Origin of the sequence: Mesorhizobium sp. M1329, from assembly GCF_040318035.1 — a bacterium.
Taxonomy (GTDB): Bacteria; Pseudomonadota; Alphaproteobacteria; order Rhizobiales; family Rhizobiaceae; genus Mesorhizobium.
Genome location: NZ_JAMYLN010000015.1, coordinates 55,467 through 113,137, shown reverse-complemented (window position 1 = coordinate 113,137; position 57,671 = coordinate 55,467). Strand labels below are relative to the sequence as shown.

The window sequence follows — 57,671 nt, the reverse complement described above, 5'->3', positions numbered from 1 at the left end:
TGCTCATGAGGTCGTTGGAACCAGTCAGCGCTCCAGATCCGATGAATAATCCAACCATGATCCTCAAGGACGGATTGCCGTAGCCGGTCTCGATCTCTGGCCGAGCGCGACGAATGATATTCTGCACCATCGCATTCGATGCCGAGTATATACCGGCCTGGCCTCTCTGGATCCGCAACCGCGAGGTCGATGAAGAAACCGGCAATGCCCACCTGAGCATGAACCTGATAACCTTTTTCGATCAGCGCGTTGGCTACCTGTTCTTCAAAGATCGAATCCATTTCGCGAACCGTGGCCTGGGCAAGCGAAATTCGCCCTGTTCTCGCGTAGTGCAAGAAGAGCTTGAAGGCGAAGATGCCTTTCCCTTTGCCACGCTCCAGGTCGATGTCTTCGTCTGTGATGGACGCGAATACTTCGCAGCTGCGCTTGGCTCGGCTTATGAGGACGTTGAGCCGACGCTCGCCGCCTTCCGCACCAAGAGGGCCGAAACGCATGGCCATGTATCCCTGCGCATTCTTGGCATACCCCACCGAGATCATGATCACGTCGCGCTCATCGCCTTGAACATTCTCAAGGTTCTTGACAAAGAATGGCTCGCTGGGATGCGCGTGAAAGAACTCCTCCGTATCGGGATTTAGTCGCCGCAGCGCTTCGAGTTCATCCTGGATCGCGCGGCGTTGGCTAACCGAAAATGTTGCAACGCCTAGAGTCTCTTGCGGGTTCACCTTCGCATGACGGATGATCGCTTCGGCTACTGCTCTCGCCTCTACCGGATTGGTTCCTGTGCCACCGGAATCGAAGACCCCCTCCGGCACATGATGAAACCGCAACCCCATGCCTGCCTCTTGGGTATAGGGGCTTGGCACGATGAAAAGCCGGTTCTCGTAGAACTGGCTGTTCGATACGGCGATCAGAGATTGGTGACGGCTACGGTAGTGCCAGCGGAGCATACGCTGCGGCAAGCCGCGGGCCGTGAACAGGCCGAGGATGCTTTCGATGTCGGCGACCTGCGCGCCCTCACCCTCGTCATCTTCAGACTGCGAGCCTGTCATCTTCGCGAAGAATGTCGTGGGTGGCAGTTGGCGTTCGTCGCCAACAACGACCACCTGATTGGCCCTGGCGATCGAGCCAAGCGCGTCCACAGGCTGTATCTGAGACGCCTCGTCCATCACAAGCAGATCGAAGGACATCCTGCCGGGCGACAGGAATTGGGCCACCGAAAGCGGGCTCATCATGAACACTGGCTTGAGTGCCTGGATGGCAGGCCCTGCCTTCTGCATCAACTGCCGGATAGGCATGTGGCCCCGTCTGCGCGCCATCTCAGAACGAAGCAGTCCGACTGGTCCAGCTCCGCCGTCTCTTGAAGGAATTTTTCGGTGATGAGCCGTCACAACTTCGATGGCACCGGCCTTGATCCTCTGTCGGTCCAGATCCGCGAAGTCACGTACAGCCCTGGAATGCAGTTCCCCGTCGAACCTTGCCAGCTCCGGCTCATCGGTCGCCATCGCTAGAAACATTCGTTCGTAGTAGGCCATATCGAAGACTGATCGCGCCGATCCTGTTGTAATCTGGCCGTCGGCTAGGCCGTCTATCAACTGTCCCAGTCCAGCCTTTCGGGCCGTTTCGGATCGCTCTTCATAGGCAACCCATTTCGAGAGCTGTTCCTGATGATCGAGCCACCCCTCCAGTCGAGAAACAACCTCGACTATCGCGACGTCTGGAAAATCGTCTACTCCAAACAAGGAGGGAGCATCGGCTTTCAAATCCCCTGCAAGCGCCTTCAATTCCCGCGCTGCCGCTTGGGCCGCTTCACGCGCTGAACGCGCCAAGTTTGCGATCTCTTTTCTTTCAGGCAACCGCGCAGCCAAATGCCGGATTGAGCCATTTTCTCTCAGCCAAAGTTCGGCTTGCGCGAGAGCGGCCCAATCGGATCCTCGACCGAGCCACGACGAGCCGAATGCGAACTTGCCAAGGCTTTCCCCGTCGTCGATCTCTTGAGCAAGCGCTTGTAGTCTGCCTAGTCGGCGCAGTATCTCCACCCGCTCACTGATCAGATCTGGAACGTCAGTCAGAACCTGTCGTGACGCGTCATCGGCTTGAGCTACAGTGCTTGCCTTCGTTTCCATCAGTTGCAGCGAGGCCCGCTCGGCGGAAGCCACGTCACCTAGCATGGATGACGCAAGGTGGCCTAAATCGTTCCAGAACCCCTCGATAATCGGCTGACCGATGTCGATCACCTTACGAACTCGGACCGCACGCGCGCCCGCTTCAGAGCGCTCCGCCATCCGCCCGGCTATAATTCGCGGTTCCGAGCCAAGTCCCCTCAGCGTGCGCATCCACTCCACTAAGGCCTGGAGTGGTGCCGAAGACGATCTCTCCCCGCGCCAATCGGCTCCGAAGGCGGAACGGCCAAAGGCGTCGCCTTCGCGCACTTTTGCTGCGGCCGCCTGGCCCTTCATCAGAATGTCGAGGAGACCCACTATCTCCGCCGCAGGCGCGCTAGGGGCTACCAAAATAGTCCGCACAAGTGCAGTGGCGCGACGGTAGTCGCCATTCAATGCTTTCAATATTCCCGTGTGCGTGGCGAGCGCTTGCCGCGCCGCGGCCACGTTGGTACTCCACGCGGCATCAACAACCTTGCCCTGAAGCTCGGCTCTAGCAGTCTCTAGCGTTGCTACGCTGTCGGCAAGGTCACCAGCCTGTTCCAGCCCGGAGTCCCAAACTGTGGCTGCGAATGCCTCAGGGCTCGCATCGGGGGCTGCCGCAACTCTCTCGCCGGTCATCACTAGCCTGAGGAGTCCTGCACGCGTGTCCGGTAAAACCGTAGACCCCAGTTCTTGATTTAGCCGCTCAGCTTCTTCCCGTAAGCGTGGGAGCAACACGGTTAGCTGGCGCGCACGAACGAAACCATCTTTCGGAAAGTCTGAAGGAAGCTTAGCAAGCTCTGTCTCGAGACCTTCGATTGGCGTGTCGATAGCCGTCGCCACCAACTGCTCCGACAGTTCCTCGGATTTGCGGTTGAAATCCGTTCCTGTCCAGAGAAGCGATGCAATGTCCTTTGGACGCTCATCCCAAACCGGCGAGACTAGCGCCTCGGCAGGAAGTCCAGGTGCGGACGCGAGAAGCTCAGCACGATCTTCTACCTCGCCGCTGTCGCTGAGGATTTGCGGAGGCTTCGCCTCGATCCGCTCAGCAATATCGGCCAGTTTGGCGTGCAGAGCCTTTGCTTGATCCAGCGACGACGCAATGCGTGGGACGAGCCTCTCAATAGTCGTTGGTAGAACGACATCCAGGCCAACTCCCCGCCATGGGTGGTGGATCGGCAAGCCGATCTCGTTGATCCGCTGAGACACCTCATCGAGAAGTTTGCGACGTTGCGAGACACCGTCATTCGTCCAAGCGGTGGCATCCTCAAGTTCAATATCAACTGGTTTTTGCCCGTTCTGCCTTAGTCGGGTTAGCTGGCCAAGAACCTGGTATGGAGTGAGTTCGGACGTTCCAAATGCAACGTGCATTCGTGCAGCATGTGCATTGAGTTTATCGCGAGCCTCCAGCAAGCGCTCAGTCAGGGAAGAAGGAAGCTGTCCCCTAGGCGATCCGAGTTGCCAGGTGCGCCGCAGCTCCTCCAGCATCATGCGCTTGTTCGCCTTGTTACTATGGAGCTCGAGGCAGGCGTCCCCCACTCCGGCAGTATCAAGCCGTCGCTTCACGACTTCCAGCGCAGCCATTTTTTCGGCCACGAACAGCACGGTCTTTCCGTCGGCAACGGCCGACCCGATAATGTTTGCGATCGTCTGCGATTTTCCTGTCCCAGGCGGACCTTGGATAACGAGGTCGCGACCTTTTCTTGCATCATGGATCGCCAGCGTCTGAGAACTGTCACTGTCGACGATATGCAACATTTCGGCAGGCGCAATATGCGGATCAATCGCATTGTCGTCCGACATCAGCGGTTCGCGTGCGTCGAAACCATCTGAAAGAAGCGAGCGGATCTTCGGTTGTTCGATAATCTTTGCGCCATCCGGCCAGAGATCCGGATCCAGGTCACGGTACATCAAGAACTTAGCGAACGAGAAGAAGCCGAGCACCATATCATCGGCAAGCACCTGCCAACCCTCTTTCGTCGACACTGCTTCGGCAACGGCGTCGAGATAGGCCGAGACGTCGAAGTCGTCTCCCACTTCAAAACGCGGCAGGGCGAGCTTGCGGATGCGGTCGAGATAGAGTTCCAAGGAGAGGTTTGCGGTAAGATCTTCCGGACGAGCTCGCAGCCGAAACTTTTCTCCAGCGGCCCCTCGCTCAAGCCGTACCGGCACCAAAATGAGAGGAGCCTGACGGATGTTTTCTTTGTTGTTCGGGTCAATCCACTTCAGCATGCCAAGGGCCAGAAAGAGGATATTGACGCCCTGCTCTTCCTCAAGTGTGCGGGCATCGTGGTAGAGATCAAGGAGCCGGCGCTGCAGCCCCGTTGGGGTCATCCTCGTCTGAAGCTTGGTGTCAGAATGTCGCGCAGATACCCCTCTATCGTCGAATCCTTCGTCCTCAGGCTGAGCAAGAGCAACGGGGGAATAGTCGATTTCCTCGTCTGGAGGGCTGCTTTCAACCTGGCCTGCCTTCGGCCGATCCGGCTTGCCGGCCAGGAAGGTAAAAGCCTTTCCTTCGCTCACCAGCAATCGATAGATCTCAGACGACCTCTCGTCGACAATATCGATCGTCTTCGCGCTCTTTGAAAACCGTGGCACATTCAAAAGTCGGTTGCGAGCAGAAAGGTCGAGCAATTCCATCCTGGCTCGCTCGAGCTTTTCCTTTAAAGGCAGATCGCTTTGGAAGACCGATTTTTCAACTTCCGACACTCACACCCCCCTGATAGGCTGGACACATAGAGCCTACACAAGGGCTGTCCGCAACATAAAATGCTCGTTTTTCAACTTCGAATGGCTGCCACCAACACTTCAATCGTTTTAGTATTGTGAGCACCGCAGCTTAGTGGAAAATTGCGGATGTTTGTTTAATGTTCCGGACACTTCGCATCCCCACCTTGATCTCGAGGTTCCCTTTCGGACAAAATGCCATCATACCTCTGGACGAGGTGTTGGCAGCTCTGGCATCTGCCTCGCCGGCCACGACCAACTGGCGCACAAGCCGACTTCTTTTTCAATCGGCCCTCCTAATTGCATTCCGAGAAAACTTGTAGGCTCCAGCGCGGAAAGATGGTCGTGTTCACGAAAAGGGCAACTACAAAGTCGTGACTTCGGGCTGATCTGCGAAGGCACCATGGTGTTCAAAGCGCCGAACTACAAGGCAAACCAGCGCCAGCGAAAAAGGCGCCTACGAAGCGTGCAGAGGCACGTTAGAAATCATGCAGCCTGCGTTTCGCAAAGGATCGGAAATTGAATAACAATCGCTATTCTCATCGTCGCCGCGCGCGACCAAGGCGCGGCGCGGAACCAATCGTCCGCAGACGTTTCTTTCCAGATGTGCCCTTGCCTCTGATCCTAGTGATCGTGGTGGCCTTGGCTGCTTACGCCACCCACTATTTTACAGGGCCGGGCGACCAGTTACGTGGTCTGGATATAGCAAACTCGACCGGGTCGAGACCGGCGCCGATTGTCGGCATAGCATCGGTGGTTGATGGAGACACGATAGAGATCCACGGGCAGCGCGTCCGCTTCAACGGCATCGATGCACCCGAAAGCCGCCAATACTGCAATGACGCGAGCGGACATCAATACCCCTGCGGGCGCCAGGCGGCCGAAGCACTGGCGAATTTCCTTGCGGCTTCGCGGCCTGTCCAATGCACATTTGTTTCATGGGATCGGTACCGTCGCTTCGTCGGTGATTGCCGTCGCGCGGACGGTGTCAGCGTCGCGTCCTGGATGGTTGAACATGGTCGAGCCTTGGACTGGCCCCGCTACAGCCACGGGGCCTATGCGCAACAGCAAACTAAGGCTGAAACCGCTAAGGTCGGAATCTGGATTGGAACTTTTGACAACCCTTGGGATTGGCGCGAACAACATTCGGAAGCTACGAACCCAACCAAAAGCCCACTTGGGCTCATCAGCCGTCGCCAAGTAGCACAGAGCTACTCATGCCAACCTCGCCGCTTTTGCAGGCAGATTTCATCTTGCGAAGAAGCGCGTTGGTATCTCGCCAACTGCTCATGGGGGAGCAAGTTGGATCGAGATAGCGATGGGATTCCATGCGAAGGCGTTTGCTGACCTGGCCATGCTTTGAGCCATCGCCACTATCAGTCCCTTGAGTGCGCGTTCAGCGTTATGGATTGGCGGTCGGAGCTTCGATGCAATTGCGCGAGTGCCGATAGAGCCTGGCAAAAGGGCTGGCTGACGTTTGTCTTGGAAAATTCCACCAGCTCGTTAAGTCCGGACGGGCTAGAAAACCGCAACGCTTCGTAGCGGCAGACAGGGATCTGCCGATTGTCTTTGAAACGCTTGTCGGGCCCGCCGTTTTTGTTTGGGTGAGCCCAAGTGTAGCTCACGATCTCCGCATCAGATGGAACTTTGCCGGTCTCGATAAAATTACTCGGGGCGAATTGGGTCTGCAGATCGGCATATCCGACTGCGCCGTATCGGTTTCCGTCCTTCACCAGCACTAGGTCAGGCATGAAGAAGAGCACCTGCCGACCCACATGGATTGAAGGCGGAGTAACGTTGCTGCGCACAACCTTCGGCAAGGAGCTTTCAAGTGTCGTGGGCTTTTTATCGACCAGCATGCTGGCCCCGGCATTTCGCTTCCAAGCCGTCAGATCCTCTATCTTGCCGCCGGCAGCGACATGCCATCTCCCGCCGCAGCCGGTGAGAGTTTCGAACGCGCCGACAAGTCGCCCGTAGGCGGCCTCCGCGTCTTTTTCCAAATCGTAATAGAGCACGCTTACCCGGCGGTAGCTGTCAAACCATTTGCCAATGAGCATACCCGGCACAAAGGCACCGATGCCCAGCACCGGTGCGGCACCTCCGAGCTTGGTCCCCACAAGGAAACCTGCAATCCCGAACAGAACCGCGAGTGCTACGGACAGCCGTCTGCGATTGCCTAGCATTGATTTCATCGAGTACATTGGCAAATGTCTCGTCACGCATCTCCACCACATCGCGGGACTCGATTTCCCTCATTACGACGCCGTCAGAGACGTACTCCGGGGGCGAGGATTGTGGACGGGGTTGCGGCGCAGATCGGGTTTGAGAGAGCTGTACTACCTTCTTGGCGCTAGCCTTGCCTAAAGTGCCACGATAGTAGAGCCCACCGACGCCGGCGTGGATGTAGTGACCTCGTGGCCCAGTGCCGATGCGGAGGCCCTTCACGCCAACGGAAGCGCCAACCCCGCCGGACGAAAAGTTAAAGCGGAATGGTCCCGCACTGATCGATTTTCGAACGTAAAACCCCATAGCCCAATCCCCCAACTCAACTGCCGTACCGGCTAAGGCGCCAGTCTCTCGTCCCCATTCATGGCTTGGCGCCACCAACCGGCGCCAATTTTGATCGCTGCCTCACCCTAATCTCGATGCGCCTTCGAGCCCGCACATCGCCCATCTGCGCTCCGTCGGTGAGATGATCGCCGGGCAGGATGAGCTGACCACCTGACATCGGCAAAATCGTAAACCCCTTTAATGCGGGCATGTCACTGAGCACACTCGTGACTGAAATCGCGCGCGCCAGACCAAGGCCGGCATTGTCGGCGGGATGGAGTGAGCCGATTTCCACTTTCCCTGACAAAACCGGTTGGAGCCCTTTGTCCATGTTGGAGGATTCGCCCGCCATTGCCTGTTCGTCCGTGTGTCCAATCACCTCAATCACGTCGACACCGTAAGAGGTCGCAGTGCCGGCGATTGTCTTCGCAAGATCGCGCAACTTTGTTTTGAACGGATCCGAAAGCTCTGCGCTTCCGGTATCGAAATTATAGCCATCCAGTTCGCTGAGACTAATGATCGGCGGCCAATCGTGAGGTTTTGCTGCTTGCGTCGGCTCTGCAGCCTTCTTGAGCACATCAGCCAGATCCTGCAGCCCTTTGTCGGTGCCGATGTAACCAAATTCTTTCAAGACCTTCGCCGCATCTATCATGGCCTTGGCCTGATCAACGCTTATGTCGTTGTCCGCAAGGACCTTCGCGACAGGGGCATTTCGCACGACCTCCTCCAGGGAAATACCTGCTTCCTTGACCGACTTAACAGCATCCTTGGCCAGGACCAGCTCGCGCCATTCTTCGTCGGGAACGGTTCCTCCGCTCGCGGGCTGAAACACCGCTTTTATCTGAGCCAGAAGCCGCTTGTTTTCGGCTTCGAGCCTCTGCACGTTTTCCTTGTTTGATTGAGCGGCTCGCAGCGCCTCATCGGTCTCTTTCTGCTTTTTCGTGATGATAGCACCGGCTGCTAGCAGCAGGCAGAACACCAAAAGCAGCATCGTCTCGGCCATGGTCAGGCCCAGTATCAAACCGCGGCCGTAACCCTTGCGCTCGAAGGCGACCGAAGTTCCGCCAGCGTCACTCACCTGCCCCACCAACTGGTTCGCTTAGGCGGTTCCGTTCGTTCGGCGGGAGGCTCGCTTCCCAGAGTTTGGAAAGCGTCTGGTTGGGGCTCAGGCTCGACCCTAATCGGTGCGCTCTCGACGGTGTCATTTGCGGCCAGATCTGCCGGTGGCTGTTCGATCGCGATAGGAGCGTTGAGAGGGGGAACAGGCCTCGGCGCGTGGAGGCTTCTTCCTGCCAAGGTTGCGACAAGGTCTCCGGTGTCCTTGCTTTGCTTTTGCACCACTGCAGCAAGCGCCTGGGTCAAGCGCTGTTGCGCTTGGACACTCTCCGCTGTTTGCTCTGCGGCTGCCACAGCCCTTTCCACACCTGCGGCCACTTTAGCCACAGCATCAACGATGCCCGCCATGCGGGCTTGCTGTTCCTGCGAAGCCGTCTCTGTTTTGACAGCATATTGGGCGACCGCGCTGCCAAGGAGTTTCACCATCGGCGCCAGATCGTTCTTAAGGACCTCATCAGGGACGACAACCTTCTCTAACTTGGTGGCTACGCTGTCGGCCTGTTCACCCAGTCTGCCAACTGAAGAGGACATTGAGCTGTTGGCCTTGTCGAGCAGATCGGCTGCCGCCTCGACGCGCTGTGCGATCGACGAGAACTGACTTTCGATCTGCCCAAAATTATCGCTCAAAGCATTGCTGAGCTTTCCCGAGGCCTCTTGAACCGGTTTGATCGATTCCATCGCGATTTTATCCAGCGCCGATCTTATGTGCTCTCCGTTCCGCTCCGCTTGAACGGCAATTTCGGCAAAACCCTCCTCCAACATCTGATTGCTGACGCGGCGAAAGTCAGCGAATTCCCTGGTTACACTTTCCATCTCAGCTCTTACACGACGCGTCATATCGGCGAGTTCGTGCCTGGCCGTCCGTTCGATGTCGGCAGGATCGCGGCGCATCTGATTGTAAAAGATCCGCAGAGCAATGCCCGTGATCGTCGACGTCACCGCGATACCAAAGTTCCTCACGATTGTGTCGGTGGATCCTTCGGAACCAAACTGAAACAGCGATACGCCGAGACTCGTCAACGTAAACAGGAAACCCATGTAGTAGAGATTGTCGCCAGTCTGCTCATCGTGGAGCCGCAGCTTGCCGGTGAAGACGGACGCGGCAAGATAGATGAGCATCAGGCATACCGGTGCGCTCGCCGCCATTATCGGGTCTACGCCCGACAGCTTGGCTATTGCGATGAACACACAGCCGCCCAGGGTTAGTGTCGCAAAGACGACAAGGGGCAGGCTCGGATGTCCCAAGAAGGACTCCCCTCGCTTCTTGGCCATCAGTTTAACCCCTCCAACCCTACCAGCTTCTCAAACTCGCCATGATGGGCTTGAACCCACCGGGTCCAGAACTCTGCATGTCCGAAAGAGCCAAATGGCTTCTTCGCCCTATCGACATAGAGTATCGTAACCCCCACGCCATCAAGCGATGTCCCGTAGGTCCTGTCGGCCGAACTATCAAGGTACTTCTGGTAATCGAGACCCGAACGATATTGTGAGTACAGCGCCGTATGTTCAATCATATCCGACACGACTATTATTCGCTTTGCGGTCTTCTCTTTCGCCAAACCGCTATCGAATAATGACAGTTTGATTTTTTGCATTCCGGCCATGATTGGAGATTGGCTAGCGGATTCTCCATTGGGAATCTGGTCGGGAAGCTTCGTCAGAGGATCCTCGAATGCATCTTCCCATTTCTTCTGCCGCCGGGACGGATTGTTCGTCCAGCTGTCGACCGTCGAGCCATCGCCCGGGTTGCATCCATCAAACATCACAGTCAGGTCGCCGGGGGTCGGGCCCAGCGTCAATATCCTCAGATAGCCGCCGGGCTCGACGCGCCCAATGGTCTTACGGAATTCATTCTTCAAATCGGCCATGGTTATTGGCGAAATCGGGTCGGTGGCGTCGATCAAGACCGCCGTCAGGCTTACAGGACCGGCCAACGGGCAATTCGTGCTGGCGTCGATTTGGTCCTTCCCGGATCTCGACCACATCCAAACAAAACCGGCCAGCATCGCAGCCGACAGCACGGCCAATCCAACTGCTGCCACAATGGTGCCGCCACTGCCATTCTTTCTTCTGCGGCCCCGCCTAGCCATTCACGCTGTCCGGATGAAGCTTGTCGAGATCTCGGTACTGTTCGATCCCCCGCTCGCATTCCAGCCCGATGAGCCGCACCTGAGCGTTGAGTTCTTCCTGCGCGTCACGAATTGAGGCGCCCAGGTCCTTCTCGCTCCATTCATCGTCGGACGATATCAGGGGTTTTATGCGCTCGAGTCTGTAGGGCGTGGCAAAATGTTTTGGCGCTGGCTCTGTGCGGGCCTGGATATTGGCCTCCCTGTACTTTGCGAGAAGCTGGTTGCAGGCTCGCTCCAGCTGGTCTTGATGCTGCACAAAGAGCGTCAGCAGCCTCGACCGATGATCGATGATCGCCCGATGCTCCCTGCGTCTGCTCCCCAGCCGCTTGACGATGTCCTCCACCTTCTCGTTGTGCTCATCGCGCACCTCTTGCAGAGCCTCGATGAGCTCGCTCTTGCGCTCGATGTAGTCTTCCCTGCGAGCGACCAATCTGTTTTCGACACCCGCATAGCCTGGGTATGGGTCGAGAACGAACCAGCCGTCGATAAATGCAAAAATCGAAAACATGAGACCGATGCCGAACAGAAGCCAGGATTTCACATCCATAAGGCCGGCCGGATTGGCGAGCATGCTGCGCACAACCTCGACACCGGCTCCGTTCACAAAGGACCCGCTGACCTCGCGGTAATGTGCAAGCGCTAGGTTTATGGTCAATGCCAAGCCGATGTATGCCACTATCGACAACGCGCCGATCACCTTCACGAAAAACGATCTGTGAGTCACCAGGCGTGCACAGAATATTGCGAAAAGCAGAGCGGCGCCGATGTTCAAAAACGAGAACGCGGCGGCTTCGAGGAGTCCGCCAAAAAATCCCTGTTCATTTCCCTTGGCAAGGAAATTTCCGTTCATCGCCGTTTCAATCAGAAACAGGAAAATCAGCAAGGAAATTCGGAAAACGTAGGCTGCTCCGTGCTGAATCCTAACGGCGCGGACAAGCCCGTGCTTCTGTTTGAACCAGGCGTGCTCCTTCTCCGCGTCGTTGAGCGATTTTCGCAATCCGTGAAGTTCGTCCAGGCCTACCGCGATCGAGGCCTTGAAATCAGAAACACTGGCGGCGTTCGCCTGACGGATCAGACCAAATTGCTCTTCAAAGTCGAGGCCCGCCAAACGTCCGGAGAGAAGCTGCAGGCTATCCTCGAGGGTGTGGTGTGCCGCCTTTTTTTCGTCCTCGACCCTCTCGATGACTGCATGCTCAACGTCGTCGAAATTCTTGGCCGCCTTCGGAGGTTGGTTCGCCTCGCCCCGCTGCTTTCCGCGATCTCCAAGATCCATTTCGCGATCAATTTTCGCGACATCCAAGCTATTGAACAATTGGGTGCTGGCGCGGAAATCGTGATTTGCCTCTAGCAGTGACTCTCGCAGTTTATTTAGCTTTTCGAATTTTATTCCCACAGCACCGCACCCAGATTTTGTACCTCTGCCCGCACAAATGGCTTCTATGCACAGTAGAAGCAAAGGGCAACTGCGTCTTCGCAACTCTGCGGTCCACTGCTCACGAGACGATCGTCTGATGTAAAAATGACCACGATAGCTGCCGTGGCAAGCGGGCTTGGGCGAATGAATAGGCCAGGCAGCATACTCTTCTCCGCCGGGCTTTGTGGCGAAGGAACTGAAGATCACGCCAACGAGCTGATAAAATCGACTCCAGAGGCGTTTGCGCAGTAGCAGAAGCGCGCGCCCTATTTGGCTGGGACTAGACTGCCGACCCCAATGTCCGCCGTCCTGTGAAACCGGCTACGACCTCGATTGCTTCGTCGGCGACGTTGATTCGTTTGAGGCCAACAGAATTAGTCTTGAGCTTGATCGCCAACTTTTCTGCATCCTTCAACCGGGCCAACTGCTGCTCCAACTGGGCTTGCAGCTTTGCAATTTCCGGTTCAGGTCGAAAGTCGCCTTCTCTTCGAGCGCCTTTCTTATCGGCCCGCTGAAAATCGGTCGAAGTCTGGCGTTACCAGGTATAATGCTGACGTCAACAATGGACGCTTCGATATACCCGTCCACGTGGCCAGTTCCGTTCGTTCTTGCCGACTGGTTCTGCTGGGCGCAGTTATTTATGGCGCCTTGCTTGCCGCAGGGGCCATTCGCAGGTCGCGGCCAGTCATCTTGCCCAGGAGGCCGAAAAGAGGGCTATCGCTGCCGAAATGGCCGTCTCAACGATGGCGTCCGTCGAGATTTGACAACAGACATATGGCGCGGCGCGAGCGCTGACGCTGTACGACTGACGCAAGCGGCTCTCAATCCTAGGCGTTGTCCTTGGTCCGTGTGAGGCGGCTTTCGCCTTCATCCGGGCCGAAGCAGCTTTCGAAATCATTGCAGTCCCGGCAACTGGGGGCGCTGCACAGCGAAAAACCTTCGGCCTCGCAGAGCTTTCGGTAAAAGTATTTTTTCCATTTCATGTTTTGGGTGTTGCCGGCCGCCAGCGTCGGAAAATGCGAGGCGAGCAGGCGGCCGAGGTCGGTTCGATTAAAAAGGCCAAGGTCCTGCCAGAGGTGGTCATTGCGCATCGCACGCCGGGCGATGATCTTGGCGAAGCGGGCGCTCGCCGGGTCGCCATGTCGGGCATGCGCCAGCAGCAGTCCATGCAGAAGTTCTTCTTCCAGATCCGGCTCGGGCTCGCTCACCTCTTTCAAGGCAAACGCGTTGATAGGAAAAGCAGGGAAACAGCGGACCAGGACATCGCGCAACTCGGCGCGCGAAAGTCCGGTTGCCTCCGTCGCCGTCGCCTCGCCGGCCTCGATCTCCTCGAGCGCACGTGAAAGCACACAGGCAAGCACATGCTGGTCGAACCTCCTCTCCAGCTCGATGTGCGGCCATTGGCCGGTGCTGAGCCGGGCATAATGTTGGGCAAATATGGTGCGTTCTCCTGGTTTCGTCCTATCAAATCATGCAGAGACCCGGCCTGCCGCAACATGGGTCGGGCAGTTCTTCGGTATGGCACTCCGGGTCGCCTCGCGTCGAGTAGTTCGGCAATTCTCGTCTGGTCCGTCGGCTCTGACGCAAATTCTGTGATTGGAAGAGGTGTTCGCGAACCCCTGCCCTGCCGTTTGCGCCTCACGGGGAACACTGGCGCCGGAAATGCCCCTGCAGAGTTGGACGTGAACCGTGCGGGACAGAGGTCGCGTGCTGAGTGCGGCCACATGGTTCAAGCCCGCCAGACTCTCGGTTGAATGAGTCCTCAAAGCGCGCAGCGGGTGAGTTCCAGCGCACGTTCAGGACAGGATCGCGCGCCCCGCGATGCAGGCAGTTCCTCCCCTTCCGCAACTTCAATGTCACCGGGCAGGATGTAGCCCTCGTCATCAAGCTTGAAGATGTCCGGCGCTTGCGCCGCGCATCGCGCGTGACCCTGGCATTTGGCCTTTTGGACGATGATGCGCATTGCGCTGCCTCCATTGTCTGTGCCCCGGGTCGGGGCGGGCCTAAGACCAGTCCAGGATCAAATTTTCGATCCCGAACACATGGCCGCCAGAAGTTATCGGTGCCGTACCCTGCTTGATCCTGAAAGCCGGGATGCGCGCCAACCACTCCTCCAGGCCAATGACAATCTCCCGCCGGGCAAGGTGTGAGCCAAGGCAACGGTGGGGACCATAGCCAAACGCTGCGTGGCGGTTGTCCTCCCGCTCCAAATCGATTGTGTTGGGGCATTCGAATTCCGCCGGGTCACGATTGGCAATCATCGTGGCGCAGGAAACATAGTCCCCCTTCCGGATCGGCGCGCCTTCGAAGTCGATATCTTTCGTAGCCACGCGGATCAACTGAATGGGCGGATAGGCCCGCAGCAATTCTTCGGTTGCGAGCGGGATGCGGTCCGGTTCGCTCCGCAGCAATTGCTGATCTTTGAGGTTGCGCGCGAGGTACGCCAAGTCAAAGCCTATAGCTGCTGCGACCGTGTCGAGCCCAGCGACGAAGACAAGCACGCCGATGCCGCGGACTTGGGTGTCCGTCAGCCGGCGGCCCTCGACCCGTGCCTGCACGATAAAGCTCATGAAATCGTCAACCGCCTCCTGGCGGCGCATGGCTGCAAGTTCGTCGATGAATGCCACGATCGTCCGGGCAGCCACAGGTCGTTCCTTATCGTCGCCGTGGAGCAGATCTTTCCCCCAGCCGACGAATGTATCGAGTCGGTCATCGGGCAACCCCAGAAAGCGAAGAAAGGTGCTCACCGCGAAAGGAAAGGCAAAATCCTTCATCACGTCGCAGCTTGTGCCCGACGCGGCGATCCTTTCGATCAGCTCGACCGCCCGTTCGCGGACAGCCGGTTCCAAAGCCAACACCCGCTTTGGCGAAAGCAGCGGATTGAGCAGTGAGCGAAAGACGCCATGGGCCGGTGGATCGAGCTCAAGCGGGATCGTCGGCCAGTTTTCACCCAGTATGGAGGAGAAGATGCTGCGATGGCTGGAAAAAGTCTCTGCGTCCTGCAGCACCTTCCGCTGGTCCGCGGCACGGGTGATGACCCAGGTACCCCGGCCATCTTGCGTGTTGTAGCGGGAGTAAAAGATCGGAGGCCCGTCATGTACGCAAGCGACAGCTGCGTGTGGATCCCCGTTGGGTGTTGGTGGCATTCCTGGCGATGTAAACAGGCTGAAGTCCCTCACCATTTCGGGCGGGACATGATCTGGAACGGGGTTGGTCGCCATTTTGTTTTCTCTACATTGGCGTTCATGGCTCGATTGAGATTGCACCGCTGTTCATAAAGCCGATTTCCAGCATGGGCACGTCTCTTGTCGGGCGCCTTCTAGATTCTGTCGCCTGATACAGCCCACCTGCACCAGCGCGGATGAGATCGGTTGCGAAGTCGATCAGAAGGGGCATCTCCGCCGCGCTGCGGGCATGAAGCAAAGCCGCCGCTTATCCCCGTTAGGGTTGAGAGGCTGGTCAATCACCTCTGAGCTCCGTGACGCACTGCTGATGCCCTGCTGATCAAATTGTCGAAGCAAGTCGCGTGCCGGATAGGCGTACCCATGGCGCTGCACCAAGCAATGCCAGCCTGCACTAGGCCCGCCGCTGATGATCACCTGTCCATCATTCTTAGGACAACGTCCGACAACCGACATCCGTGGTCGGTTTTGTCGAGTCCGCGACATCGGGCTGTTCGGCTTGGCTGCTGCTGCACAGCCTTCCGGTCGACGAGCGAGGAGATCGCTCGCACGGCCCGGATTGAGCAACGACGCGATCCAGCGCAAGGTTCGGGTGCGGTCCGACAAGACCCGGCCGCGCTTCCGCTTCGGTTCGGCGCTGATGGCATATGCGTTGTTGTAGCCGCTGCAAGGATTTCCGGTCAGACGAGCGATGCACTCGTGCGCAGCGATCCGGCCGGCGACGAGCCTGACTGTATCGATGCGGTCAATTCCGGCGTGCACACCTGACCGTGCGTATGCGCTAACACGGCAAGCTCTATCGCACATGGACCTATATTTCCTCGCGAGCCGCTGTCGGAACGTGGCGCCGAGCCCTATGGCGGCCGGTTCAATCCTACGGGCCTGCCGGCTCTACACATCCCTGTCGGTCGGACCGGGAACGCGTGGCAGACTCTCGGCCAGAAACCGCCAGTCGCTGCGCTCGCGTTCGCCTTCCTTGCGCGTGCCGAAGAACTGGATGATCATCTTGCCGTCGGCGCCATAGGCTTCAACGGACGTGACGTGACCGTCCCTCGTCGGCTTGCGCACGGCCCAGACCTCGCGGATGTGATGGGTCCTAAGATGCAGATGGAAGGTCTCGTCTAGCACATTGATCCGCGGCCCGATCTGCTTGACCGACTTGATCGGGCCGGAATGGATCTGGATGCAACCACGATTGCCGACAAAGCACATGATCGGCATCTCGTCTTCGGCCGCCTGTTGGAACAGGGCGCCAACGGCATCATTGTCGAGCAGCCAGGCGTAATCCTCGTCGGCCATACGCATCGCCTGGCAGCGGCTGAGCTTCAGTGTTTTCAACATATGGTAGAACTGATGCACGTCGCTCAGCCGGCTCCAGTGCTCGCGTAGGTCGTCGACCGTGGCGGCTTGGTCTGGACTCACTGCGTTATCGCGCGCCCCGCTCGCCTCGACCGATATGATCGGCTCCTGGTCGGAGGATACGAGCTCTGCCGCCAGATTCTGATAGGCGTGCAGGTTCGAGGCGGGCCTGAGATGTACTTTGTGCATCGCCTCGCCGGTGGCATCAAAGAATTGCAGGCTGGGGCGGATCTCGGCTCCCTCGCGCTTCTCGACGGCGAAGCCATACGCCCACGCTTTCGGGAAGATGCGCAGGTCGATCTCGTCGCCGAGCACCATGGCATGCGGGTTGCCGGTGACCACTTTGTCGTACACGCCAATCTTTTGGTGCACGGCACTTTGGTTGCGGGTGACCGCCATCACCTCGCCGACCGCTTCGAGGCCGGTCAGCAGATCATCGACGCGCGGCTCGATGCGCACCGCGCCGTGACCACAATGCGCCGCGACCAATTCGGCTTCCGAAATGCCCAATCGAGCGGCGAGATCATGCTCCCGGATTTTCGGATTGTCTTCGCACGCCCGCCGGATTTCGTCCGGCGATGGTTTCTCGCGCTGGTCCATGTCTTACCCCTGCTTCCACCTACGTGTGAGGATCAGCTGCACTGCCCGGGAATCTTCAGCCGATAAGGCGCGCCGAAATGCTCGACCCTGATCTGCTGCTGGCCCGTGAACAAAGTGTCGCTGGACAGCGTGCGCACGTCGTCGCACCCGCGCGAAAACCGGGGGTGCTATCGGAGCGGCGAGACCCGAGTGACACGTGCAGGCACATGCCGATGGAATCTCATCGAGCCGGTCGGTGGCCACCGGGCGGTGGTGAGCGATTGTGGGTGTTGTCGCAATCGGCCAATCGGTCATTCGGATGCCACGGGCGGCGCTGCTTCGCCAAACAAAGCGTGTCTGACCCAGTCCTGACATGTTGCTCCCTTGCTTCGCCGCATCGATCGCGAGGGCACCCACGACACGATTGTGGATCGGCAGTCTCTTGCCGCCTCGCCAGTGGAGCTTCAAAAACTGTGCCAATTGCGCCGAAGCAAGCCCAGAAGGAGTCTTCTGTAATGGTCATTGGTTTAATGTGAGTTCAGCCAACAACTCAGGCCCAACATCCCGCGTGGCGGACCCGACAAACCCGACAGTACGTGTCGGTTGGCCGACACCTTCGCAGCAATGGACTCACAAGAACCACCGCAGGGTCAGAGATGCCGCGCTGTGTTGAAACATTTTTTCGCTTTGGCACGGTGCATGCAACGTGATGCGCAAGCAGGTCCCGGACTGAGGAGAATGGAGCCATGATTACGCTCACCGACAACGCTGTTGCCGCCATCAAGACTGCTCTTTCCCGCGCCAGCGAGCCGGCGGAAGGCTTTCGCATCATGGTCCAGGCCGGCGGCTGCGCCGGCTTCAAATACTTAATGGGCCTGGAGAGCGTGTCGCGCGAGGGCGACGCGATCACCGAGACAGATGGGATCAAGCTGTTCGTGGACGCGGGCTCCCAACCGCATGTCGCCGGCATGACCGTCGACTTCCTCACCGGGCTCGAATCTTCCGGCTTTGTCTTCGATAACCCCAACGCGCGCGAGAAGTGCGGCTGCGGCAAGTCCTTCAGTTGATCGCCCGAAGCGCCTGTGCGGGTCCATGAAGCGATTGCCGCCGACGGACTCATTTGCGGCAGAGGAGGCTTATATGGCCGGCACAACAGATGTCCCTGTCCTCAAGAACAAGGCAAGGTCGAAGCCGATCTTGGGACCGGCAATCGCTTCAGGTAGGATGCAAAGAACGTCGCCTCCCGAAACAGTTCGGTTCCTGGTGGCACCCAAGCTGCTGGCGGCCAAATCGCGCCGCTGCGCCAAATTCGGCTTATCGATAACGTTGTCGTGTTCGGGCGTCCTTACCTGCGGGCTGACGGCGGCGACTGCGGACTTGGCCATGCCGACGCCGATCCGGTCTACGTCAAACTCTCGGGCGTGCGCGCCGGCTGCCAGTTCGGGCCCATCATCATCAACGGCATACGCCAGAGGCTCAATGAGGCGGTCGCGCGCTCGCGTCATTCCGGTCAACTGAGGATCGCACATGAAACCTGTCTACCTCGACAACAACGCAACCACACGGGTCGATCCCGAGGTCGTGCAAGCGATGTTGCCGTTCTTTAGGGATCAATTCGGCAACCCTTCGTCGGCGCACGCTCTTGGCGCCTCAGTCAGTGCGGCGGTGAGAAAGGCGCGGAGGCAGTTGCAAGCTCTGATCGGCGCGGAGTTCGACGATGAGATCACCTTCACCTCGGGTGGGACAGAAAGCGACAATGCAGCGCTTCTTTCGGCGCTCGAGGCGGCGCCCAACCGAACCGAAATCGTGACGTCCGCGGTCGAGCATCCCGCCGTGCTGACGCTCTGCGCGCATCTTGAGAAGACCCGCCGCGTCAAGGTGCACAGGATCCCGGTGGATTGCCGTGGCCGGCTCGACCTCGACGCCTATATGGCCGCCCTCACCCCACAGGTGGCAATCGTCTCGATAATGTGGGCGAACAATGAGACTGGTGTGATCTTCCCCGTGGCCAGGCTTGCCGAGTTGGCCAAGGAAGTGGGCGCCCTTTTCCATACCGATGCTGTGCAGACGGTCGGCAAGCTTCCGATGGACCTGAAGTCGACCGCAATCGACATGCTGTCGCTCTCCGGCCACAAGCTGCACGGGCCGAAAGGGATCGGCGCGCTTTTCGTAAAACGTGGCGTCAATTTCCACTCGCTGATCAAGGGGGGCCACCAAGAACACAACCGGCGTGCTGGCACCGAGAATACGCCCGGCATAGTCGGGCTCGGCATGGCGGCCGAACTCGCCTTGAAATTCATGGACGACGAGACCACACGGGTAAAGTCGCTCCGCGACCGTTTAGAGGACGGGATTCTCCAGCGCATCCCAAGCACCTGTGTCACTGGTGATCCCCTGGAACGGTTGCCCAACACCGCAAACATCTCCTTCGAACATGTCGAAAGTGATGGAATTCCACTCCTCCTCAGCCGCGTGGGCATCGCGTGTTCCTCCGGCTCCGCCTGCACCTCCGGCTCTCTGGAACCGAGCCATGTCCTGAGCGCGATGAAAACGCCACACGCGGCAGTCCGCTTCTCCTTGGCGCGGGACAACGGCGAAGCGGACGTCGACCGGGTGCTCGAGGTCATGCCGGCAATCGTGGAGAAGCTGCGTGGCTTTCCCAGTTCTGGGCCGGGTAAGCGAAACTCCGAAGACGTTCAATCCGGTCTATGCCTGAGCGGCAGCAGAACAGGCTACCGTTCATGACCCGTCATGTCTTTCTCAACGATACGACCTTGCGCGATGGCGAGCAGGCGCCTGGCGTCGCCTTTACCACGACGGAAAAGCTGGAGATCGCCGAGTCTCTTGCGGCGGCCGGCGTCACAGAGATCGAGATCGGCACGCCGGTCATGGGCGCCGACGAGATCGAAACAATTCGCGCCGTGGTCGCGCGGTGTCTCCCGGTTCGGCTCATGGCCTGGTGCCGGATGACGTCGCTGGATCTCGATGCAGCGATCGAGAGCGGCGTCCACGCCGTCAATCTATCGCTGCCTGCGTCGGACATCCAACTTGCCGCCAAGCTCGGCCTCGATAAGGCGGGAGCGCTCCAGGTCATCGAACATATGGTCAGGCGCGCAGCCGCCGCCGGCTTCTTCGTCGCGGTGGGCTGCGAGGATGCCTCGCGGGCCAATCGGGATCATCTCGCCCGCGTCATCGAGACGGCTGCACGCGCCGGCGCAAGCCGCGTCAGGCTAGCCGACACAGTCGGCGTTCTCGACGCGTTTTCGACCTTCGAACTTGTCGCCCAGCTCGTGCCGCAGTCTCCAATCGACCTTGAATTTCATGCGCACAACGATCTCGGACTTGCTGCCGCCAACACGCTGGCCGCGATCCGCGCAGGCGCGCGCCATGCGTCCGTCACCGTCCTGGGGCTCGGCGAGCGTGCGGGCAATGCCGCGCTGGAAGAGGTGGCCGCCGCGATGGCGGTCCTCGACGGCGCGGATACCGGCATCGAGCTGACCGCATTGCCCGACCTCGCCGCCCAGGTGGCTTGGGCCGCCCGCCGGCAGACCGCGGCCATTAAACCGGTCGTCGGCGCCGATGTTTTCACGCACGAATCCGGCATTCACGTCGCAGGGCTGCTGAAGGACTCGCGTACTTATCAGGGGCTCGATCCGGCTCTCGTGGGCCGCTGCCGGCGTATCGTCATCGGCAAGCATTCCGGCGCCACTGCGATTGCCCATGTGCTGAGCGAAAGCGGCCGCGATCTCGACCCGGATCTGGCAGCCGCGATGGTGGCCCGCGCCCGGCGCGAGGCGACCGAGACCAAATCGACCGTCACTGCAACTCAACTGGTCGAGCTCTACGATGGAATGTGCAGCGAGGCATCCCTCGCGGAGCTGTGCGGGTCCAGGTCAGCCGTGCGCGAGCGCACCGACACCACAGTTTTCCGACCAGGGAGAATGCAATGAATTGTTCCGCTGACAGCCGCCCTATCGATGTCACCGACATCCTCGCACGACTGAAGCGCCTGTCGGCTGCGGAGGAGTTCTTCGCAGTCCTTGGCGTCTCCTATGATCCGAAGGTGCTGAATGTCTCGCGGCTCCATATCATGAAGCGCGTGGGCCAATACCTTGCCGAAGAAGATTTCTCCGGTCTGCCCGACCAGGTGATTGCCGCGCGGGTGCGCGCGACGCTCGAACGCGCTTACGAAGACTTCGCGATTTCCTCGCCGCTCTCGCATCGGGTCTTCAAGGTGCTCAAAGACCACGATCCGAACAAACCTGCCACGCCGGGCCGCACCTTTGTCCCGTTCGACTCCGTACTGAAGCGGTTCGGACACGAATGACCGCGACACGGGTTGCGACGCGACAATGTCGAGAAGCCGACAAATCCGTCATCACCACGGCGCCCTCGGAAGCAACCAAGCGAAGTTCTAGGGATAGGGGGCAGCCCAAAACAGTTGGCACGAATGATGCAAACCAAGGAGATAAACCGCCAAGCCCGCATCCGGACAGGAGCCTGGAGAAACCGCCAATGCACATCGTAATCTGCATCAAGCAGGTGCCGGACTCGGCACAGATAAGGGTCCATCCGGTGACGAACACGATCATGCGCCAGGGTGTTCCGACTATCATCAACCCTTACGACCTGTTCGCCCTCGAAGAAGCTCTCAAACTGCGCGACGCCTATGGTGGCGAAGTCACCGTGCTCACTATGGGTCCGCCCATGGCAGAGGACGCGCTGCGCAAGGCGCTCGGCTACGGCGCCGACCGAGCGGTGCTCTTGACCGACCGCTATTTTGCCGGCTCCGACACGCTGGCGACCTCGTTCGCCCTTTCCCAGGCAATCGCAAAAGTTGGCGAGACGTTCGGCACGCCAGACCTCGTCTTCACCGGCAAGCAGACGATCGATGGCGACACCGCCCAGGTCGGGCCCGGCATCGCCAAGCGCCTCGGACTCCTGCAACTGACCTATGTCGCGAAGATCGCCTCTATTGACCTTGCTGCACGCGAGATCAAGGTCGAGCGCCGCTCCGAAGGCGGCACACAGATGCTGAAGAGCAGGCTCCCTTGCCTCATCACTATGCTGGAAGGCACAAACGAGATCCGCCGGGGCTCGATCCAGGACGCCCTGTGCGCCGCGCGCAGCCAGGTCTTGAAATGGAGTGCCGCCGACGCCGGCATTGAGGATCTCACCAAATGCGGCCTGCGCGGTTCACCGACGGTCGTCAAGCGCGTTTTCGCGCCTCCTGCGCGAGCGGAAAAGGCGGCAAAAATCGACACCGCCGAGATGGCTTTGCGCGATGTCGCTGACGAACTCATCACGGCAATCTTCACCCGCCAGCCGGCATTGGAACATGAGCTCGCCTTCAACGGCGGCGCGTGAGAGGGCAAGGATCAAACGATGTCGAACGCGAACCGAGAAACCCCTCGCCCTGCCGCCGGCCGTGCCGGCATAAAGAAGGAGCTGCCCGCGCATTTCAAGGACTACCGGCACGTTTGGGTTTTCATCGAGCTCGAACGCGGTCAGGTCCATCCCGTATCATTCGAACTGCTCGGCAAAGGCCGCAAGTTAGCAGACAAGCTTCAGGTCCAGCTTGCGGGCGTCGTGCTTGGACCGCCGGGAGAGGCCATCGGGAACGCCGTTGCCGAAGCCTTCGCTTATGGTGCCGACCTGGTCTACATCGTCGAGGAGCCGCTGCTCGCCGACTACAGGAACGAGCCTTTCACCAAGGCGATGACGGATCTGGTCGATACCCACAAACCCGAGATCCTTCTTCTCGGTGCCACCACACTCGGCAGGGATCTTGCCGGCTCCGTGGCGACGACCTTGCAGACAGGGCTCACGGCCGACTGCACCGAACTCGATGTGGATACCGACGGTTCGCTCGCCGCCACCCGTCCGACTTTCGGCGGTTCCTTGTTGTGCACGATCTATACGCTCAATTTCCGCCCCCAGATGGCGACAGTGCGACCGAGGGTCATGCCCATGCCGCAGCGGGCGGATAAACCGGTCGGGCGTGTCATCCGGCACAAGCTCTCGGTAGCCGAGGACGAGATCGTTACCAAAATCCTCGGCTTCCTGCCGGATAGTCAGTCGGCAAAGGCAAATCTTGCCTATGCCGACGTCGTGGTTGCGGGAGGCCTCGGTCTAGGCGCGGCGGAGAACCTGCAGCTTGTGAAGAATCTCGCGCGGGCAATCGGCGCCGAGCATGGCTGTTCGCGCCCGTTGGTCCAGAAGAGCTGGATGCCAGCTGATCGGCAGATCGGCCAAACTGGCAAGACCATCCGGCCGAAGCTTTACATAGCGGCCGGGATTTCCGGCGCCGTCCAGCATCGGGTTGGCGTCGAGGGGGCGGATCTCATCGTGGCCATCAACACCGACCCGAACGCGCCGATTTTCGATTTCGCTCACCTCGGGATCGTCACCGACGCGATCCGCTTCCTGCCCGCACTGACGGAAGCCTTCACCCGGCGGCTGTCGCCCCACAGTCGCGATAAGCTTGCGAGCTAAGGGATGGACATGATTGAGGAACAATTCGACGCCATTGTTATTGGGGCCGGCATGTCCGGAAACGCAGCTGCTTACACCATGGCCAGCCACGGCCTGAAGGTGCTGCAGTTGGAGCGGGGTGAATATCCGGGCTCCAAGAATGTCCAGGGTGCCATCATGTACGCGAACATGCTGGAGAAGATCATCCCGGATTTCCGGGACGATGCGCCTCTTGAGCGGCATTTGGTTGAACAGCGGCTTTGGGTGATGGACGACACGTCCCACACCGGGATTCACTATCGGTCGGACGACTTCAATGAGGCGAAGCCCAACCGCTACACGATCATCCGCGCCCAGTTCGATAAATGGTTTTCGCGTAAGGTGCGCGAGGCCGGCGCGACGGTTCTGTGCGAGACGACCGTGACGGAACTCATCCGTGACGCCAAGGACAGGGTGATCGGCGTCCGCACAGACCGGGCCGGCGGAGCCATCTACGCGGACGTGGTCGTCCTCGCAGAAGGTGTCTGCGGACTGCTTGGCACGCGGGCCGGCCTGCGTGAGATGCCGAAGCCGCAAACCGTGGCGCTCGCCGTCAAGGAAATGCATTTCCTGCCCGAAGAGGTCATTGAGCAGCGGTTCGGCCTCAAAGGCGATGAAGGCTGCGTGATCGAGGCGGTGGGCACGACCTCCCGCAGCATGGCCGGGCTCGGCTTCCTCTACACCAACAAGGAGTCGATCTCACTGGGCATTGGCTGCCTCGTCTCCGATTTCGCCGCGATGGCCGAGAGCCCTTACGTCCTCCTCGACGCCTTAAAAACCCATCCTTCGATCCGGCCGCTGATCGCCGGCTCGGAAGTGAAAGAATATTCCGCGCATCTCATTCCCGAAGGCGGCTACAAGGCTATTCCGCAGCTCTTTGGCGACGGTTGGGTCGTGGTCGGCGATGCCGCGCAACTGAACAACGCCATTCACCGCGAGGGTTCGAACCTCGCCATGACCTCCGGCCGCATCGCGGCTGAGGCAATCATCGAGGTCAAGAGCCGCAACGGTCCTATGACCAAACGGAATCTCGCCCTTTACAAAGCCATGCTGGACAAGTCCTTCGTGGTCAAGGACCTAAAGAAATACAAAGACATGCCGGCCTTGCTCCACACCAATTCCTGCAATTACTTCACGACTTATCCGCGGTTGATGTCGCAAGCCGCGCAGAACTTCATGCGTGTCGACGGCACGCCGAAGATCGAGAAGGAAAAGGCGACCACGGCGGCCTTCATCAAGGCGCGCTCGCGCTGGGGGCTGGTCAGCGACGCGGTCCGCCTTGCATTGGCGTGGCGCTGAGGGGAGACGAAATGACGATCGCAGTGACGAAGTCACGTGTCGAGGACAAGCTTTACCAGAACCGCTACTTGGTGGATTCCGGCCGTCCGCATATCAAAGTGCTACCGCACGAGAGGCCAAGCGCGAACTTGCTCGCGCTGACCCACGTCTGCCCGGCGAAATGTTATGAGTTGAACGACAAAGGTCAAGTGGAGATCACTGCCGACGGCTGCATGGAGTGCGGCACCTGCCGGATTTTGTGCGAGACCAGTGGCGAGATCGAGTGGAACTATCCACGCGGCGGCTTCGGAGTCCTCTTCAAATTCGGATGAGGACGCACGCACCGTATCAAGAGGGTCAATCTTGGTACACCTGAGGTCGCGACCAACGCCAAGTCTATCTTTGCTTGAATTGCCGCGCCACGAAGAGAAGCTCGTGAATACTGTGCTTTCACAATTCAGACTCAGACACAAAAGGAGGAGCACTCTGGACGACAACCGCTGAGGTGTTTCCATGGCTCACGTACCGCAAGATCGGGTCGACGAGGTAGCACCTCGGGATACCCGCCCTGAACCGCCCATCAAAAGCATGCCCCAAGCAGATATCGCGCTCAGGGGACTCTACGAGATATCGAAGGTGCTGACCGCCCCCAGCGAGCTGGAGATTACGCTCGCCAATGTCGTGAACATCCTGCCTTCGTTTCTGCAGATGCGTCACGGAGCAATCGTCGTCCTGGACGCTGAAGGAGAGCCGGAGATTGCCGCAACTGCCGGCAATACCCACGCACCTCAATCAGGCACTCGCCGCGTCATACCACAGGCCATAACAGATCAAATCGTCGCTACGGGGACGCCGCTCTTCATACCGGACGTCCGCAAGTCCCAACTATTTCAGGCTGACCTTCAAACGTCTTCGAGCAGCGGCACCATCCCAATTGCCTTTATTGGTATCCCGCTAAAGGCTGATCATAAAATCCTTGGGACATTGTCGATCGACCGCGCCGGAGACGGCGCCACCGACTTTCGCGACGACGAGGACACATACTTCCTGACGATGGTCGCCAACCTTGTCGGCCGGACCATCCGTCTCCATCGCATCCTGAGTACAGATCGTCAGCGGTCTGTCCATGAGCAATGGAGTCCGGAGAAATCGCCCAACGAGGGGAGGACCTACGACCCTGCCCGGCATGCGGATGCCAAAATCGACGGGATCATCGGGGAAAGCCCCGCACTCAAGCAGGTACTCGAAACCGTCTCGGTCGTAGCAGGGACCAATTCCACCGTGCTTCTGCGGGGTGAAAGCGGCACCGGCAAGGAATTCTTTGCCCAAGCCATCCATAAGCTCTCACGTCGGAGGAAGAAGTCTTTCGTCAAATTGAACTGCGCCGCACTGTCTGAAAGCGTTCTGGAGTCAGAACTGTTTGGGCATGAAAAGGGCGCTTTCACGGGTGCTATCTCCCAGCGCGCCGGTCGTTTTGAATTGGCAAATGAGGGAACGCTGCTACTTGATGAAATCGGCGAGATTTCGCCGGCCTTTCAAGCCAAGCTGTTGCGTGTCTTGCAGGAAGGCGAGTTGGAGCGAGTCGGCGGCACCAAAACGCTACAGGTCGACGTGCGCCTCATATGCGCCACCAACAAGGACCTCGAGACGGCCGTCATAAAAGGGGAGTTCAGGGCCGACCTTTATTACCGCATCAATGTGGTGCCAATTATCCTGCCTCCGCTCAGAGAGCGACCCGGCGATATTCCACGCCTTGCGAACGCCTTCCTCAATCGATTCAACAAGGAGAACGATCGCGCACTCGCCTTCGCGCCGTCGGCGCTTGACCTGATCTCGCAATGCTACTTCCCTGGTAACGTCCGCGAGCTGGAGAACTGCGTCCAAAGGACGGCCACACTTGCGCGTTCAAGGACGATCACGCCATCCGATTTCGCCTGTAAGAAGAGCCAGTGCCTTTCCTGGCTCCTCTGGAAGCGAGCCGACCGCTCGAATGGCGGCAATACCATCGACGATCTCGCACGGGTCAACGCAGTGCCGGTCGGATTGCGGCTGCCGGCCAGTCGCATCGGTGCCTCCGCAGGCAACGTATCTCCCCTTGCGGCCGGCGATCCAAACGATCCCGCTTGTCCCCCGCGTCTGACGGAACGCGACCGGCTGATCGACGCGATGGACAAAGCCGGTTGGGTTCAGGCCAGGGCGGCTCGTATCCTCGGCCTCACGCCGCGGCAAATCGGCTACGCCCTGCGCCGGCATGGTATCGAGGTGAAGAAATTCTAGACGTTGTGATGACGTCAAACGTAAGCCCGGAGTAGTCTCCCTCACACTCTGCGCGCCCAAGGCTGGTAGCCTTCGCGACCCGATTTGCTTGTCCACTGTCGGAAGCCCGACAAAGGTGTGTCGGAGCAATCCGTCGGAATCCGACACGAAAGCCAATTCGTGAACCAAAACCGCTCTTTGAGCTGGCATAGCTCTTGCGGTTTGAACTGCGACATTCACCCAGCAACGGAGCCGTTCGATGTCCGCACCGGCAATTTCGCTTGAGAGCCTCAGCACGACATTCGATGACCAGTTGCTTGCCACCGTGAAAGCCGGTGGCTGCGCGTCTTCGTCCTGCGGCTCGTCGATAAAGCCGGACGACACGGATCCGGCTGTCTGGGACAAGATCAAGGATCACCCCTGCTTTTCAGAAGAGGCGCATCACTATTTCGCGCGCATGCACGTCGCGGTCGCGCCCGGCTGCAATATCCAGTGCAACTACTGCAATCGCAAATATAACTGCGCCAACGAAAGCCGGCCTGGGGTGGTCTCCGAAAAGCTGACGCCCGACCAGGCGCTACGCAAGGTGATCGCGGTCGCCAACGAGGTGCCGCAGCTTTCCGTGCTCGGCATCGCCGGACCTGGCGATGCCTGTTACGACTGGAAGAAGACGAAGGCAACGTTCGAACGAGTCGCCAGGGAAATCCCAGACATCAAGTTTTGCATCTCCACGAATGGGCTCGCGCTGCCGGACCATGTCGATGAGCTTGCCAACATGAATGTCGATCACGTGACGATCACCATCAACATGGTCGACCCTGAGGTCGGTGCAAAGATCTATCCTTGGATCTTTTACGACCATCGCCGCTACGTCGGCATCGAAGCCGCCCGGATCCTGCACGAGCGGCAGATGTTGGGTCTGGAGATGCTGACCGCGCGCGGCATCCTCACCAAAATCAATTCGGTGATGATCCCCGGCGTGAACGATGAACATCTGATCGAGGTGAATAGATGGGTCAAGGAGCGAGGCGCGTTCCTGCACAACCTCATGCCGCTGATTTCGGACCCGGCGCACGGCACGCACTACGGACTGAGCGGGCAACGCGGCCCAAACGCAATGGAGATGAAGGCTCTTCAGGATCGTGTCGAAGGCGGCGCCCAGTTGATGCGCCACTGCCGGCAGTGCCGGGCAGATGCCGTCGGCCTGCTCGGTGAGGATCGTGGCCAGGAATTCACAGTCGACCGAATTCCCGGCGAGGTCACCTACGATGCCAGCAATCGCAAGGCCTATCGGGAGCTGGTCGCGGAGGAGCGCCGTGATCACGTGGCGGCTAGGAGAGAAGCGATCGGAATGGTCAAGGCAGCGAGCCCAGGCAAGTCCCTTCTCTTCGCGGTGGCGACCAAGGGCGGTGGCCGCGTCAATGAACATTTCGGCCATGCGAAGGAATTCCAGGTTTATCAAGCCTCGCCGAGAGGGATCAGTTTTGTCGGGCATCGGAAGGTGGAGCAGTATTGCCTCGGCGGCTGGGGCGCAGAGGCCACCCTCGATGGCGTCATCGCAGCGCTTGAAGGCATAGATATCGTGCTGTGCGCCAAGATCGGAAACTGCCCGCAGGATCAGCTCGCCGACGCTGGAATCCAAGCCACCGACGCATATGCCCACGACTATATCGAGACCGCAATCAGCGCGATTTACGCGGCCGCGTCTGGGACCCCCGCACTCGCGGCGACGGCCTGAGCGCGTCTCATCCATTCGGACCAGGAGTTAAAATGGCTTTCAAGATCATCGCATCCCAATGCACCCAATGCGGCGCCTGCGAATTCGAGTGTCCCTCCGGCGCGATCAAGTTCAAAGGCGAGAGCTATGTGATCGAGCCGCAAAAGTGCACCGAATGCGAGGGGGTCTTCGATGCGCAGCAATGTGCCTCGGTATGCCCGGTGCCGAAGACCTGCGTTCCTGCGTGACGGACATTGGGCCGCCGACATGGTCGGGGATGCCTTCGCAGGACGCCTGGAACGCCTTTGTTCACAATCTGCAGCCTCAAGAGAAATCAGGGAACGGACATGTCGCTCGGACGCGAAGAGGAGGTCGAAATCCGCAGGCCTCCACGATTCATGCCGGGAGAGCGGGTACGTGCCACTCGCCACATAAAAAATGACGGCACCTATCCTGGCAGGGAGATCGGCGAAAATCTCGTGCGGAAGGGCGACGAGGGATATGTGCGCGACATTGGCACCTTTCTCCAGCAGTTCTTCATCTATGCGGTCGAATGGATCGACCGTGGCACAGTCGTCGGCATGCGAGCGCGTGAACTGATGAGCCTCGACAAAGCCGAGGTGCCCTGCAGTGCTGATAGCAATACCAATGAAGGGACGGCCAGATGAAAGTCATGATCCGCAGGACCGATGCTGGCTTGTCGGCGTATGTCCCGAAGAAGGACCTCGAAGAGCCGATCATCAAGCTCGAGAAGGAAGAGTTGTGGGGCGGAACTGTGACGCTCAGGAACGGGTGGCGGCTCCTCCTACCCGATCTTCCACGGGATACGCGTCTGCCGATCACCGTCGAGGCAAGGAAGATTTCCGAAGAGGACTGATGCTGCCCCTTGATAGGTGCGTCGCGAGGAACGAGCATGAACACGATCCTGACATCGGGCCACCTCGTCATCGTGCGGGACAGTTTTGCCGAAAAGCTGCATGACCTGGCGAAGGAAGCGCTCGCCGCCGATGAGGTGATCCCCTATCTCGGTCCGGGTCTTCTTGGGTTCAACTGTGCGGAACCGCCTGTGCCGCATACGCCCGAGGTCGTTGCCGCGGCACTCAATGCACGGGCGCCAGCCCCTTCCAGGATCCGCACCAATATGTGGTCGGTTGCGCAGTTCATCGAACAGCGCCGGCATCGCCGGACGCTTCAAGCTTGGATGACCGACATATTCGCAGCGCCGGTGGCGCCTACCCTCCTTTACGCCTGGCTCGCAAGGCTGCCGCTCTCCCTCATCGTCGACAGCTGGTACGACGGCGCGATGCGCACGGCTCTCGTAGAGACCGGCCGAACGGACGTCGTTGAGATACAAGGCGTCACGCGCGCGAACGAAATCGATAACATTTGGACGAAAACCTACGATTTGTCCGGGAGGGAACTCGACCCCCGATCGGGGGCAAAGACGGTTCTCTATACACCTCACGGGAGTATTAGGCCGGCGCAAAACTTTCTCGTCGCAGATTCGGACTATGTCGAAGTCCTGACCGAAATCGATATCCAGACACCGATCCCAGACGTGGTGAAGGAACGGCGCATCACCCGTGGATTTTTCTTCGTTGGCTGCCGCTTCAACGATCAGATGCTGCGCACCTACGCCAGGCAGATCATGAAGCGCTCCCGAGGTCCACATTGCGCGGTAATGGACGCGGAAACGCTGACCAGAAACGAAGCGCGTTTCCTTGCGGCAAGCGGAATCACGGTGATCGACATGCCAGTAAGTGAAGCCGCGGCTCGGCTTATAGGAACGCGCACTGCTGCAGGTGGTGGACAGGATTAACAATGGCGCGCCCCTTTGATGATTGGTCCTTCGGCTTGCCTCGAAGGCGCAAAATGCAGTCGGGAATACACCCGTGAGCAGTGATGCTATCGGCAGCGCAACGAACGCTCTGAATTCGTTGACCCATGTGGAAGCGGCGCGCTGGGGCCGGGATTTGAGTACGCTGTTGCGCATCACGCGTATGAATTTGCGGCATCCCTGGCAGGTCGCCTTCGCTATGGGCTCGACGATCATGGCGGCAATCCTCCAGTTGCTCATTCCCCAGCTTCTCGGCCGGGCTGTCGACCAGACCCAGACAGCCATGGGGGGCGGTGTCGCGGGGACCGCGGCAGGACAAGCGCTCTGGACCCCGGCTCTCCTGCTGCTCGCCGTCAGCGCGCTACGCGGCCTTTTCACGATGGCGCAGAACTATTTTGCCGAAGCCGTCGGGCATCATGTCGCGTACGAACTGCGGCTCGCCTACTACGACAAGATCCAGCGTCTCAGCTTTTCCTTTCACGACCGGGTCCATTCAGGCGATCTGATCACCATCGGAATGCTCGATCTCCAAGGCGTGCGGATGTATTTTTCCACCGCGCTCGTTCGCGTGCTCCTGCTCACCATGCTGATCGGGATCGGCGCCTACATGATGATCTCGACCGATCCCATGCTCGGCCTGGTCGCGCTGAGCTTCGTGCCTTTTGTCGCCTGGCGCTCATCGGCCACACAGCTTAGGCTGCGCGCCACCTGGCTCGACCTGCATGAGCGGCTTTCAGTACTAAGCCGCGTGATGGAGGAAAATCTCGCAGGCATCCGCGTGGTCCGCGCTTTTGCGGCTCAAGCCTATGAGATGCTGAAGTTCGACGGCGCTTCCAAGAACGCGCTCGACCTCGCCCACGACCGAGTTGACATCTACGTGCCCAGCACGTCGGCGATGACCTTGTCCTTCTTTTTCGCAATGGGATTGGTGCTCTGGATCGGTGGCAGCAAGCTCGTCGCTGGCGAGATAAGCGTCGGAACGGTGGCGACCTTCCTGACCTTCATGACAATCCTGCAAATGCCAGTCCGCCAGATCGGCCTCATGGTCAATGCCTTTGCCCGCGCTTCTAGCTGCGGTTCGCGGCTTTTCGGTCTCCTCGACCAGGAGATCACAATCAGGGATGCTCTCGAGGCCAGACCGCTCGAGATAAGCGACGGCACTCTGCGCTTCCACAATGTCTCGTTTGCGTACCCCAGCGCCGAAAACCGCGCCATTCTGAAGAACGTCAGCTTTGAGGCCCGTAGAGGCGAGACGATCGCGATCGTCGGTCCGCCGGGTTCGGGCAAATCAACGATAGCTCATCTGGTCCCCCGCTTTTATGACGTGACCGGTGGCGCCATCACGCTGGACGGCCAGGACATACGCAATGTCACCCTCGCGACGCTTCGCAAGGCGGTCGCCGTCGTACAGCAGGATGCATTCCTATTCACCACCACGATCGAGAACAACATCGCTTATGGCGATCCCTGGGCGAAGAGACAGCGAATCGAACGCGCTGGCGAATTCGCCCAGCTCCACAACTACATCCTCGGGCTCCCAGCGGGCTACGAGACGGTCGTGGGCGAACGCGGCGTCTCTCTCTCTGGCGGCCAGCGCCAGCGTCTCACGATCGCTCGCACCATGATGCTGCGCCCCTCCGTCGTCGTTTTCGACGACTCAACGGCCGCGATCGATGCCGGCACCGAGCAGCGCATCCGCGCGGCGATGCGTCGCTTCGCCAAGGATCGGGTGACGATCATCATCGCGCACCGGCTGAGTGCGCTTGTGCATGCCGATCAGATCCTTTTTGTCGATAACGGCGAAATCGTAGAACGCGGCACGCATCAAGAGCTTTTGGCGAAGCGGGGACGCTACAGGGCCCTTTACGATCTCCAGACGCGCCCCGGTGATGACAATATGACCCAGTGTGGGGGCGCCCGCTGATGGCGCAGGGCCGCGCCGGCGAAGTCGAAGCCGAACGTGACGACGGTAGACGCCCTCCGCGCGCGGTTGTCGGCTCGCACCGCATCGAGGAGGAGATGTTCGGCCGGGCTTTCGACAAGAGCATCCTCCGGCGCATCTGGGCTTTCGTCCGTCCCTATCGGGCCAGGGTAGTCATCACGATTGCAGCAATGCTGATCTTCACCGGGACGCAGCTTCTCATCCCGTTGATCATCCGCTACGCGCTCGACCAGGGCATGAACCCGGCAAGGACCGATCGCTCAGCCCAGCTCGCGGCCGTCGGCGCGTTCGTTTTGGCGATTTTGGTCAATTTCGCTGCCGGCTACATGCAGGAAACCGTGGTTGGGAAAGTGGCCGAAACTGTCCTGTTCGACATCCGCCGCGCCATGTTTGGCCATCTGCAGAAGGTTTCGCTCTCCTTCATGGACAAGACCGAGGTCGGACGCCTCATGTCGCGCCTGCAAGGCGACGTCAACTCCATACAGGAATTCCTCGAAACCTCGGTATATTCCGTAGGCGATGTTGCGCTTCTCTTCGGCATCGTTTTCGTAATGCTGTGGCTCGACTTCCGCCTCGGCCTCTTGACGCTCTCGGTTCTGCCGGTCCTGGTGATCGTCCGCATTGTCTGGCTGCCGCGTGCCCGCGACGCCTTCATGGCCGCACACGAGACTAATTCCGTCGTCAACGGCGCGCTGGCCGAAGCCATTCACGGCGTGCGCACCGTCCAGTCAATGGACCGCCAGCAGGTGAATTTCATCCTTTTTGACGACAAGGCCCATGCCAACCTCAGGACCCACCTGATCGCTGCCAAATATGCACTGGTCATGGTGCCTATCGTCGATGGCCTCACCGGCCTCGCCATGGCCGCCGTTATTGTGGTCGGCGGCTCGATGGTCATGAATGGCCGCATAGATGTGGGCGTATTGGTTGCCTACCTATTTTACATCCAGCGCTTCTTTGACCCGATCCGCTCACTCACCCTGCAATATTCGGTCATGCAGCGCGCCATGGCCTCAGGCAAGCGCCTGACCGATGTGCTCGACGTCAAGATCGATGTTCAGGACAAACCCAATGCCGAGGTGCTTTCGCCCGAAATGGACGGCTCGGTCGAGTTCAGGGACGTCACCTTCGGCTACAATCCGAACCGTTCGGTGCTGAAAAATGTCTCCTTCCGGGTCAATCCCGGCGAGACGGTCGCACTGGTCGGGCCGAGCGGTTCTGGCAAATCGAGCGCGATGGCCCTGGTCCACCGCTTCTATGATGTTCAGCAGGGCCAAGTGCTGGTCGGCGGACATGATGTGCGCGATCTCACCCAGGAATCGCTCGGCCGCCAGGTCGCCATGGTGCTGCAGGAGCCGTTCCTGTTCACCGGGACGGTCTTCGAGAACATTCGATACCACAAGACGGAAGCCACGCGCGACAAGGTGATCGAGGCCGCCAAGGCGGTCGGCGCCCACGACTTCATAATGAGCCTCGCCGACGGGTATGAGACCCAACTTGGCGAACGCGGCGACAACTTATCTCTCGGCCAGCGCCAGCTTATCAGTTTCGCCCGCGCCCTCGTCGCCGACGCCAAGATCCTCGTGCTCGACGAAGCTACCGCCAACATCGACAGCTACACGGAAATGCAGATTCAGAAGGCTCTGATAAAGCTGCTTGAAGGGCGCACTGGCCTCGTCATCGCCCACCGTCTTGCCACGATCCGGGGTGCCGACCGCATCATCGTGCTTCAGAATGGCCAAGTTATTGCGACTGGCAACCACGATCAGCTAATAGCCATGGGGGGCCTGTATTCCAAACTCTACAATCTCAACTACGCCTCCTTTGACGATATTCCAGAACACGATACGACCGTACAAGCCGGCTCCCAGACCTGACGTCTTGGCGGCCTTGTGGTACTGACATTGACTTCGGGCGTGCCGGCGGACACTCAGGCCGCCGCAGACGAGGAAGCAGGCAGCATTCATGCAAAGCACTCGAGCGGATCGTGAAGACCGGCTGCGAACGATTTCCTCCAGCGTCGTTATCCGACCGCGGTGCACGCCGCGACATCGGGCGAACTCGCTCCAGGTGGTGTCGCTCGGCGTAGCAAAGCCGCTCGCGAGCGCGCCCTCAACAGCGCCGTAGCGAGTGACGGCTTTGCTACCGCCGAGCCGCTGATGAAGCTGGATGCGGGAGCCGCCACCGGCGCCGCCCCGGTCGAGAAGAACCTCTTGCGGCGGGCTATGGGCAACGACTAGCGCGAGCGCGACGAGCAGATGCGTGCCGGCATCGTGACGCGCTCGGCCATCATCTCCTTAGGATCGTGCAGTCTCACACCGTGCCCAGATGCCGGCCAACGTACAAACCTGGTAATCTGTGCCGCCGGCTCGTCGTCAGTTTGGCCTCCCTCACGATTTCCCCAATCCCCACCACGTGCACGCTCGAGCAATGTGAGGGAGCGCTGTTACAACGATTTACCTTCGGATCAGACCGCGAATTTCATGGTCAGCCAAGTCGAGCCATGATTTCGGATTGAATGGTCGTCGCGGTGTATAGGGAAGCATCTAGCGGCAGATTCCCAAATGCCAGTTGACAAAGAAGGTAGTTAGCACCTGCCTCTTCCAACTGACTGAGCAGAGCTTCTCGCACAGACGCTGCTGATCCTACCACGCACAATTCACTCTCGACTGCCGCATCGAAGGTCAGCGGCAGGTTGGGTGGAGTGGGGATAGCGTTAAGCTCGTAAAGGAATTGGAAGCTCTTGAGCCATCGATCGTAAGCAGGTGCCGCGATCGAATACGCGTCTGTTTCAGAACGCCCAATCACCACCATGCGGAGCAATCCAATAAATAGCGCTCGATCGCCCGTGTCAGTGTTGTCCTCTCCATAGGCGCGGAAGGCATCTGTAGTTTTGCGAACAGAAGAGGAAGGCCCTACACACGCGATGTTTGCTCCATTCGCAGCGGCCCAGGCTGCGGACTCGGGTCGATTGGCGGCGACCCATGTCGGCGGATGTGGACGCTGATGAGGTCTTAGCGTCAAAGGAACGTCATTGAGCTCAAAATGGCGGCCTTGATAGCACAGCGTGCCAACCTTCATGGCATTAACAAGTATTTCAACAAGAATTTCGCTGGCTTCCGCATAGCGGCCCGGCACCGCGTCCGCACCAATCCCGAAGTAACCCAATTCGATCGGGAGAGCACCGCGCCCTATGCCTAGTTCGAGCCTGCCACCGCTCAACTGGTCCAGCATACAGATCTCTTCGAACGCACGCAGCGGATGATAAAGCGCAAGCAGCATCACCAAGGGTCCGAGACGCAGGCGCCGGGTGCGCTGGGCGACGCTCGACAAGAACAGATTCGGCGATGGACCTCTCCCATGGGGGGTACAGTGGTGCTCTGCGAGATGATAGGCATAGAACCCTAGCTGATCGCACGCTTCTGCTAATATCAGGCGGTCTTCGTACTGCCGGGCGATATCGCGGCCGTCCTCGTCCAGATGATCGAAGATGCCGAAGGCTAGGTTTGAAGGAAAGACGTTTGTCACTCGATATTGTCCCCGATTTTAAAGCAGGCTGTTCTCTTGCTGGGATGACCAAGCAAGCCGAAAGATAGCAGTGTGTGATCTCGGATTAGCGTCAGCGTACCGAACAAGCAGAGCCTGACGCTCCCCTGCCCGTGGTGCTTGGTATCTTTAAGCTTCCAACTATATCGCGAGCGGCAGCAAGAAATGCATCCAATTGCTCTTTTGTGCCGATGCTGACGCGGATGCAATGTTCCAAACCATTGTCCGGAAAGTAGGCAACGAGTATCTTTTGCCTTTCCAAGGCTGCTTGCCACCATGAGCCGTCCTGTCCCGCTGGCACACGGGCTAGCAAGAAATTTGCGTGGGAGGGCGTTACGGAAAATCCAAGTTGCGACAGTGCGGCTGTCACTCGCTGTCGTTCATGTCTGATGTGCTTGTGGTTCTCTGCGTAGGCGCCGCGATGCGCAAGCACGCTGATACCAACCGCATGCCCGATCACGTTCATGTTGAAGACGTTCTGGATGTTGCGCAGCCTGCCAATAATCTCAGGGTGACCGAAACCGAAACCGACGCGAATGCCGGCGGCGGCATAGCTCTTCGAAAATGTTCTCAAGATCAGAAGGTTCGAATAACGGTTGATGAGGCGCAGCCCGTGATCGGGTGCAAAGTCGACGTAGGCCTCATCAAGGACGACCAGGCGATCCGATTGTGCCACGAGGCGTTCGATATTGCTTATCGAGAGGAATGTTCCGGTCGGATTGTTGGGATTGGCCACCAGAATGAACTTGGCGTCTTTTGCCGGACTGGAAAGCAATTGCTCCATTGGCAGCGAATGAGTTTGACATCCGATCTCGAGAAACTCAGCACCATGCAACATGGCAAGTTTGCGGTTGAACGAAAACCCTGGCGATATCATCGCCACCTTGTCGCCAGGGGCGAGGAAAGCTCTGTAGATGAGTCCGAGCAGTTCAGACGACCCGTTGCCTGCGATGACCTGATCCGTGGATACGCCATAGGTATTGGACGCTGCTTCCCTCAAGCTGATGTTATCGTCGTCCGGATACAGATACTGGCGATTGAGGGCCGCCACTGCACTTTGCATTATGATTGGCGGCAACGGAAACGGGTTCTCATTCGTATTCAGCTTGACAAAACTTTTGTCCGGCGCTGGTCCGTTGGACGGCAGAGCATCTAACTGTCGCGTCCCTTGCGGAAGAGACGAAAGCACAGCTTGCAGTTTTGCATCGGACATATTTTATCTCCGTTTCAGTCGCACAGGGGCATCCGTATGAGCTCGCAACGAGAGCAACATGGCGGACGGATTGACGATGGCAGCGTCGCCTTTCACAAGATGGTCGCAACGCCGGCTGCCACGGGAATTCGGCCAGGCTGTCCTCGGTCGGATCGACTTGGCGCGGACGCGGATCTGCATCCCTGCGCGGGCCAAGCCGCTAAGCGGTCTCAGCTAATCCGCCTGAGTCATGCTTTCACAGACGCTTGACCTCGATGCCGTATTTCCTCAGCACGTAGCCAATCTGGCGCGGGGTCAGTCCAAGCAGGCGCGCCGCCTTTGCCTGCACCCAGCCACATCTTTCCATGGCAGCAATGACGCGCTCGGCGTCGGTGGTCCTCGCGCCCAATGAGTGGGTTGCTCCAGCAGGCGGGACTGTGGTGGCGGCCGAACGAGCGGCCGCATCCGGCGGCGTGGCCGGATTCACTGCCTCTGGGAGGATTGGCGCTGGTTGCAGCGCGGCCTTGCCCGATCTGCTCTTCCGCAGCGCCTCGGCAAAGCATTGGTCGTGGGAGCACGCAAAGTCGTTTCTTCCGATTGATAGTCCCTCCGCCAGGATCGCTGTCCGGTGCACGCAATTTTCAAGCTCGCGAATGTTGCCGGGAAATTCACATTTCATCAGTACTTCAATCGCACGCGGATCGAAGGTCAGCGTACGGCCGTTCTCATCGTTGAAATTCTTGAGAAACTCAGCTGCGAGGAGCGGAATATCGCTGCGCCTTTGGCGTAACGCCGGCACCAGCAAGGGAACCACGTTGATGCGATAATATAGGTCGGCGCGGAACTCATTCCTTGCAACCGCCTCTTCAAGGTTCCTGTTCGTGGCGGCAATCACGCGAACGTCGACCTTGATGGTCTGGTTGCTGCCGACGCGCTCAAACTCCTGCTCCTGCAGCACGCGCAGTAGCTTTGCCTGGAAGGAGGCCGAGATCTCGCCGATCTCATCCAGAAACAACGTCCCCTTGTCGGCGAGCTCAAAGCGACCCTTGCGGGAATTGAACGCGCTTGTGAAGGCACCCTTCTCATGACCGAACAATTCGGATTCCAGGACTGTCTCTGGCAGCGCTGCACAATTGAGTTTGATGAAGGGCCGCTTGGCGCGCGGCGACAACTCGTGAATTGCCTTGGCGACCAGCTCCTTCCCGGTACCGGATTCGCCTCGCAACAGAACCGTGGTCTTTGCCTTAGCTACCACTGCGATCTTCTCGAGCAGCGCGCTTAGCGCCGGACTATCGCCAATCATCCCCTTGACGTGAACCTTCTTGCGCTGCGGTGCAGGGTGCTTGAAATCAGAGAATTGCGTTTGCAGCCGATCTTCCACCTCTGTCGGTCGTTCGCGGTCGCCCGCGGAGAAGCGGTGCAACTTGACTGTCTGTCCCACCATGTTGGCGATCATGGTGAGCAGCCGGACATCATAATCGAGCCGATACGTTGACCTGCTGTCCAAGGCGCGGTCGATAGTCAGCGTGCCTACGGCGTTCCCATCAACACGAATGGGAACGCCGATGAAGGACACGGGGTCGGAGGCCCCAAGCACCTCTATGTCAGCGGCAGTGAAGGCCGAATGCACCGCTATGTTCTCGGCGACGAGCGGCGTGTCCGTCGTCACAATCCGATCGATTGCCTTGCGCGGCAGACGCATCCGGGAGCGCTCATCGCTGTTCTCGTCGCAGCCGGTGACTACGGTGATGTCCAGTATGCCCTCAGCGTCGAAGAGAGCGATGATGCCGTGCCGCATCTGCACAAACGAGGGCAGGAGATCGACGACCTTGGCCAACGTGACTTCGAGCCGGGCGGGGTCGGTGAGTACTTTCGATATTTCGAAGATGCCGGTAAGCGCGTGCTCGTGCGATGGCACAAAAGGGACCGCGGTGTTCGTCTCGGACTTTGGGTAAGCCCTTTTCGCATCCGGAAGCGAAATGCGGCACTCGCTGGCATTTTGTTCTGATTTGGGAATGTTGTGGTGCATATGATCCTCGATCTCGCGCCATGAAATGCATGCCGGCGGCATGTGCGCCCGCGACGTCGCGGGCAAGCGCGAAAATGCTCTGACGTGAACTCGTGCCACCGCCGTGTGGTCGAGTGCAAAGCGGGTCGACCCCTGACGCATCGCTTGGCTCTCCCTCCACGAAGCTTGGCCACGTTCTCGGCTTGCACGGGGGCAACCACACGTTGATTTTCAAAAGACTGGAGCGAGGCGGGATAGTCAATCGAGCTTTCTTTCATTCGTGAAAGGAAACCTCGCGGCCTATGATAGAATTCATCAGTTCTAATTTTTGTCGGCGATGTTGAACGACAGAAATACGGCGCCGGCGATGCGGTGCCCGAGCGGCTGACCGCGCCGAGTTGCCGGGCCGTGCCAGTCACCAGCGCCTGCGAACCAGGGGCGGGAGCGATAATCACTGCCGACGACACTGGTCGGTCGCGGCAACCGCCATTTCCTCGATATTGATGACGCAGATAAGGCGGCGGCGTCGCGTGTGAAGGCGCGAAGGTGGCGGTCGAGCGCGGCTTTCTCGGCGGTGCTCGGAACTTCTGAACCGCATCGTCGCGGTCAGCACCAGCGGCGTCAATCCCTACGTCTCGACGTCGCTTTCAAGCTGTCGCTGCAGCGGGAGCGCGGCAAAGAACACGGCAATTCTGCGCCTTGGTGCCAGCGATGCGGCCCTTCCCAAAGTCGGCAAACCGAGGAGCCCGCACGATGTGCAGCAAAACCGCAAGCCAGAGAGATCGACCGGCAATCTGCCGGAGAACATCAAGCGCGTGCTGGACGGCGGCCTTGTCATTCCCGTCTTGTGCCACCGCATTCATCCCATCATTGGCGAGCCCAACGTCAGTTCAGGTCATGCGGATCCATTTGGCATGGGTATTGCGGCGGTGTTGGTGCAGCGTTCGACCGGAGCGCCGCGATAGGGAGAAGCCCGGGAGAAGTCACGCCACCTCGATCCGGTCAGGGAGAGAGAAACAGTGTCAGCTGCACAAGTCCGCGGCGCGAGTCCCGCGCCCCGCAAACCCTTCTATGCCAAGCTTTACGCGCAGGTGCTTGCCGCCATCGCCCTAGGCGTCGCAATTGGCTATTTCTATCCGGGGACCGGCGAGAGCCTGAAGCCGCTGGGTGATGCCTTCATCAAGCTGGTCAAGATGATCATCGCGCCTGTCATCTTCCTGACAATTGCGACCGGCATTGCCGGCATGAACGATCTTCACAAGGTCGGCCGGGTCGCCGGCAAGGCAATGGTCTATTTCCTCACCTTCTCGACGCTGGCGCTGATCGTCGGCCTCATCGTCGCCAATGTCGTCCAGCCTGGCGCCGGCCTCAACATCGATCCGGCCTCGCTCGATGTCCAGGCCGTGAATACCTATGCCGCAAAGGCCCACGAGCAGTCGGTCACCGGCTTCCTGATGAACATCATCCCGCCAACGATTGTCGGTGCCTTCGCGGAAGGCGACATCCTGCAGGTGCTGTTCTTCTCGGTTCTGTTCGGCATGGCGCTCGCGATGGCCGGAGAGACGGGCAAGCCTGTCGTTTCCTTCCTTCAGGCGCTCATCGCGCCTGTCTTCAAGCTCGTCGGCATTCTGATGAAAGCCGCGCCGATCGGCGCTTTCGGCGCAATGGCCTTCACCATCGGCAGATATGGCATCGGTTCGGTCGTCAACCTCGCGATGCTGGTCGCGACGTTCTATTTCACCGCCTTCCTCTTCGTGTTCGGGGTTCTCGGCGCGGTCTGCCGCTACAACGGCTTTTCGATCTGTTCTCTCATTCGCTACATCAAGGAAGAGCTGCTGCTTGTCCTCGCAACGTCCTCCTCGGAGGCCGCGCTCCCCTCGCTCATGCAGAAGATGGAGAAGGCGGGCGCCAGGCGTTCGGTTGTGGGTCTCGTCATCCCGGCCGGATATTCGTTCAATCTGGACGGCACGAATATCTACATGACCCTGGCGGCCCTCTTCATCGCGCAGGCGACGAACACGGATCTGTCAATCGGCGATCAGGTGCTGCTGCTGCTCGTTGCGATGCTTTCCTCCAAGGGCGCTGCAGGTGTAACAGGTGCGGGCTTCATCACCCTGGCTGCTACGCTCGCCGTAGTTCCGAGTGTTCCCGTTGCTGGGATGGCACTGATACTCGGCATCGACCGCTTCATGTCCGAATGCCGGGCGCTGACGAATTGCGTCGGCAACGCAGTGGCATCCCTCGTCGTTGCCCGCTGGGAAGGAGAATTGGACCGAGCGCAGATGAAAGCCGCCTTCTCCGGTCATCAGCTTGCCGAGGCATCAAACCGGCTATCCTCCGCCGAGTAAGGGCGACGCACCGCGACCGGTTTCGCCAAGCTGGTCACATGACCTGAACGATCGACTCGCAGGCTCTAAACGGCGCCTCACGGACCATGTATCAGAAGCGCTAAATGTGTGAGTGCAAATCGTCGCCGCCCTAAGCGAATGAACCTTCCGTTATACCCGGCCGGTCTACGTCTGGAGTAGTCCAATACGCTGTCGATCATTCAGTATGCGGGCGTCTTCACTTTGCCCACCCGAAACCATTGTCGAATCGCGCTAGGTGACAGAGAGCCAGCCTGCGTCAAAACCAATCAGAATAGGACCCATGACCAAGCGCCCCACAATTGCCGATCTCGCCCGCGAAGCCCGAGTCAGCGTAGCAACGGTCGATCGGGTTCTGAACGCCCGCCATCCGGTGCGCGAGGAGACCGCGCGGCGGGTCCACGACGCCGCCCACGCGATCGGCTATCATGCTGCCGGGCTCATCAAGCAGCGCTTGCGGCGAGACCTACCGTGCTACCGTCTGGGCTTCATCTTGAGAAAACCGGCCCAGCATTTCTACCAAGACTTTGCGCGCGAGGTCGAAGCGTCGGTCAATTTGGCCCAGTCCTTCCACGGCATTCCGCTCATCCAATTCGCCCCGTCACATATGCCGAGCGACCTAATCGCACCGCTCAAGGATTTGGGCGCACGCTGCCATGCGATCGCGATGGTGGCACCGGACCACCCAAAGATTACAGCAGCGGTTGAGGACCTCAAGGCCAAAGGCATTCCGGTTTTCTCGCTGCTTTCCGACTTCGCCGCCGGCGTGCGACAGGGCTATATCGGCCTCAACAACCGCAAGGTGGGGCGCACGGCCGCTTGGATGGTGTCCAAGGTCGCAAAACGGCCCGGCAAGGTGGCGGTGTTTGTCGGTAGCCATCGTTTCCAGGGGCACGAGCTCCGTGACGTCGGCTTTCGCTCCTATTGCCGTGAGAACGCGCCGACGTTCGAGGTGCTCGATCCGCTTGTGAACCTGGAGAAACGGCAGGTCACCTACGAGGCAACGCTTGATCTCATGCAGCGGGAACCCGAGCTCGTCGGCTTCTATGTCGCCGGGGGCGGCATGGAGGGCGCCATCTCCGCGGTCCGGGAAGAGGGCAAAAGTCGCGATCTCGTCGCGATCGTGAATGAAATCACGCCGGAATCTCGGGCGGCACTCGCAGATAACATCATCACGATGGCGGTCGCCACGCCAATGCGCCGGCTTTCCCAGGAGCTGATAACGCTGATGACGCGGGCTATCGAGACCGGCACTGCTGAAACACCAGGACAGACATTTCTGCCCTTCGACATTCATCTGCCGGAAAATATATGAAACTGATGGCTTCTATCGTAAGCGGGGAAGTTTCCTTTCATAAATGAGAGAAAGTTGATTGATGATCCCATCCACGCGGGGTAGCCGCACCCCACAGGCCTCAGCCGCGGCCCAGGATGAAGCGCCAATTGGGTGAACGGATCGGCCACGCGTTCAGGCGGAAGCGCGAGGTAAATTGCCTACATCCGCAGCGTCAATCGCGACCGGCTTCATTGCCAACATCTCGACGTTGTCGGTGCAGGGCGGTGTCGTCAAGGATGCCTTACGCCAGTAGCCGAGCGAGGCCGGCACAGTCCATTGGGATTGACCTCGTCGACCGGCATCTCCTCGCCTGGCCGCGCGTGAAAAGCCACGGCAAGGCCGGCAAAGTTGGCATTTGAGTGGGGCTAGACATCTTCTGGGACTTCGCACGCGAAATCGGAGGCGGCAGTCAACTCAGCACCAACCCGGGCATGTGTTCTGCTCGTTCCTGGCCCTCGTACTCCAAGGAACTGCGCCGCTCTGCCGAGCCAAAGGCCTGACGCCCGAATGGCAACCGCTCCTACGCGATCGCGACCGCCTCCAGGAAGCCCGAGACGCTCAATAGCTTTCAAGCAAAGGCGCCAGGCGAGATGCCTCCTGCAACATCATTTCCCGCATCCACAGGCTTGCCGGATCAGTATTGTGAAGTGCGGGCCATTGGACGGCCTCCGTGAATGCGGGATGAGGAAGTGGCGGCGGAAGTCCGACAATCCGCAGGGGTGTTGTTTTTGCGAAATGCTGCGCCAGCCGTAAGGGCATGGTCCCGATGCGGTTGGTGCCTGATATGACGGGCGCGATCAGGCTAAAGCCCTGTACGACGACCTCGATACGTCTCTCGAAACCGTGCTCGAGCAAATACCACTCCTCCATGGTGGGCTGCCGGGTGTGCCTGAATTTGAGCACGACATGCCCCATCGACAAGTATCGCTCGAATGTAAGTGGCTCTGACAGCTGCTTGTTCGTGCCGCAGCCTACGCATACGAGCATATCTTCGAACAGGGCTGCGCGAGGATGTTTCGACATGAACACTTCCGGCATAATCAGAAAATCAACGTCGCCGCGCCGGAGAAGCTCCTCGGGGTCGTCGCAAATAGGCAGACATTCGAAGCGGACGGCGGGAGCTTCCCGCGCAGTACGCTCTACGATCCTCTTAAAAAGCACGAGCGTGAGGTAATCGGAAAGCATGATTCGGAAGAGACGATCCGATTGGGCTGGGTTAAAGGCGTCGGAGGAAATAATCGATAGCTGGATGTGCAGCAATGCGTCCCGGACTGCTGGGGCAAGCCCCTCCGCGCGCGGTGTCAAAATGAGCTCGCGGCCGTTCATCGTAAATAGCTCATTGCTGAAGTAGGCGCGTAACCGAGCGACGGCGGCGCTCATGGCCGGCTGGCTCAGGTTAATACTGTTGGCCGCGGCAGTGACTTTACGCTCCCTGATCAGAGCGTCCAGCACAACGAGGAGATTCAAATCCAGCCCCTTAAACCGCATATCCTGATCTATCCAGCGCGTGGATGGGCATCATCTAAACAATCAATTTTACGAATTTACGAACCATGCATTAGAGGAACGTAAATGACCGACGTCAAGCTCAAATCGACGGCGCCGCCACACGGGCGGGAACATCGAGAGAGCTCATTGGCGAGCCCCCACCGGCTGGCTCACCGTCGCTAACGACAACGGTTGAGTGCAGCCAACAACGCCGCCGCTTTGGCCGGGTAATGCGGCCCGCAAGAAACTATTTTGAAGAGAGGTCCTGAATGCGCCCTCAGGTGCAGTGGAAATTGTGCTGGGAAAACGAGTTGCAGCTCTCGGACCACGTCGAGCTCGCCCAGTTCTTTCGTAATACCTACGGGCCGACTGGGGCGTCCAACGCAGAACCGTTCGAAGGTAGTCGAAGCTGGGCCGGAGCCAGGCCTGAACTCCGCGCAATCGCCTATGATTCGAGCGGTGTAGCGGCTCACATGGGCATACTGCGTCGTTTCATCAAGGTTGACGCGGTCGATCTGTTGGTGGCTGAGCTGGGCCTGTACGGGGTACGTCCGGATCTTGAGGGTCTCGGAATCGCCCATTCAATCCATGTCATGCTTCCAATACTGCAGGAGCTTGGCGTTCCATTCGCTTTCGGAACCGTCCGGGACGCGCTGCGGAATCATGTTGAGAGGTTCGGGCGGCGATACAGCCCTTTGGCCGTTTTGTCGGGAATTCGCGTGCGCTCCACCCGACCAGAGGCGCGCCTCGACCTGCCGCCCACACGCATCGATGACGCACTCACCATTGTTCTGGCAGTTGGACGGCCGATCAGCGAATGGCCCACGGGCACGATGATCGATCGGAACGGACCAGAGCTATGAGCCGTCCCGATTGCTTGTACGAAGTGCGCCGTGAGTGCTCTGACGGCACCGGCCGTCGCAGCGTTTATCTGACGTTTGACGACGGTCCCAATCCACTTTTCACACCGGAGATTCTGGATGTGTTGGCAGAGCAGCGGGTGCCGGCGACTTTCTTCGTCATCGGCGCCTACGCCTTAGAGCACCCGGATCTAATCCAACGAATGTTTGCAGAAGGGCACGAGCTAGGCAACCACACGATGACTCATCCGGATCTGTACAAATGCGGCTTCGGCGAAGTGCAACGTGAGATTTTTGAAGCGAACGGCGCCATCATGAGGGCGTGCCCTCAGGCCTCGGTGCGCTATATTCGCGCGCCCTACGGCGCCTGGAGCGAAGAAATCTTCACAGCGTCACAGATCGCCGGGCTGACGGCCCTCCATTGGTCCGTCGACCCTCGAGATTGGTCTCGCCCTGGGGTCGACGCGATTATCGATACCGTGCTCGCCTCTGTCCGGCCGGGCGCAATCGTACTCTTGCACGACGGATGCCCTCCCGGCGAGTTGAGCCAGGGCGCTCACGCCGGTCTGCGCGACCAGACGGTCACGGCGCTGTCCCGTCTGATTCCAGCACTTCATGAGCGCGGATTTGTAATCCGCTCACTTCCTCAACATCACTGAACAAACGAGATCCCATGACTCTTCTTGGTACAACCAGCACTGTGGCCATTTCGCTTTATGCACTGCTCTCGACTGCTTATAAGAGCATGCAGGGGATTTATGCTCTGCCGACAAACGACTCATCGGCGTTGGAGGATCTCGTCGGCTCCGATCAACTGCCCAGCGTGGATGTCATCGTCCCCTGCTTCAACGAGGATCCGCGCACGCTTTCAGAGTGCCTGGCGTCCATTGCAGACCAAGAATACGCCGGAAGACTTCGGGTCTATGTGGTTGATGACGGTTCTGGAAATCGCGAAGCCGTAGGAACTGTCCACGAAACCTACGCGCGCGACCCTAGGTTCGACATCATTTTGCTTCCCGAGAATGTTGGAAAGCGCAAGGCGCAGATCGCCGCGATACGCCGCTCATCCGGGGATTTGGTGCTTAACGTTGATTCAGACACGATACTCGCGTCCGACGTCATCACCAAGCTTGTACCGAAGATGCGAGATCCAGCGGTCGGCGCAGTCATGGGTCAGTTGATTGCCAGTAACCGGAGCGAGAGCTGGCTGACAAGGCTGATAGACATGGAGTACTGGCTGGCTTGCAACGAGGAGCGCGCGGCACAGGCTCGCTTCGGTGCCGTTATGTGCTGTTGCGGCCCATGTGCCATGTACCGCCGGTCTGCGCTCCTTTTGTTACTGGACCAGTACGAGTCGCAATTTTTTCGGGGCAAGCCAAGCGACTTCGGGGAGGATCGCCATCTCACTATCCTCATGCTGAAAGCAGGCTTTCGAACCGAGTACGTTCCGGGCGCCATCGCGGCCACAGTCGTTCCGAACAGACTCGGACCGTATCTGCGCCAACAACTCCGTTGGGCACGAAGCACATTCCGGGACACGCTGCTTGGGCTGCGCTTGCTGCCCGGCCTCAATAGCTATCTCACGTTGGACGTGGTCGGACAGAATCTCGGGCCGCTACTCCTCGCCCTATCGGTACTAACGGGCCTCGCACATTTCGCACTGACAGGCACTGTGCCTTGGTGGACAGGACTGATGATTGTGTCCATGACCATGCTCCGATGCAGCGTGGTAGCATTTCGTGCTCGACAGTTTCGATTTCTGGGCTTTTCCCTGCACACGTTCATCAACATCTTTCTCTTACTTCCCTTGAAGGCCTACGCGCTGTGTACATTGAGCAATAGCGATTGGCTGTCGCGAAGCTCTGCTGTCGCTACATCGAACACTGGGGGAAAACAGACCCCCACCCAAACTCCGATCACTGGATCAAGCAGGGCAGAATTCTCACCGCATGCGGCTCCGCTTCGCAGGCTCAATCTTGCGCGGATTCTTCGGGATTAGCGCTGTCGAGCAACATCTGCGGCGACGAGTGATCGCTAATTACCTAGGTGGACGAGAGGTGGACGAGTTTGACCCAGAACATGAATCATCAGTTGCTCGATCGGGAATTGGCCGCAGACGATCCGTGGCGCCTCGACGGCAATCCGTTCGAGCGGGAGCGCCACACGCAAATGCTCCAGCTGGCGCTTGCCCAAGGCTCCATTACAAATGCCCTCGAAGTCGGGTGCGCTGCCGGCGCATTCACGGAAAAACTAGCTCCCAACTGCCAAGGGCTCACCGTCATCGATGTGGTGGCGCAAGCGATTGCTCGAGCACGTCAACGGATAAAGGAGCCGTCGCGCATCAACTGGATAGTCTCCGATGTTCAACAGTTTTCGACCGACGAGTTGTTTGACCTGATCGTTGTGGCGGAGGTCCTATACTACCTCGAAGACATAGCCGAGATGCGCGCGGCCGTCAAAAACCTGGTGCGGGTGCTTGCGCCAGGCGGGCATCTGATCTTCGGATCGGCAAGGGATGCTAATTGCCGTCGCTGGGGTCACGCCGCTGGTGCTGAGCCGGTCATCGCCATGCTGAACGAAACGTTGATCGAGGTAGAGCGTCTTGAGTGTCGGGGCGAGTCGGTCAACGAAGACTGCTTGCTCGTCCGTTTCCGGAACCCGCTTTCCGCTTCCTGATGAATCGAATCTATCGCCGTTAACGTGGAGACACTATGCGCATCTGTGGTACCAAGCTGACCCATGATGGGGCGATCGCCCTTGTCGAGGATGGACGGCTCGTCTTCTGCGTTGAGCAGGAAAAGCGGCACAACAATCCGCGTTATCAAACCATCGATAATCTCGACGTAATTGTCGCCGCTTTGGCGGAACAGGGGCTAAATCCTTGTGATGTCGATCAGTTCGTTATCGACGGCTGGGATGGCGAAGACGAGTCACAGTTTCAGGTCCGGCAGGCAACCAAGCAACCGCCAGTCTTGGCGTCCCTCTCGGTAAAATGAACCCATGTCCATGGTAGCGATCGATCTTACTGACGTAAGCAAAACTTATGACAAGCTCGTTGTCGACAGACTGTCGTTCCGCGTTGCGGCGGGGGAATGCTTCGGGCTCTTGGGACCGAACGGTGCGGGCAAAAGCACGATTGCGCGTATGGTCCTCGGCATGACATCGCCTGATGCGGGGAAGATTACTGTGCTCGGCGCTCCAGTGCCGGCGCGCGCGCGTTTGGCACGTATGCGCATCGGCGTGGTCCCGCAGTTCGACAATCTTGATACCGCGTTCACTGTACGCGAGAACCTGTTGGTGTTCGGGCGCTACTTCCGGATGAGCAGACGCCAGATCGAAGCGGTCATACCGTCGCTGCTTGAGTTCGCCCGCCTCGAGAACAAAGCGGATGCGCGCGTCGCCGAACTGTCCGGCGGCATGAAGCGGCGCCTGACGCTCGCGCGTGCGCTGATCAATGACCCGCACTTGCTGGTGATGGACGAGCCGACCACCGGCCTCGATCCGCAGGCCCGCCACCTGATCTGGGAACGGCTGCGATCGCTGCTGGCGCGGGGCAAGACTATTCTTTTGACTACCCATTTCATGGAAGAGGCCGAGCGGCTGTGCGATCGGCTGTGCGTTATGGAGGAGGGGCGCAAGATCGCCGAAGGCCGCCCGTCCGCACTCATTGACGAGCAGATCGGCTGTGACGTGGTCGAGGTCTACGGCGGCAATCCGCATGAACTGGGTGCGCTGATCCGGCCGTACGCACAGCGCATCGAGGTGAGCGGTGAGACGCTTTTTTGCTATGCACCCGATCCGGAGCAGGTGCTGGTGCAGCTACGCGGGCGCGCCGGTCTGCGCCTTCTGCAGCGTCCCCCCAATCTCGAGGATGTGTTCTTGCGGCTAACCGGGCGCGAGATGGAGGACTGAACAATGGGCGAACGTTATGCGGCGGCCATGCCCGCCAATGCGTGGAATTGGGTCGCGGTTTGGCGCCGCAACTATCTTGGATGGAAGAAAATCGGGCTTGCATCGGTTCTCGGCAACCTCGCCGATCCGATGATCTATCTGTTCGGTCTCGGCTTTGGCATCGGAACAATGATAGGTCCTGTTGAGGGCACTTCGTACATTGCGTTTCTCGCGGCTGGCATGGTTGCCACAAGCGCGATGGCATCGGCCACTGCTGAAACGGTTTACGGGAGTTTCGGCCGCATGGACAACCAGCGCACCTGGGAAGGAATGCTATGCACTCAGCTGACGCTCGGCGATATCTTACTCGGCGAATTGGCGTGGGCAGCCACCAAGGCCCTGATGGCGGGCACAGCAATCACTATTGTTGCCACCACGCTCGGCTACACATCGTGGCCATCCATCCTCTGCTTGCTGCCAGTCATCGCTCTCAGTGGCCTCGCCTTCGCGAGTCTAGCGATGGTCGTCACGGCGCTTGCGCCCAGTTATGAATATTTCATATTTTATAATACGCTTGTTGTAACACCCATGCTGTTCCTTTGCGGCGCGATGTTTCCGGTCAACCAATTGCCCGGCGCTTTTCAGGACGTCGCCTCCTTGTTGCCGCTCGCACATGCAATTGACCTCATTCGTCCGGCGATGCTTGGCCGTCCGGCCGGCAGCATGGGCCTGCATATCGGCGCGCTTTGCATATACACGGTTTTGCCGTTCTTCCTATCGGTTGCTCTATTTCGTCGTCGGCTGATGCGTTGACGCACTTACCATTCGTAAAATTGATTCTTTGGGCGATACCCATCCACGCGTCGGATAGGTCAATACATGCGTTTTAAGGGACTCGATCTAAATCTCCTGGTTGTGCTGGACGCTTTGATCAGGGAGCGTAAAGTCACCGCCGCGGCCCGCAGTATTAACCTGAGTCAGCCGGCCATGAGCGCCGCCGTCGGTCGGTTACGCGCCTATTTCAGCGATGAGCTATTTACGATGAACGGCCGCGAACTCATTTTGACACCGCGCGCGGAGGGGCTCGCCACAGCAGTCCGGGAGGCATTGCTGCACATCCAGCTGTCGATTATTTCCTGGGACGCCTTTAACCCGGCCCGATCGGATCGTCGCTTCCGCATCATCCTTTCCGATTACCTCACACTCGTATTTTTTAAGAAGATCGTAAAGCGTGCTGCGCGGGAAGCTCCCGCCGTCCGCTTCGAATGTCTGCTTATTTCCGACGACCCCGAGGAGCTTCTCCGGCGCGGCGACGTTGATTTTCTGATTATGCCGGAAGTGTTCATGTCGAAACATCCTCGCGCAGCCCTGTTCGAAGATATACTCGTATGCGTAGGCTGCGGCACGAACAAGCAGCTGTCAGAGCCACTTACATTCGACCGATACTTGTCGATGGGGCAGGTTGTGCTTAAATTCGGGGACACCCGGCAGCCCTCCATCGAGGAATGGTATTTGCTCGAGAACGGTTTCGAGAGACGTATCGAGGTCGTCGTACAGGGCTTTAGCATGATCCCGCCCCTTCTATCAGGCACCAACCGCATCGGGACAATGCCCTTACGGCTGGCGCAGCATTTCGCAAAAACAACACCCCTGCGGATTGTCGAACTTCCGCCGCCACTTCCTGCCGCATTCACGGAGGCCGTCCAATGGCCTGCGTTTCACAATAATGATCCGGCAAGCCTATGGATGCGGGAAATGATGTTGCAGGAGGCATCTCGTATGATTACCCCGCCTAAGAGCACCGGACGTCTCAGTTGTCGGCCGACGACCCCTCGGTTATGAGAGGAGGCATGGATGGCGATTGGGATTGGGCGATTCCTGCATTGTCGAGAACGATGCAGGGAGAGCAGATCCTTCACCTGAAGAGGTGGCAGCGATGCTGCCGCTGCATGAGCTTGGCTGGGGAACCGACGGGCGAACGAATTCGGGTGCGCTCGCAACACGGTGCCTCGGTATCTAAGCGAGGGCGGGACTGTTCCGTTTCGCAAGCCTGTGCGGCCGACCGCGTTTGACGGACTGGACGATTGGCTGCGGGAGCGCTTCTTCCGCCATGGCTCGGGCTGGATGACGATCTCGACCCGCTCCAGATGCGCCGGGAACGCCTTGCGCGGTCGCGCAGCACGTCGCGGCTCGCCTGTCGGTCTTGCGGCCTCGAGCTCGGACTCAATCGCGCCGAGCCCGGTCTGGATTTCGAAGGCGAAGGCCTGCTGGGCACGTTCGAGCTTCTCGGAGCTGCGACCGAAGCGGCGCGCTCCAGCTGCTTGACGATCCCATGAAGGTCGGCGATCCTCTCCTGGGCACGCTCGTTGAGTGTCGCCATCCGGACGATCTCGGCCTTGAGTGTTTCGCTCCGGAGTTGTTGCAGTTCGGCCTTCTCCGCCGCCATGGCGACGAACATCGCCTTGAGCGGATCGATTTCGTGGGGACGGGCCGAAGCGCTTCTCGTCATGACGCCGACAGGAGCTTATTTTGCACGGCCTGAGGCCCGCCTTTTGCGCCTGAGTCACTTCGCCACCGCCTTCCGGCCGGACGCCGTCGCCGTTCGGCTCGAACGCGTGTCCAGTCCATGCCTTCGACGAGCGCCATCAGTTTCGGCGCGGCAAGCCGATCACGCCGTTCTCCGCCAGCGGAACTTGTCCTCGTCCAGCGCTCACGGTGCGGGTATGCCGGCGTCGAGCAAACAGAGAGACGTTTGGGGCCCAACCAGGACGGCCCCGTTACGAAGTGTTGTCCTGGTCCGGTTTGAGTGTCGAATCTTCAGATCGATTGCTTGGGCGACCAGCTTCCCGGCCGCCAGCGAGCCCGCAACTGCTCAGCAGAAGGGCGAAGTGAACGTGAGTGCATCCATCTCGTAAATGTGTGTCTATCCAAGCAATCGATTTCTCTAATTATCCGATGAGGAATATGAAACGCGTCAGGCAGGGTGCATCATTAGGAGTATTTTTGATGGCAAAGATTATCGAGGGTGGCCCGGATTCCGAAACACTCCTCGGCACCGAGCTTGAAGATTGGATGGAGGGTTTCCAGGGCAATGACTGGATTGACGGTCGTGCCGGCAACGACGAGATCTCGGCTGGCCAGGGCAGTGACCGAGCCATTGGCGGCAAGGGTAACGACCGCATCTTCGGCGGAGATGGCTGGGACGATCTCTCCGGCGACAACGGCCGCTTCAACGCGCGCATCTCCGGTGAGGACAATGACAGGCTCAGCGGCGGTCCCGGCCAGGATGTCCTCTACGTGGGTGACGGCCAGGATAGGTTGACCGGGGGCACCGACAATGACACGTTCGTGTTCCAGTTCCACAATCCGGTGCCTGGGGTCGACCCGAGTGTCGGGTCGAAGCCGGACATTACCACTATCACCGATTTCAACCCGGCGGAGGACAAGTTCGCCTTCGATGCGGTGGGCCTCTACAACGACGGTTTTGGCGCGAACTTCGTCAACAACGCCAGCATACAGTCCGGCTACCCGGTGAGCAGCTTCTACAGTGGTGCGGCCTCGGGTGCGAACGGCGAACACGTCGTGGTAATCACTGGCGAATCTTTCAACTCTGCTTCTGAAGCCGCGAGTGCGATCTCCGGCGAGCACGCCGGCGACATCATTGTCTACCAAAGCAGCTACACCGACAGAGTCGCAACTCTGGCCTATGTCACCGCCGACAACAGCGCGCATGAGTTCGCCCACCTGGGCGGTGTGGTCACCGTGGCCGACCTAGGCCTGACCGCGTCGGACTTCACCTTCGTTTGATCCAGAAAACCCATACGGAACAGCGCCCCGCCCCCCTGGGCGGGCGCTTTCCGTTTCCGCTACTTGCGATGGGCCGGGGCGCCCGGGAGCAGTCGCAGCGTGTACAGCTTGACGAAGCCCTGCACGTCGCGCTGGTCGTACACCGAAATCTCCCTGAAGGCGTGGAGGCGGAAGCCTGTTCGGGCCCTTGCGGCCGGCCACGATGACGTTGCCCTTCCAAACCTTCAGCCGGACGGTGTTGTTGTTGACCCGCTCCATTAGATGCCAAACCAAACACATTCGGCGGGAGCACTGATCCTGAATCAGCGAGCGGATGCAGTCGGTTGCCGCTCGGGGAGCAATATAGGGAGCTGGGTCGCCAGATCCTCACGGAGACCTACGTGAGTAACCATTCCTTGAAGGATTCAGCTTTGAGACCTTTCCCTCTGACTTCCGCTATTTGGGGAATTCTGTTGATCAGCGGCGTGGTCAACGTGCTTGCGCTGATCTCGCCGCTGTTCATGCTTCAGGTCTACGACCGCGTTCTGGCAAGTGGCAGCGTATCGACGCTAGTGGGGCTCGTCGTGCTTGCTGCAGGGCTTTATGCGTTCCAATGCCTGCTCGACGTTTTGCGCGCCCGCGTGCTGCTGCGGATTGGCGAGCGTTTCGATGAACAGTTTTCCGGACGCGTTCACGATGCGATCGTTCGCCTTCCGCTTTTAACGCGCATGCCGGGCGACGGCTTGCAGCCGCTTCGCGACCTCGACAATATTCGCGGATTCTTAGGTGGAAACGGTCCGACAGCGTTCTTCGATCTGCCATGGATGCTGCTTTATCTTGCCATTTGCTTCCTCCTTCATTTCTGGATCGGCATGACGGCACTTATCGGGGCGATCGGTCTCACATCTCTGACACTTCTTACCAACACTCTCTCGCAACGGCCGATACGCGAGACCATTGCCCACGACATGGTGCGCAATGGCCTACTGCAAGCAGCGCGTTGCAATGCCGAGGTCGTGCAAGCTCTCGGTCTCGGAAAGCGGATCGCTGCCCGATGGCACAAGGCCAATGCCGAGTATCTGGCCGCCAACCGGAAAGCTGGGGACGTGGCAGGTGGGCTGGGTGGCATTGCAAAGTCGTTGCGCGTGCTGCTGCAATCGGCCATTCTTGCCGTCGGCGCGTACCTTGTCATCAGGCAGGAGGCTACGGCCGGGGTCATGATTGCCAGTTCGATCATGATGGGGCGTGCGCTGGCTCCGGTCGATCTGGCCATTTCAAGCTGGAAACCCTTCCTCATGGCGCGCCAGGGTTGGGCGCGGCTGGAGGACCTCTTGGGAAAGGTTCCTGAAACCGCTCCTGTTATGCCAATGCCTGCACCTGAACGCGAACTCCGCCTCGAAGGCGTGACAATCGTTCCGCCCGGCGAAAGGAAGCCGACCGTGACCGGCCTTGCGTTTGCCGTTCAGGCGGGAAGCGCACTCGGGATCATCGGTGCATCGGGTTCGGGCAAGTCGACACTCTCGCGCGCCATCGTCGGCGCATGGGCGCCGGTCGCCGGAAAGGTTCGCATCGACAGCGCAAGCCTCGATCAATGGGACCGGGAAGCGCTAGGCCGTCATATCGGCTATTTGCCGCAAGGTGTTGAACTATTCGACGGCACCATTGCCGAAAACATCGCTCGTTTTGAAGATAATCCTGACCCTGAGGCTATTGTCACCGCGGCGAAAGCAGCGGGCACGCACGAACTGATCCTCCGATTTGAGCACGGCTACGAAACTCCGATTGGTGAGGCCGGATCGGCACTTTCCGCCGGGCAGCGCCAGCGTATCGGTCTTGCCCGTGCTCTTTATCGAGACCCTTTCCTTGTTGTGCTGGATGAACCCAATGCCAATCTCGATGCGGAAGGCGAGGCTGCGGTCGTCAAGGCGATCGCCTCCGTGCGCGGGCGCAAGGGCATTGCGGTTGTCGTCGCCCATCGGCCGAGCGCCATCCGCGCCGTGGATTTTGTGTTGGTCATGGAAGGTGGACGGCAGCGAGCATTCGGTGCGCGTGATGAAGCGCTTTCCAAAGTCTTGAAGAGGGCAGCGATGGCACCAGGCGCTGGCGTCAAGGCCATCGAGTCTACAGAGGATAACGTGGGAGAGCGCGCTGACATGGAGGATCCCGGTGGCCGGCATTCATCAGAATAATGACGTTTCCAGCTCCATTCGCCGGCACCTGGTGGCGGGCCTTCTGGCGAGCGTGATCTTTGTTGGAGGAGCCGGAGCCTGGGCGGCCTTCACGAATCTCTCCGGTGCGGTTGTCGCGTCCGGACACTTTGTCGTCGATTCCTATGTGAAGAAGGTGCAGCACCCGACGGGCGGGGTGGTGGGAGAAATCCTGGTGAGCGAAGGTGATAAAGTAAAAGCCGGCGACATCCTCATGCGGCTCGACGCCACCCAGACGCGCGCCACTCTCGCTGTAGTCACCAAGCGGCTCGATGAGCTGGCCGCCAACCTGGCACGACTGGAAGCTGAGCGTGACGATCTGGCGGAGATCGCCTTCCCGGACTGGCTGCTCGCCCGCAGAGATGTTCCGGACGTAGCTTCGGCAGTACATGGCGAGACGCGGCTGTTCGAATTCCGCAGACAATCCCGCGACGGAAGGCAGGCGCAGCTAGCGGAACGCATCACTCAATATGAGCACGAGATCGAGGGGCTCAAGGCGCAGGAAATCGCTTCTGAGAAAAGCACCGAGATTCTCCAAAAGGAAATTGCTGCCCTGAGTGGGCTGCGCGACCAAGGCATTGTCTCGGACCAACGCTTGAACAGCCTGAAGACGCAGGTTGCCACTTTCGGCGGCGAACGCGGTGAGAAGATTGCACATCAGGCACAGACGGCAGCCCGCATAGCCGAAACGCGCCTGCAGATCCTGCAGATCGATCCGGATTTCAAGACGGAAGTCGGCCAGGAGCTCAGAGAGGTTCAGGCGCAGGTTGGGGAGTATGTTGAGCGCAAGGTGGCGGCTGAACAGGAACTGCGACGGATCGATATTGTCGCGCCGCAGTCAGGCGCCATTCAACAACTCGCAGTTCATACGGTCGGAGGAGTGATCACGCCCGCCGATCCGATTATGCTAATCGTGCCGGAAGGCGACGATCTTGCGCTTGAAGCACGAATCACCCCGAAGGACATCGACCAAATCCAGCTTGGTCACAAGGCCGTGCTGCGGATGTCAGCCTTCAATCTGAGGACCACGCCGGTATTGAACGGATATGTCAGCCGGATCGCAGCCGATCTGGCGACGGACGAAAAAAACGGCGTTTCGTATTACCTGGTGCGTCTGTCGGTTCCGCATGCGGAACTGACGAAGCTCAAGGACCTGACGCTCGTGCCCGGCATGCCGGCCGAAGCGATGATCCAGACGGGCGAGCGTACGGCGCTTTCTTATTTTGTGAAGCCGCTGTCGGACCAAATCAGTCGCGCATTCCATGAGGAATGAAAGTAATCCACAGAAATATTTTATTTGTATTCTTGTTGGTTGTTACGCATGCATGAGAGTCATAACCGTCTGAAAACACAGCCATACTTTCCTCAGTTGGATTCCGCCTCTGACTCAGATTCGTGGTTCCGCGGTCATTTTGCCCTTCCAAGTCGCCGACCATTCAGTTCTTGGCCTCGAGCGCATTAAGATACCCATCATCGTACACAAAGGCTGGAAAAGAGTCCGGTGTCTTGAGCGATCCTAGGTCTGGAGACCTAGGGTGAGCCTGCAAGCACAGAGCTAGGACATGATTGAGCGTCTGCAATATTCGGACAGGTACATAGGAAGACAGGCAGGCGTCAAAAACGCGCTTTCAACGCGCTAAACCGATGCTACGCACCCCGAGCGTCTTGCCGCCCTCGCTCCCGCCGGTAGGAATCAATCGCGAGCAGGCTGCGACGTTCATCGGCGTAAGCTCAACGACCTTTGATGAAATGGTCCAGGACGGCCGGATGCCGCAGCCACGAATGCCGAGCAAGGGGCGCATTGTTTGGGACGTCGAGGAACTTGTATTGGCCTTTCGAAAGCTCCCTCACCGCCAAATCGGAGGAGCACCAAAGCTTGACGAAGATTCGCCGCCACTAGACAATCCTTGGGATCGAAAACCACGAACATGACGGATGAGCCCGTGAAAATCGATCTTAAGGGCGTAGTGAAGGACACTGATCGCCACGGCAATGATCGGTACTATTTTCGCGCACCGGGTCGGAAGAAGGTCCGGCTCCGTGAACCGACCGGCAGCGACGAGTTCCTCGAGGAACTGCGGTGCGCGCGCGCCGAGGTCACTTATGTTCGGCCCGGCACTCTTCCCGAGATTTGCCGGCGCCTCCCCAAGCCTTCCGAGCCAGCGAAGAAAGGCACGTTGCTGTGGCTTTGCCAGGAGTATTACCGTCGGGGCGGCACGGAAATCACCCAAGACACTATGGCGCGCCG

Annotated in this window: 49 protein-coding genes and 4 pseudogenes (2 of these 53 cut by a window edge); 36 read left to right on the top strand and 17 right to left on the bottom strand. The window is 59.1% G+C overall.

Features of this window, described 5'->3' with window-relative positions; genetic code table 11:
* Positions 1-4,853, bottom strand: partial view of a DUF3320 domain-containing protein gene (locus tag NKH21_RS17380; RefSeq protein ID WP_352866366.1) — the 5' portion only. It extends 736 nt beyond the left edge of the window; the window shows 4,853 of its 5,589 coding nt (coding positions 1-4,853); its start codon is at positions 4,851-4,853; the stop codon falls past the left edge of the window.
* A gap of 537 nt (positions 4,854-5,390) precedes the next feature.
* Between NKH21_RS17380 and NKH21_RS17375 the strand changes: the two genes are divergently transcribed.
* Positions 5,391-6,218, top strand: coding sequence for a thermonuclease family protein (locus NKH21_RS17375; protein WP_352516047.1), 828 nt, complete (start codon positions 5,391-5,393; stop codon positions 6,216-6,218).
* 29 nt (positions 6,219-6,247) lie between these two features.
* Here the strand turns inward: NKH21_RS17375 and NKH21_RS17370 are convergent, their stop codons facing one another.
* The 11 genes and pseudogenes from NKH21_RS17370 to hemP form a co-directional block, all read right to left on the bottom strand.
* A complete protein-coding gene (locus NKH21_RS17370) occupies positions 6,248-7,072 on the bottom strand; it encodes a hypothetical protein (RefSeq protein WP_352866460.1) in 825 nt (274 codons plus the stop codon).
* Between the two features lie 181 nt (positions 7,073-7,253).
* Positions 7,254-7,400: pseudogene (locus NKH21_RS17365) on the bottom strand (DUF4236 domain-containing protein); the annotation flags it as partial.
* A gap of 58 nt (positions 7,401-7,458) precedes the next feature.
* Entirely contained in the window at positions 7,459-8,499 is a 1,041-nt protein-coding gene (locus NKH21_RS17360; RefSeq protein WP_352491463.1) for an OmpA family protein, read from the bottom strand.
* Entirely contained in the window at positions 8,496-9,809 is a 1,314-nt protein-coding gene (locus NKH21_RS17355) for a hypothetical protein (RefSeq protein ID WP_352866362.1), read from the bottom strand. The genes NKH21_RS17360 and NKH21_RS17355 overlap by 4 nt, the downstream gene beginning before the upstream one ends.
* The gene (locus NKH21_RS17350; protein ID WP_352667638.1) at positions 9,809-10,564 is read right to left on the bottom strand and encodes a hypothetical protein; all 756 of its coding nucleotides are present in this window, start codon (positions 10,562-10,564) and stop codon (positions 9,809-9,811) included. Before NKH21_RS17350 ends, NKH21_RS17355 begins: the two co-directional genes overlap by 1 nt.
* 55 nt (positions 10,565-10,619) lie before the next feature.
* Complete coding sequence (locus NKH21_RS17345) at positions 10,620-12,053, bottom strand: hypothetical protein (protein ID WP_352516062.1); 1,434 nt, start codon at positions 12,051-12,053, stop codon at positions 10,620-10,622.
* A gap of 854 nt (positions 12,054-12,907) precedes the next feature.
* Positions 12,908-13,519, bottom strand: coding sequence for a nitrogen fixation protein NifQ (locus NKH21_RS17340; protein WP_352491520.1), 612 nt, complete (start codon positions 13,517-13,519; stop codon positions 12,908-12,910).
* A gap of 323 nt (positions 13,520-13,842) precedes the next feature.
* Positions 13,843-14,043, bottom strand: coding sequence for a ferredoxin (locus tag NKH21_RS17335; protein WP_352491466.1), 201 nt, complete (start codon positions 14,041-14,043; stop codon positions 13,843-13,845).
* Positions 14,044-14,083: 40 nt separating this feature from the next.
* Positions 14,084-15,301 carry a cytochrome P450 gene (locus NKH21_RS17330; protein ID WP_352480501.1) on the bottom strand — a complete coding sequence of 406 codons (1,218 nt, stop codon included), beginning with the start codon at positions 15,299-15,301 and terminating at the stop codon, positions 14,084-14,086.
* Between the two features lie 852 nt (positions 15,302-16,153).
* Positions 16,154-17,221, bottom strand: a complete 1,068-nt coding sequence (locus NKH21_RS17325; protein WP_352866358.1) for a hemin-degrading factor — start codon at positions 17,219-17,221, stop codon at positions 16,154-16,156.
* Positions 17,222-17,253: 32 nt separating this feature from the next.
* The gene (gene hemP / locus NKH21_RS17320) at positions 17,254-17,358 is read right to left on the bottom strand and encodes a hemin uptake protein HemP (protein ID WP_352480503.1); all 105 of its coding nucleotides are present in this window, start codon (positions 17,356-17,358) and stop codon (positions 17,254-17,256) included.
* A 588-nt stretch (positions 17,359-17,946) separates the two neighbouring features.
* Here hemP and NKH21_RS17315 point away from each other — a divergent pair.
* From NKH21_RS17315 to NKH21_RS17230, 18 genes are all read left to right on the top strand, one after another.
* On the top strand, positions 17,947-18,267 hold the full coding sequence (locus NKH21_RS17315) for a HesB/IscA family protein (RefSeq protein ID WP_023678237.1): 321 nt from the start codon (positions 17,947-17,949) through the stop codon (positions 18,265-18,267).
* A gap of 264 nt (positions 18,268-18,531) precedes the next feature.
* The gene (locus NKH21_RS17310) at positions 18,532-18,807 is read left to right on the top strand and encodes a NifU family protein (protein ID WP_352866355.1); all 276 of its coding nucleotides are present in this window, start codon (positions 18,532-18,534) and stop codon (positions 18,805-18,807) included.
* Positions 18,728-19,945, top strand: a complete 1,218-nt coding sequence (gene nifS / locus NKH21_RS17305) for a cysteine desulfurase NifS (RefSeq protein WP_352866352.1) — start codon at positions 18,728-18,730, stop codon at positions 19,943-19,945. The genes NKH21_RS17310 and nifS overlap by 80 nt, the downstream gene beginning before the upstream one ends.
* Entirely contained in the window at positions 19,942-21,150 is a 1,209-nt protein-coding gene (gene nifV / locus NKH21_RS17300; protein WP_352866349.1) for a homocitrate synthase, read from the top strand. The genes nifS and nifV overlap by 4 nt, the downstream gene beginning before the upstream one ends.
* Positions 21,147-21,527 (top strand): nitrogenase stabilizing/protective protein NifW, encoded by a 381-nt coding sequence (gene nifW / locus NKH21_RS17295; RefSeq protein ID WP_352866346.1) that lies wholly within the window; start codon positions 21,147-21,149, stop codon positions 21,525-21,527. The genes nifV and nifW overlap by 4 nt, the downstream gene beginning before the upstream one ends.
* A gap of 188 nt (positions 21,528-21,715) precedes the next feature.
* The gene (locus NKH21_RS17290) at positions 21,716-22,567 is read left to right on the top strand and encodes an electron transfer flavoprotein subunit beta/FixA family protein (protein WP_352480508.1); all 852 of its coding nucleotides are present in this window, start codon (positions 21,716-21,718) and stop codon (positions 22,565-22,567) included.
* Between the two features lie 18 nt (positions 22,568-22,585).
* Positions 22,586-23,695 carry an electron transfer flavoprotein subunit alpha/FixB family protein gene (locus NKH21_RS17285; protein WP_352480509.1) on the top strand — a complete coding sequence of 370 codons (1,110 nt, stop codon included), beginning with the start codon at positions 22,586-22,588 and terminating at the stop codon, positions 23,693-23,695.
* A 9-nt stretch (positions 23,696-23,704) separates the two neighbouring features.
* Positions 23,705-25,012, top strand: a complete 1,308-nt coding sequence (locus NKH21_RS17280; protein ID WP_352866342.1) for an FAD-binding protein — start codon at positions 23,705-23,707, stop codon at positions 25,010-25,012.
* Positions 25,013-25,023: 11 nt separating this feature from the next.
* Complete coding sequence (locus tag NKH21_RS17275) at positions 25,024-25,323, top strand: ferredoxin family protein (RefSeq protein WP_352480510.1); 300 nt, start codon at positions 25,024-25,026, stop codon at positions 25,321-25,323.
* A gap of 181 nt (positions 25,324-25,504) precedes the next feature.
* Entirely contained in the window at positions 25,505-27,268 is a 1,764-nt protein-coding gene (nifA, locus tag NKH21_RS17270; RefSeq protein WP_352866339.1) for a nif-specific transcriptional activator NifA, read from the top strand.
* A 238-nt stretch (positions 27,269-27,506) separates the two neighbouring features.
* Positions 27,507-28,985: a nitrogenase cofactor biosynthesis protein NifB gene (nifB, locus tag NKH21_RS17265; RefSeq protein WP_352753922.1), complete on the top strand. Its 1,479-nt coding sequence runs from the start codon at positions 27,507-27,509 to the stop codon at positions 28,983-28,985.
* 32 nt (positions 28,986-29,017) lie between these two features.
* Positions 29,018-29,212, top strand: a complete 195-nt coding sequence (locus NKH21_RS32820) for a 4Fe-4S dicluster domain-containing protein (protein WP_023678248.1) — start codon at positions 29,018-29,020, stop codon at positions 29,210-29,212.
* A 99-nt stretch (positions 29,213-29,311) separates the two neighbouring features.
* Positions 29,312-29,632 (top strand): nitrogen fixation protein NifZ, encoded by a 321-nt coding sequence (locus NKH21_RS17255; protein ID WP_352450751.1) that lies wholly within the window; start codon positions 29,312-29,314, stop codon positions 29,630-29,632.
* Positions 29,629-29,841, top strand: a complete 213-nt coding sequence (nifT, locus tag NKH21_RS17250; RefSeq protein ID WP_352506796.1) for a putative nitrogen fixation protein NifT — start codon at positions 29,629-29,631, stop codon at positions 29,839-29,841. The genes NKH21_RS17255 and nifT overlap by 4 nt, the downstream gene beginning before the upstream one ends.
* 36 nt (positions 29,842-29,877) lie before the next feature.
* Complete coding sequence (locus NKH21_RS17245; protein WP_352866335.1) at positions 29,878-30,783, top strand: SIR2 family NAD-dependent protein deacylase; 906 nt, start codon at positions 29,878-29,880, stop codon at positions 30,781-30,783.
* A 73-nt stretch (positions 30,784-30,856) separates the two neighbouring features.
* Entirely contained in the window at positions 30,857-32,725 is a 1,869-nt protein-coding gene (locus NKH21_RS17240; RefSeq protein ID WP_352866332.1) for an ABC transporter ATP-binding protein, read from the top strand.
* A complete protein-coding gene (locus NKH21_RS17235; protein WP_352720351.1) occupies positions 32,725-34,620 on the top strand; it encodes an ABC transporter ATP-binding protein in 1,896 nt (631 codons plus the stop codon). Before NKH21_RS17240 ends, NKH21_RS17235 begins: the two co-directional genes overlap by 1 nt.
* Before the next feature lie 159 nt (positions 34,621-34,779).
* The gene (locus tag NKH21_RS17230) at positions 34,780-34,983 is read left to right on the top strand and encodes a hypothetical protein (RefSeq protein WP_352457028.1); all 204 of its coding nucleotides are present in this window, start codon (positions 34,780-34,782) and stop codon (positions 34,981-34,983) included.
* A gap of 247 nt (positions 34,984-35,230) precedes the next feature.
* Here the strand turns inward: NKH21_RS17230 and NKH21_RS17225 are convergent, their stop codons facing one another.
* The 3 genes from NKH21_RS17225 to nifA (NKH21_RS17215) all read right to left on the bottom strand — a co-directional run bounded on the left by NKH21_RS17225 (position 35,231) and on the right by nifA (NKH21_RS17215) (position 39,510).
* On the bottom strand, positions 35,231-36,271 hold the full coding sequence (locus tag NKH21_RS17225) for an LLM class flavin-dependent oxidoreductase (RefSeq protein ID WP_352866328.1): 1,041 nt from the start codon (positions 36,269-36,271) through the stop codon (positions 35,231-35,233).
* A gap of 91 nt (positions 36,272-36,362) precedes the next feature.
* A complete protein-coding gene (hisC, locus tag NKH21_RS17220) occupies positions 36,363-37,502 on the bottom strand; it encodes a histidinol-phosphate transaminase (protein ID WP_352866325.1) in 1,140 nt (379 codons plus the stop codon).
* Positions 37,503-37,737: 235 nt separating this feature from the next.
* Positions 37,738-39,510, bottom strand: coding sequence for a nif-specific transcriptional activator NifA (nifA, locus tag NKH21_RS17215; protein WP_352866453.1), 1,773 nt, complete (start codon positions 39,508-39,510; stop codon positions 37,738-37,740).
* A gap of 734 nt (positions 39,511-40,244) precedes the next feature.
* Between nifA (NKH21_RS17215) and NKH21_RS17210 the strand changes: the two genes are divergently transcribed.
* The 3 genes from NKH21_RS17210 (at position 40,245) to NKH21_RS17200 (ending at position 43,170) form a co-directional block, all read left to right on the top strand.
* Entirely contained in the window at positions 40,245-40,454 is a 210-nt protein-coding gene (locus NKH21_RS17210) for a hypothetical protein (RefSeq protein ID WP_352866322.1), read from the top strand.
* Between the two features lie 54 nt (positions 40,455-40,508).
* Positions 40,509-41,837, top strand: a complete 1,329-nt coding sequence (locus NKH21_RS17205; protein WP_352591359.1) for a dicarboxylate/amino acid:cation symporter — start codon at positions 40,509-40,511, stop codon at positions 41,835-41,837.
* Between the two features lie 301 nt (positions 41,838-42,138).
* Positions 42,139-43,170 (top strand): LacI family DNA-binding transcriptional regulator, encoded by a 1,032-nt coding sequence (locus NKH21_RS17200; protein WP_023678260.1) that lies wholly within the window; start codon positions 42,139-42,141, stop codon positions 43,168-43,170.
* Positions 43,171-43,749: 579 nt separating this feature from the next.
* Here NKH21_RS17200 and NKH21_RS17195 read toward each other — a convergent pair.
* A complete protein-coding gene (locus tag NKH21_RS17195; protein ID WP_352506788.1) occupies positions 43,750-44,679 on the bottom strand; it encodes a LysR family transcriptional regulator in 930 nt (309 codons plus the stop codon).
* Positions 44,680-44,948: 269 nt separating this feature from the next.
* On the opposite strand from NKH21_RS17195, the gene NKH21_RS17190 reads away from it, so the two are divergent.
* The 9 genes and pseudogenes from NKH21_RS17190 to NKH21_RS17150 all read left to right on the top strand — a co-directional run.
* Positions 44,949-45,542, top strand: coding sequence for a NodA family N-acyltransferase (locus NKH21_RS17190; RefSeq protein ID WP_352472404.1), 594 nt, complete (start codon positions 44,949-44,951; stop codon positions 45,540-45,542).
* Entirely contained in the window at positions 45,539-46,198 is a 660-nt protein-coding gene (gene nodB / locus NKH21_RS17185; RefSeq protein ID WP_352466666.1) for a chitooligosaccharide deacetylase NodB, read from the top strand. The genes NKH21_RS17190 and nodB overlap by 4 nt, the downstream gene beginning before the upstream one ends.
* A 14-nt stretch (positions 46,199-46,212) precedes the next feature.
* Positions 46,213-47,538 (top strand): chitooligosaccharide synthase NodC, encoded by a 1,326-nt coding sequence (gene nodC / locus NKH21_RS17180; protein ID WP_031194121.1) that lies wholly within the window; start codon positions 46,213-46,215, stop codon positions 47,536-47,538.
* A gap of 80 nt (positions 47,539-47,618) precedes the next feature.
* Positions 47,619-48,215 (top strand): nodulation methyltransferase NodS, encoded by a 597-nt coding sequence (gene nodS, locus NKH21_RS17175; protein WP_031194123.1) that lies wholly within the window; start codon positions 47,619-47,621, stop codon positions 48,213-48,215.
* Between the two features lie 35 nt (positions 48,216-48,250).
* A pseudogene (locus NKH21_RS17170) lies at positions 48,251-48,496 on the top strand (carbamoyltransferase N-terminal domain-containing protein); the annotation flags it as partial.
* 43 nt (positions 48,497-48,539) lie between these two features.
* Positions 48,540-49,451, top strand: coding sequence for a nodulation factor ABC transporter ATP-binding protein NodI (gene nodI / locus NKH21_RS17165; RefSeq protein ID WP_023719311.1), 912 nt, complete (start codon positions 48,540-48,542; stop codon positions 49,449-49,451).
* 3 nt (positions 49,452-49,454) lie between these two features.
* Positions 49,455-50,243 (top strand): ABC transporter permease, encoded by a 789-nt coding sequence (locus tag NKH21_RS17160; RefSeq protein WP_352483783.1) that lies wholly within the window; start codon positions 49,455-49,457, stop codon positions 50,241-50,243.
* Between the two features lie 66 nt (positions 50,244-50,309).
* Positions 50,310-51,272, top strand: coding sequence for a LysR family transcriptional regulator (locus NKH21_RS17155; RefSeq protein ID WP_352687762.1), 963 nt, complete (start codon positions 50,310-50,312; stop codon positions 51,270-51,272).
* A gap of 8 nt (positions 51,273-51,280) precedes the next feature.
* A pseudogene (locus NKH21_RS17150) lies at positions 51,281-51,542 on the top strand (hypothetical protein); the annotation flags it as partial.
* A gap of 29 nt (positions 51,543-51,571) precedes the next feature.
* On the opposite strand, the pseudogene NKH21_RS17145 reads toward NKH21_RS17150, so the two are convergent.
* Positions 51,572-51,727 (bottom strand): annotated as a pseudogene (locus NKH21_RS17145) (hypothetical protein); the annotation flags it as partial.
* A 35-nt stretch (positions 51,728-51,762) separates the two neighbouring features.
* On the opposite strand from NKH21_RS17145, the gene NKH21_RS17140 reads away from it, so the two are divergent.
* The 5 genes from NKH21_RS17140 to NKH21_RS17120 form a co-directional block, all read left to right on the top strand.
* On the top strand, positions 51,763-51,972 hold the full coding sequence (locus NKH21_RS17140) for a hypothetical protein (protein WP_352753583.1): 210 nt from the start codon (positions 51,763-51,765) through the stop codon (positions 51,970-51,972).
* Positions 51,973-52,436: 464 nt separating this feature from the next.
* Positions 52,437-53,237, top strand: coding sequence for a M10 family metallopeptidase C-terminal domain-containing protein (locus tag NKH21_RS17135; protein WP_352466671.1), 801 nt, complete (start codon positions 52,437-52,439; stop codon positions 53,235-53,237).
* A gap of 395 nt (positions 53,238-53,632) precedes the next feature.
* Positions 53,633-55,405 carry a type I secretion system permease/ATPase gene (locus NKH21_RS17130; protein ID WP_352866450.1) on the top strand — a complete coding sequence of 591 codons (1,773 nt, stop codon included), beginning with the start codon at positions 53,633-53,635 and terminating at the stop codon, positions 55,403-55,405.
* A complete protein-coding gene (locus NKH21_RS17125) occupies positions 55,383-56,696 on the top strand; it encodes an HlyD family type I secretion periplasmic adaptor subunit (RefSeq protein ID WP_352566043.1) in 1,314 nt (437 codons plus the stop codon). Before NKH21_RS17130 ends, NKH21_RS17125 begins: the two co-directional genes overlap by 23 nt.
* 670 nt (positions 56,697-57,366) lie before the next feature.
* Positions 57,367-57,671, top strand: partial view of a tyrosine-type recombinase/integrase gene (locus tag NKH21_RS17120; protein WP_352457555.1) — the beginning only. 913 nt of this gene lie beyond the right edge of the window; 305 of the gene's 1,218 nt are visible here — the first part of the coding sequence; its start codon is at positions 57,367-57,369; its stop codon lies off the right edge, out of view.

Coding starts and splice junctions, on each gene's coding strand:
- NKH21_RS17370 (WP_352866460.1), bottom strand. CDS start 7,072: ATGTACTCGATGAAATCAATGCTAGGCAATCGCAGACGGCTGTCCGTA.
- NKH21_RS17355 (WP_352866362.1), bottom strand. CDS start 9,809: ATGGCCAAGAAGCGAGGGGAGTCCTTCTTGGGACATCCGAGCCTGCCC.
- NKH21_RS17335 (WP_352491466.1), bottom strand. CDS start 14,043: ATGCGCATCATCGTCCAAAAGGCCAAATGCCAGGGTCACGCGCGATGC.
- NKH21_RS17330 (WP_352480501.1), bottom strand. CDS start 15,301: ATGGCGACCAACCCCGTTCCAGATCATGTCCCGCCCGAAATGGTGAGG.
- NKH21_RS17325 (WP_352866358.1), bottom strand. CDS start 17,221: ATGGACCAGCGCGAGAAACCATCGCCGGACGAAATCCGGCGGGCGTGC.
- NKH21_RS17315 (WP_023678237.1), top strand. CDS start 17,947: ATGATTACGCTCACCGACAACGCTGTTGCCGCCATCAAGACTGCTCTT.
- nifS (WP_352866352.1), top strand. CDS start 18,728: ATGAAACCTGTCTACCTCGACAACAACGCAACCACACGGGTCGATCCC.
- nifV (WP_352866349.1), top strand. CDS start 19,942: ATGACCCGTCATGTCTTTCTCAACGATACGACCTTGCGCGATGGCGAG.
- nifW (WP_352866346.1), top strand. CDS start 21,147: ATGAATTGTTCCGCTGACAGCCGCCCTATCGATGTCACCGACATCCTC.
- NKH21_RS17290 (WP_352480508.1), top strand. CDS start 21,716: ATGCACATCGTAATCTGCATCAAGCAGGTGCCGGACTCGGCACAGATA.
- NKH21_RS17285 (WP_352480509.1), top strand. CDS start 22,586: ATGTCGAACGCGAACCGAGAAACCCCTCGCCCTGCCGCCGGCCGTGCC.
- NKH21_RS17280 (WP_352866342.1), top strand. CDS start 23,705: ATGATTGAGGAACAATTCGACGCCATTGTTATTGGGGCCGGCATGTCC.
- NKH21_RS17275 (WP_352480510.1), top strand. CDS start 25,024: ATGACGATCGCAGTGACGAAGTCACGTGTCGAGGACAAGCTTTACCAG.
- nifA (WP_352866339.1), top strand. CDS start 25,505: ATGGCTCACGTACCGCAAGATCGGGTCGACGAGGTAGCACCTCGGGAT.
- nifB (WP_352753922.1), top strand. CDS start 27,507: ATGTCCGCACCGGCAATTTCGCTTGAGAGCCTCAGCACGACATTCGAT.
- NKH21_RS32820 (WP_023678248.1), top strand. CDS start 29,018: ATGGCTTTCAAGATCATCGCATCCCAATGCACCCAATGCGGCGCCTGC.
- NKH21_RS17255 (WP_352450751.1), top strand. CDS start 29,312: ATGTCGCTCGGACGCGAAGAGGAGGTCGAAATCCGCAGGCCTCCACGA.
- nifT (WP_352506796.1), top strand. CDS start 29,629: ATGAAAGTCATGATCCGCAGGACCGATGCTGGCTTGTCGGCGTATGTC.
- NKH21_RS17245 (WP_352866335.1), top strand. CDS start 29,878: ATGAACACGATCCTGACATCGGGCCACCTCGTCATCGTGCGGGACAGT.
- NKH21_RS17235 (WP_352720351.1), top strand. CDS start 32,725: ATGGCGCAGGGCCGCGCCGGCGAAGTCGAAGCCGAACGTGACGACGGT.
- hisC (WP_352866325.1), bottom strand. CDS start 37,502: ATGTCCGATGCAAAACTGCAAGCTGTGCTTTCGTCTCTTCCGCAAGGG.
- nifA (WP_352866453.1), bottom strand. CDS start 39,510: ATGCACCACAACATTCCCAAATCAGAACAAAATGCCAGCGAGTGCCGC.
- NKH21_RS17200 (WP_023678260.1), top strand. CDS start 42,139: ATGACCAAGCGCCCCACAATTGCCGATCTCGCCCGCGAAGCCCGAGTC.
- NKH21_RS17195 (WP_352506788.1), bottom strand. CDS start 44,679: ATGCGGTTTAAGGGGCTGGATTTGAATCTCCTCGTTGTGCTGGACGCT.
- NKH21_RS17190 (WP_352472404.1), top strand. CDS start 44,949: ATGCGCCCTCAGGTGCAGTGGAAATTGTGCTGGGAAAACGAGTTGCAG.
- nodB (WP_352466666.1), top strand. CDS start 45,539: ATGAGCCGTCCCGATTGCTTGTACGAAGTGCGCCGTGAGTGCTCTGAC.
- nodC (WP_031194121.1), top strand. CDS start 46,213: ATGACTCTTCTTGGTACAACCAGCACTGTGGCCATTTCGCTTTATGCA.
- nodS (WP_031194123.1), top strand. CDS start 47,619: ATGAATCATCAGTTGCTCGATCGGGAATTGGCCGCAGACGATCCGTGG.
- nodI (WP_023719311.1), top strand. CDS start 48,540: ATGTCCATGGTAGCGATCGATCTTACTGACGTAAGCAAAACTTATGAC.
- NKH21_RS17160 (WP_352483783.1), top strand. CDS start 49,455: ATGGGCGAACGTTATGCGGCGGCCATGCCCGCCAATGCGTGGAATTGG.
- NKH21_RS17155 (WP_352687762.1), top strand. CDS start 50,310: ATGCGTTTTAAGGGACTCGATCTAAATCTCCTGGTTGTGCTGGACGCT.
- NKH21_RS17140 (WP_352753583.1), top strand. CDS start 51,763: ATGAAGGTCGGCGATCCTCTCCTGGGCACGCTCGTTGAGTGTCGCCAT.
- NKH21_RS17135 (WP_352466671.1), top strand. CDS start 52,437: ATGGCAAAGATTATCGAGGGTGGCCCGGATTCCGAAACACTCCTCGGC.